Origin of the sequence: Agromyces sp. NPDC058110, from assembly GCF_042884735.1 — a bacterium.
In the GTDB taxonomy this organism is placed as follows: Bacteria; Actinomycetota; Actinomycetes; order Actinomycetales; family Microbacteriaceae; genus Agromyces.
The window spans coordinates 512,444-565,862 of sequence record NZ_JBHVTI010000004.1 but is presented as its reverse complement, the minus strand read 5'-3'; the positions used below and the strand labels follow the sequence as shown (position 1 = coordinate 565,862).

Below are 53,419 nucleotides of genomic sequence, written 5' to 3'. Positions count from 1 at the left end.
CCGGGCGACACGCATGCGGAGATCGCGATCGCCGCCCTCGAGGCCGGCAAGCACGTGCTCTGCGAGAAGCCGCTCGCCAACACCGTCGCCGAGGCCGAAGCCATGGCCGAGGCCGCGAACGCCGCTGCCCAGCGCGGCGTGTTCAGCATGGTCGGCCTCACGTACCGCCGGGTTCCGGCGGTGACGTTCGCCCGGGACCTCGTCGCGGCGGGCCGCATCGGGGTGGTGCGGCAGGTCCGTGCCGCCTACCGCCAGGACTGGCTCCGCGACGAGACGGGCCCCATGACCTGGCGGCTCGAGAAGCAGCGCGCCGGATCCGGCTCGCTCGGCGACATCGGCGCCCATGCCATCGACCTCGCCGAGTTCATCACCGGGCTGCCGCTCGAGCGCGTCTCCGGGATCCTCGAGACGATCGTCACCGAACGGCCGATGCTCGGCGAACGGGTCGGGCTCTCGGGCACCGCCTCCGACGAGCTCGGCACCGTGACGGTCGACGACGTCGCGCTCGTCACCGGACGCTTCGCGACGCAGGAGGGATTCGCGCCGATCGGCACGTTCGAGGCGACGCGGTTCGCGACCGGCCGGAAGAACGCCCTCACGATCGAGGTGTCGGGCTCGCGAGGAGCCATCGCGTTCGACCTCGAACGGCTCAACGAGCTCGAGGTCTACAGCGTCGCCGACCCCGATCTCGAGCAGGGGTTCCGCCGGATCCTCGTCACCGAGCCGGGGCATCCGTACCTGGCACCGTGGTGGCCGCCGGGGCACACGCTCGGCTACGAGCACGGGTTCTCGCACCAGGTCGTCGAGCTCGTGAACGCGATCGTCGCCGGCACCGCCCCCAGTCCGTCGTTCGCCGACGGCCTCCATCTCCAGCGCGTGCTCGACGCGGTCGAGCACAGCTCGTCCGAGGGCTCCGCCTGGAAGCCGGTGGATTGATGCCGGCATCCGTTCGACCGACCGACCGAAGCAAGGAGCACTCGCGATGACGCGACCGATCACGCTGTTCACCGGCCAATGGGCCGACCTGCCGTTCGAGGAGGTCGCCCGGCTCGCAGGGGAGTGGGGCTACGACGGCCTCGAGATCGCCTGCTGGGGCGACCACCTCGACGTCTCCAGATGGGACGACGACGCCTACGTGCAGTCCCGCAAGGACATCCTCGAGCGCAACGGCCTGAAGGTCTTCGCGATCTCGAACCACCTGACCGGGCAGGCGGTGTGCGACGACCCGATCGACGAGCGCCACCGCGACATCCTGAGCGACCGTGTCTGGGGCGACGGCGATCCCGAGGGCGTGCGGCAGCGCGCCGCGGAAGACCTGAAGGACACGGCGAGGTTCGCGGCGAAGCTCGGCGTGCAGACCGTGAACGGGTTCACGGGCTCGTCCATCTGGAAGGCCGTCGCCATGTTCCCGCCCGCCTCCGACGAGTGGATCGAGGCCGGCTACCGCGACTTCGCCGACCGCTGGAACCCCATCCTCGACGTGTTCGAGGAGGTCGGCGTGCGGTTCGCGCTCGAGGTGCACCCGTCGGAGATCGCCTACGACTACTGGACCGCGAAGCGCACCCTCGAGGCCATCGGCCACCGGCCGAGCTTCGGGTTCAACTTCGACCCGTCGCACTTCGTGTGGCAGCAGCTCGACAGCGTGGCGTTCGTGCTCGACTTCGCCGAGCACGTGTTCCACGTGCACGTGAAGGAGTCCGTGACGAACCTCGACGGGCGGAACGGCGTGCTCGGCTCGCACCTGCCGTGGGCCAACCCCCGCCGCGGCTGGACCTTCGTGTCCACCGGGCACGGCGCCGTGCCGTGGGAGCCCGTCTTCCGCGCGCTGAACGCGATCGGCTACGACGGGCCGACCAGCGTGGAGTGGGAGGACGCGGGCATGGACCGGCTGTACGGGGCGCCCGAGGCGCTCGCGTTCGTGCGCCGCCTCAACGCGATCACGCCGCCGTCGGCCGCGTTCGACGCGGCCTTCAGCAGCAACTGACAGTCTGGGCGAGAGGCGTCGCCGGGGCGACGGACTGCCGAGCAGTCCGCCGCCCCGCCGTGCGCTTCGCCGAGACGTTCCGAAAGGGTGGGTATGGACGGGGCGAGGACGGATGCGCCGGGCTCGACGCTCGGGGCGACGATCGACGACATCCGCAGGCAGAACCTCGCGCAGGTCCTCCGACTGGTGCACCGGGACGGGCCGATGTCGAGGGCCGAGATCACGAAGGCGACGGCGCTCAACCGGTCGACGGTCGGCGGGTTGGTGTCCGAGCTGTCGCATCGGGGCCTCGTCGTCGAGAACCCGGCCGTGGCGGTCCGCAAGGTCGGGCGTCCGAGCCCCTCGGTGGCCGCCTCCGACCAGGCGACCGCGATCGCGGTCAATCCCGAGGTCGACGCCGTCGACGTCGCGCTCGTCGGCCTCAGCGGGCGCGTGCTGCATCGGGTCAGGTACCGCAACGAGCGCACGCCGACGGTCGGCGAGTTCGTCAACGTCGTGAGCGCGATCATCGAGGGCATGCGGCCCGCGTTCGGCGACACCGCGGTGCTGGGCGTGGGCGTGGCCCTCCCCGGACTCGTCCGGGAGCTCGACGGGTCGGCGATCCTCGCCCCCCACCTCGGCTGGCGCGACGCACCGATCGGACGGCTGGTCGAAGAGGCGACCGGCATGCGCGTGGTCGTCGGCAACGACGCGAACTGCGGCGTCGTGGCCGAGACGACCTTCGGCGCCGGTCGAGGCGACGGCGTCGTCATCTACCTGAACGGCGGGGCGAGCGGCATCGGCGGCGGCATCGTCATCAACGGCCGGCTCGTCGGCGGTGAGGGCGGCAACGCGGGCGAGTTCGGGCACACGGCGGTCTCGACGCGCGGTCGTCGCTGCCACTGCGGTGCGACCGGCTGCCTCGAGACCGAGGTGCGACGCGACCGGTTCGTCGAGGCGACCGGCCTCGGCGATGTCGAGCCCGCGGCCGTGCTCGAGGCGATGATCGCCGCATGGCTCGACCCCGGGTCGGCGGGCGCCGCCGAGATCGACCGGCAGGTGAACCGGCTCGCGGTCGCCCTGCGGTCGATCGTCAACATCTTCAATCCGCGCACGATCATCCTCGGCGGCCATCTCGCCCACCTGCTCGCCGCGGTCGGTGAGGCCGAGATCCACCGACGCATCGCACCGACGCTGCCCGGGGGAGGGAGCGAGCCCGAGATCGTGGGCGCGATGCTGCACGACGAACTGCTGCTCATCGGCGCGGCGGAACTGGTGTTCGCCCGCACGCTCGCCGACCCCACGTCGATGCCGACCAGGGTCGAACCGGCGGTGCTCTCGCGCTGACCGGCCTCCGCGAGCTCATCGCCGAGCAGGTGGCGGCGGCTCGACCGACGCGCGCCCTCGTGACGGGTGCCAGTGCGGTCGGTACCCTCGGCCTCGGAGGTGATGCGGCCATGGCGACGTCGCCCGCATGCGAGACGCGATCATGATCGGCTTCCGGCGAGACCTGCTGCGCCCGACGGGAACCGAGCGCGCCGATCGTGTCGCGTACGTCGAGCTGTTCTTCGACCTCGTGTTCGTGTTCGGGCTCACGCAGGTCGGCGCCTCCCTGTACGCCGATCAGACGCCGCTCGGCGCGCTCGAGGGCGCGCTCGCCGTGACGGCGCTCTGGTGGGCGTGGATCTCGACGACCTGGCTGACCCACTGGCTCGATCCGGTCAAGCTGCCGGTGCGCGGGGCGGTCCTCGCGCTCGCGTTCGTCGCCTTCGTGCTGAGCGTGTCGATCGTCGAGGCGTTCGGCGACCGGGCATGGGCCTTCGCCGTCGCCTACGTGGTGCTCCAGCTCGGCCGGGCGACGTTCGTCGTCCTCGCCGCAGCACGGCACGACGCCGCGCTCGCGCGCGACTTCTCGTGCGTGCTGGTCTGGACCGCGGCCGGGTCGGTGTTCTGGGTCGTCGGCGCGCTGCTGCCGTTGCCGGTGCAGCTGCCAGTGTGGGCCGCCGCGCTCGGGATCGAACTGCTCGGCAGCGTGCTCGGCTATCCGGTGCCGAGGCTCGGTCGGGTCGAGGTCGGGGCCTGGGATGTGTCGGGTCCGCACATCGCGGAGCGCGCCGCGCTGTTCGTGCTCATCGCGTTCGGCGAGGGGCTGCTGGTCACGGGCTTCCAGGTCGTGGGTTCCGAGGCGTCTCCCGAGGTCGGGGCCGCACTCGTGACGGCCTTCATCACGGCCGCCGCATGCTGGTGGATCTACTTCGACCACGGCGAGCGGGCCGGGCCGGAGGCGGTGGCCGCGCACGAGTCGCCCGGCCGGCTGGCACGGGTCGCGTACTCGTGGGTGCACCTGCTCATCGTCGCCGGCATCGTCATGCTCGGCGTGGGCGACAAGGAGGTGCTCGCGCATCCGCACGAGGGCAGTGCAGCGACGACGGTCGTGATCATCGGCGGTCCCGTGCTCTTCCTCGGCGGCACGCTGCTGTTCCGGCGGGTGATCGAGGGCCGATGGATGCGCGGCCAGGCGGGAGGGCTCGTGCTGCTCGCCGCGCTCGCCGTGCTGAGCCCCGCGCTCGATCCGATCTGGATGGGCGCGCTCGTCTCGCTCGTGCTCGTCGCGACTGCGGCGGCCGAGACCGTCGAGCGCGTCCGCACCGGGCGGCGCAGCGGCGGCTGAGGTCAGGCCGACTCGCGCCAGACGACCGAGGTCTCGACCATGATGCCGTCGACGGCGGGCTCCTCGCCGCGGATCTGCGCGAGCACGCTCTCGGCTGCGGCTCGGCCGAGTCCAGCGGCGGGCTGGCGCACCGTCGAGAGCGCGGGATGGGTGCGCGTCGCCCAGGCGCTGTCGTCGAAACCGACGACGCCGACGTCTTCGGGCACGCGCCGACCCGCCTCCCGGAGCGTCTCGAGGGCCCCGGCCGCGACCGCGTCGGAGGCGGCGAAGACGCCGTCGATCTCGGGATGCCGCGCCAGGAGCGCGCGCATGCCCTCGACGCCGGCCGAGTACGAGTAGAGCGGCACGGACTCGACGAGGGCCGCGTCGAACCGGTCGCCGAGCGCGTCGGTGAACCCCTGCAGGCGGTCGACGCCCGAGTCGCGGTCGAGCGCCGCGGCGATCATGCCGATGCGTCGGCGCCCGGTGCCGACGAGCCGCTCGGTGATGGCGCGTGCGGAGCCGATGTTGTCGATGCCGACCCAGGCCGCGGTGAGGCCGGGCGGGTGGCCGACGAACGCGGCGGGCAGTGCGAGCTGCTCGATGACGCGCGTGATCGGGTCGTTGGTGCGTGCCGAGACCATGACGACGCCGTCGACGAACCCGCCGCGGAGGAACCGGGCGACGCGCTCGGTGTCGCGTTCGGAGTCGACGACGATGCTCGCCATCTGGTAGTCGGCGTCGGAGAGGGCGGCGTTCGCGCCGAGCAGGATCTCGCCGATGTTCGGGTCTTCGACGAAGAGCGGGCCGGGCTCGTGCACGATGAACGCGACGGCCTGGGTGCGCTGCATGACGAGGTTGCGGGCCGCCGTGTTCGGCACGTAGCCGACCTTCACGATCGCGGCCTCGATGGCCTTGCGCGCCTCGTCGGAGACGTAGCGCTCGCCGTTGACGACGCGGCTCACGGTGCCGCGGGAGACGCCCGCCTCGACGGCGACGTCGTGCACCGTCGCGCGCTTGCGACGGGCGGGGATCTCGGGCATGTGGCCCACTGTACCGGCGGTGCGCGGCGAGATCGTGTTTGACATCCGACACGGGCCGTGGTTAGTCTGTGCACGTTCACAGACTCTCGACGCGGAGTTGTCGCTGCAGGATCTGTGCACGTTCACAGATCAGCATCGACGCAGTCGGGGAGAGCATGCAGTCGCACACCGAGAACACCGAGCACCGCGCGGAACGCCGCACCTGGCGTCACGACGGCATCGCGTTCGGATGCGACTACAACCCCGAGCAGTGGGACCCCGAGGTCTGGCTCGAAGACGTGCGGCTCATGCGCGAGGCCGGGGTCGACCTCGTCGCCATCAACATCTTCGGCTGGTCGCAGATCAACCCGCGCAAGGGCACCTACGACTTCACCGCCCTCGACACGGTCATGGCGCTGCTGGCGGATGCCGGCATCCGCGTGAACCTCGGCACCGCCACCGCCTCGCCGCCCCCGTGGCTGTCGACCCTGCACCCCGAGATCCTCCCGGTCGCCGACGACGGCACGACCCGGTATCCGGGCGGTCGCCAGGCCTGGTGCCCCTCGTCGCCGGTCTTCCGCCGCTATGCGCTCGCCCTCGTCGAGCAGGTGGCCGAGCGCTACGGCTCGCACCCGAACGTCGAGCTCTGGCACGTCTCGAACGAGCTCGGCTGCCACAACGCGCTCTGCCACTGCGCCGAGAGCACGGCGTCGTTCCGGCGTTGGCTCGAGCGGCGCTACGGCACCATCGCCGAGCTGAACCGGGCATGGGGCACGACCTTCTGGAGCCAGCGCTACGACACCTGGGACGAGATCCTGACGCCCATGCGCAACCTCTCGACGCGCAACCCCGGCCAGGTGCTCGACTTCCACCGGTTCAGCTCCGACGAGCTGCTCGGGTACTACCGGGCCGAGGCGGAGGTCATCCGAGCCCGCAGCGCGGCGCCGATCACGACGAACTTCATGGTCACGGCGCACATCCGCAACCTCGACTACTTCGCGTGGGCCGCCGAGATGGACGTCGTCGCGAACGACCACTACCTCGACAACCGCCTCGGCGACCCGACCGCCGAACTCGCGTTCGCCGCCGACCTGACCCGCGGCATCGCCGGCGGGCAGCCGTGGATGCTCATGGAGACCTCGACGAGCGCGGTCAACTGGCAGCCGCACAACATCGCGAAGGCCAGGGGCGAGATGACCCGCAACGCCGTGCAGCACGTCGCGCGTGGGGCCGACGGCATCTGCTTCTTCCAGTGGCGCGCCTCGGCGCAGGGGTCGGAGAAGTTCCACTCCGCGCTGCTGCCGCACGCGGGCACCGACAGCGACGTCTGGCGCGAGGTCGTCGAGCTCGGCGCCCTCCTCGACCGCCTCGACGAGGTCACGGGCACTGGGGTCGTCGCCGACACCGCCGTGCTCTTCAGCTGGGACGCCTGGTGGGCCACCGACGCCGACAACCGGCCGAGCCACGCCGTCGAGTACCTCGAGCAGGTGCACGCGGCCCACGCCGCGCTGCGCGCCACCGGGGCGACGATCGACGTCGTGCACCCGGGTGCGGACCTCTCGGGGTACAAGCTGGTCGTCGTTCCCGCCCTCTACAGCGTCACCGACGCCGACGCGGCGAACCTCGAGGCGTACGTCGCCGGCGGCGGAACCACGCTCGTGACCTTCTACAGCGGCATCGTCGACGAGCAGGACCGCGTGCGGCTGGGCGGCTACCCCGGCGCGTTCGCCGAGATGCTCGGCATCCGCGTGCAGGAGTTCGCGCCGCTGCGCCCCGAGGACGCAGTGCGACTGACCTCCGGGGCGACCGCCCGACTCTGGACCGAGCACCTCGCGCTCACCACGGCCCATGCGATCGACACGTTCGTCGAGGGCCCGGTCGCGGGCGTGCCCGCCGTCACGCGCAACGACCACGGCGACGGTGCCGCCTGGTACCTCGCGACCATGCCGGATGCCGCAGACTATCGCTCGCTCGTCGCCCGCATCGCCGACGAGGCGGGCGTCGCCAGGCCCACGGGCGCCGGCGCCGAGCTGGAGCTCGTGCGCCGCGTCGGCGAGGGCCGCAGCTACCTGTTCGCCGTCAACCACGGGGCCGAGCCGGTCGTCGTCGACGGGGTCGGCGTCGACCTCGTCACCTCGACGGCCGTCGACGGCGTCATCACCGTGCCGGGCTTCGGCATCCGCATCATCAGAGAGGAGGCGGCATGACCGCCGCACCCGCCGACGTCGCCGTGAGCGCGACCGAGCAGCGGCCGACGCCGCGACGACGCATCCCCGTGCCGCACAAGGCCGCGATCGCCGTCTTCATCGCCCCGTTCGGCGTGCTGTTCGTGCTCTTCTACCTGATCCCGATCGTGCAGGCGATCTGGCAGTCGATGCTCGTGGTCGAGCGCGAGGGCACGTACGGGCAGGCCACCGAGGTCTTCGGCGGGCTCGCGCAGTACGCGCTGGTGTTCCAGAACGGGCCGTTCTGGGCATCCGTGCTCCGCGTGCTCACGTTCGGCATCGTGCAGGTACCGGTCATGCTGGGGCTCGCGCTGCTGTTCGCGCTGCTGCTCGACTCGCCCCTCGTGAGGGGCAAGAAGTTCTTCCGCCTCGCGTTCTTCGTGCCGTACGCCGTGCCCGGCGTCATCGCGGCGATCATGTGGGGGTTCATGTTCAGCCCCAACCTGTCGCCGTTCACGGCCCTCACGAAGAACGTCGACTTCCTCGGCGCCGACCTCGTGCTGTGGTCGATCGCGAACGTCGTGACCTGGGTGTTCGTCGGCTACAACATGCTGATCATCTACTCGTCGCTGCTGTCGATCCCCACCGAGATCTACGAGGCCGCGAGGCTCGACGGCGCGAGCCAGATGCGCATCGCCTGGTCGATCAAGATCCCGCTCGTGCGACCCGCGATCCTGCTGACGGCCGTGTTCTCCATCATCGGCACGCTCCAGCTGCTCGCCGAGCCGCAGGTCTTCGCGTCGTTCTCGTCGGCCGTGATCAGCACGTACACGCCGAACATGACGATCTACGCGACGGCCTCGGTGCCGAACTCGAGCCTCGCGGCCGCGTTCTCGGTCGTGCTCGCGCTCGCGACGTTCGCCCTCAGCTTCACCTTCCTGAAGATCACCCAGCGCAAGGGGGACGCCGAATGACCGCCACGACCGCCATGCCCGGCGTCACGGGCCCGAAGGGAACCGCCGCGGCCGGTGCCCCGCGCGCACGCGGCCCCCGTGAGAGCCTCATGTCGCGCACCGCGGCGATGCTCGTCATGGGCGTGTTCACGCTGTACTTCCTGGTGCCGATCTGGTGGCTGTTCGTCGCCTCGACGAAGAACCCTGGGCAGCTGCTCACGACCCCCGGCCTGTGGTTCGCCGACTTCGACCTCGCCGAGAACATCACCGCGCTCTTCGACTACCGCGGCGGCGTCTACTGGCGCTGGCTCGGCAACAGCGTGCTCTACGCCGGCCTCGGCGGCCTCATCGGCACGCTGTTCGCGGCCATGTGCGGCTACGCGCTCGCCAAGTACCGGTTCCCGGGCCGTGAGGTCATCTTCAACGTCGTGCTCGGCGGGGTGCTCGTGCCGGCGACGGCACTCGCGCTGCCGCTGTTCCTCATGTTCAGCCAGATGGGCCTCACGAACACGTTCTGGGCGGTCTTCCTGCCCTCGATCGTGAGCCCGTTCGGCGTCTACCTCACGCGCATCTTCGCGGCGGCATCCGTTCCCGACGAGCTCATCGAGGCGAGCCGCATCGACGGCGCCGGCGAGGTGCGCACGTTCTTCACCGTCTCGATCAGGCTCATGTCGCCCGCGCTCGTGACCGTGTTCCTCTTCCAGTTCGTGGCCATCTGGAACAACTTCTTCCTGCCGCTCATCATGCTGCGCAGCGAGGAGCTCTTCCCGGTCACGTTCGGCCTCTACACGTGGAACTCGCAGCTCAACCAGATCCCCGAGCTGCGCAGCTACGTGCTGATCGGGGCGCTGCTCTCGATCATCCCCCTCATCGTCGCCTTCCTCGCCCTCCAGCGCTTCTGGCGCAACGGGCTCGGAGCCGGTGCGCTCAAGTAGCTGCACCCGACGGCGCCCCCTGGACGCACCACCCATCACCCAGATCGCCCGCACCCCGCGGGCGGCATTCCCCACCAAGAGAAGGATCAGCATGCAGCACAAGAAGAAGGCCATCGCAGCGCTCGCGCTCGTGGGCTCGCTCGCACTGGCCGGATGCTCGACGGCGAGCGGGGACGGCGGCACCAGCGCCGCCGGCGATTGCACGCCGAGCGACGGCAAGGTCGACCTCACGTTCACGTCGTGGATCCCCGGCATCGAGGATGCCGTGCAGATGTGGAACGACGAGAACCCCGACATCCAGGTCACGGTGCAGACCGGCCCGAACGGCAACTCGGGCACGTACCAGAACTTCTTCAACCAGCTGAAGGCCGGCAACGCGCCCGACCTCGGCCAGATCGAGTACGACGCCCTGCCGAACTTCCGCGTGCAGGACGGCCTGGAGAACCTCGCGGCCTGCGCCGACGTCGTCGCCGCCGAAGACGACTTCGTGCCGTGGACCTGGGGCCAGGTCACGCTCGGCACCGCCGACGAGATCTACGGCGTGCCGCAGGACTCGGGCCCCATGGCGCTCTTCTACCGCTCCGACCTGTTCGAGGCCAACGGCATCGCCGTGCCCACGACGTGGGACGAGTACAAGGAGGCCGCCAAGAAGGTCCGCGCCGCCGGCGGGTACATCACCAACTTCTCGCAGACCGACATCAACCAGTTCGCCGGATTCGTGTGGCAGGCCGACGGCCAGTGGTTCCAGAACGACGGCGAGGAGTGGACGGTCGACCTGACCGGCGACGCCTCGAAGACCGTCGCCGACTACTGGCAGGACCTCATCGACGAGGACCTCGTCTCGACCTACCCCGCCTGGACCGACGAGTGGAACAACGCCTACAACTCGGGCGAGGTCTGGTCGTGGAACTCCGCCGTCTGGGGTGCGAACTCGATCGCATCGGGCGCTCCCGACACGGCGGGCAACTGGTCGGTGGCCCTCGCGCCGCAGTGGAGCTCCGGCGACGCGAAGGCCGGCAACTGGGGCGGCTCCTCGACCGCGGTCTTCAAGGGCACCGAGCACCTCTACGAGGCGACGAAGTTCGCGCTCTGGCTGAACACCTCCGACGAGGCGCTCACCGCGCTGAACACCACGGCGAACATCTATCCGGCCACGACCGCGGGCCTCGACCTGCCCTCGCTGCAGGAGGGCGTGGAGTTCTACGGCGGCCAGAAGATCTACGACGTGTTCAAGGAGGCCGCGACGCAGGTCAACCCCGACTTCGTGTGGGGTCCGACCATGACGCAGACCTACGCCGACGTCGCCGACGGCTTCAAGGCTGCGGCGAGCGGTCAGGGCACGCTCTTCGAGGCGCTCGAGAACGGTCAGACGACGACGATCGACGCGCTGAAGGCCCAGTCGATCCCCGTGAAGGGATAATCGCGGCATGATCCATCACCTCCGTGCCGCGGGTGTCAGCGTGCTCGTCGATGCCCGTGGCGCGGGGGTGCCCGCGATCGTGCACTGGGGCGCAGACCTCGGCGACCTGTCCGCCTCCGAGCTCGAGGCGGTCGCGGATGCCTCGGTGCCGGCCGTGCCGCCGAGCTCGATCGACGTGCCGCTGCGGCTCTCGCTCGCGCCGTCGATCGCCGAGGGCTGGAGCGGCCGGCCCGCGCTCGCGGTCTCGGGCGAACGCCCCGTCGACCTCGCCCTCGTGCTCCGGTCGTGCGAACGCGTCGACGACCCGGCGGGCGAGCGGCTCATCATCCGGGTGACGGATGCCGCGGCATCCGTCGATCTCGGCATCGAGCTCGAGCTCACCCCCCAGGGCGTCCTGCGCGTGCGCCACGTGCTGACGAACGACGGCGAGTCGACGCTGAGCCTCGGCGCCGCGGCATCCGTCGTGCCGGTGCCGGACCGCGCCCGCGAGGTGCTCGACTTCTCGGGGCTCTGGGCGAACGAACGGCGCCCGCAGCGGTTCGTGCCCGGCCATGGCGTGTGGGCGCGCGAGTCGCGGCACGGCAGGCCGGGGCACGACGACGCGTTCCTGCTCGCCGCAGGCACCCCGGGGTTCGGATTCCGGACCGGGGAGGTCTGGGCGGCGCACGTCGCCTGGAGCGGCGATCGCGCGCTCTGGTTCGAGCGGAGCCCGCTCGGACCGACCTCGATCGGCGGCGGCGAGCTGCTCGGGGCGGGCGAGATCGTGCTCGCCGAGGGCGAGACGTACGTCGCCTCGTGGCTCGTGCTCGTCTGGTCGGATGCCGGACTCGACGGCGTCTCGGCCAGGCTGCACCCGTGGGTGCGGTCGGGGTCGACGATCGACCGGACCCGTCCGGTCGTGCTGAACACGTGGGAGGCCGTGTACTTCGACCAGTCGATGGAACGCCTCGAGCCGCTCATCGACGCGGCGGCCGCGGTCGGCGTCGAACGCTTCGTGCTCGACGACGGGTGGTTCCGAGGCCGCAGCGACGACCGCCGGGCACTCGGCGACTGGTTCGTCGACCCGGCGACGTGGCCGGACGGCCTCGGCCCCCTCATCGACCGAGTCGTGGAGGCCGGCATGGACTTCGGCCTCTGGGTCGAGCCCGAGATGGTCAACCGCGACTCCGACGTGGCCCGCGAGCACCCCGACTGGGTGCTGCAGCCGGCCGGCGCGCCGTCCTGGCGCTGGCAGTACTCGCTCGACCTCGCGAACCCGTCGGCCTTCGCCTACGTGCTCGGCCGGCTCGACGCGCTGCTCTCCGAGTACCCGATCGCGTACCTCAAGTGGGATCACAACCGCGACCTGCTCGCGACCGACGCGCACCGGCAGACCGCGGCGTTCCTCCGACTGCTCGACGCGGTGCGGGCGAAGCACCCGGGCGTCGAGATCGAGTCGTGCGCCTCGGGCGGCGCCCGCATCGACCTCGGCGTGCTCGAGCGGGTCGAGCGGGTGTGGACGAGCGACACGAACGACCCGCTCGTGCGCCAGCGCATCCAGCGGTACACCTCGCTCGTCGTGCCGCCCGAGTACCTCGGCGGACATCTCGGGGCAGCACATGCCCATACGACCGGTCGCACCTCCTCGCTGTCGTTCCGCATGATCACGGCACTCTTCGGCTCGGCGGGCATCGAGTGGAACCTCGCCGAGGCCGCACCGCACGACCTCGAGGCGATCGCCGAATGGATCGCCCTGTTCCAGCGCGAGCGGCGGTTCCTGCACTCGGGCGTCGTGGTGCGCAGCGACGATGCCGACCCGGGCGTGCTCGGGCACGGCGTCGTCGCACCCGACGGCTCGCGGGCGCTGTACGCACGGGTCGCGCTGGATTCGGCGCAGGCCGCGCTGCCCGCGCCCGCGCGCATCCCCGGACTCGACCCCGACCGACGCTATCGGGTCCGGCCCGTCGAGGTCGGCGGCCCGCCGCCGGTGATCGCCGATGCGCCGCCGCCGTGGTGGGCGGTCGGCGAGGTCGTGCTGACGGGCCGGGTGCTCGGCGAGCTCGGGCTCGCGATGCCGCTGCTCGCACCCGAGAGCGCGCTGCTGCTCGAGGTCGCGGCGGTCTGAGCCGCCCGGCTCGGTAGCCTCGCCCTATGGGATCCTCCGGCGACGCGACGACGTGGCGTCCGGGCACCGTGCGCGAGGCCGCCGGAGGCATCGTCGCGCTCACGACCGCGACGTTCCTCGCGGTGACGACCGAGATGCTGCCGGTCGGCGTGCTGCCCGCGATGGGCGCGGAGCTCGGCGTCACGGAGTCGATCGCCGGGCTGCTCGTGACCGTCTACGCGTTCATGGTCGCGGTGCTCGCCCTGCCGTTGACGCTCTGGACCGGCCGGTTGCCGCGCAAGGGCCTGCTGCTCGGCACGCTCGCGGCGTACACCGCGGGCAACCTCGTGGTCGCGCTCGCCCCGACCTTCGCCGTGGTCGCCGCGGGCCGTGCGATCGGCGGCATCGCGCACGCGCTCTTCTTCTCGCTGAGCATCGCCTACGGCTCGAGGCTGGTGCACGCCGACTTCACGGGTCGCGCGCTCGCGCTCGTGACGGCGGGTGCGTCGGCCGGCTTCGTGCTCGGCGTACCGCTGTCGACCTCGCTCGGCACGGCCGTCGGCTGGCGGGTCGCGTTCGGCGTGCTCGCCGCCGCGTGCGCGGGCACCCTCCTGCTCGTGGCGCTCCTGCTGCCCGCCGTCTCGGTCGACTCCGCGGCCGAGGCCGACCATCCCGACCGGCGCCTGCGACGCGGGCGTCTCGCGGCGGTCTCGGTCGCGAACGCGCTCGTCTACCTCGGGCAGTACACGGTCTACACGTACGTCGCGGTGATCCTGCTCGCGACGGGGCTCGCCGCGAGCGGTGTCGGCCCCGTCCTGCTCGTGCTCGGCGGTCTCGGTCTCGTGGGCACCTGGTTCGCCGGCGTGACGCTCGACCGCCGGCCGCGTGCGAGCCTGCTGCTCGTGCTCGGCGCCATGGTCGTGGGGCTCGTCGCCCTCGGGCTGACGTTCCCCGGCTTCGTCGGCGTGCTCGGGGCGTGCGCGCTCTGGGGCGCTGCCTTCGGGGCGGTCGCCTCGAGCTTCCAGACCGCGGCGATCCGCACGCGCGGCGCGAACCCCGATGTGATCGGGGCGCTCGTGAACGCCACGGCGAACATCGGCATCGGCGGGGGAGCGGCGCTCGGCGGCGCGGTGCTCGCGGGCGCGGGGCTCGAATGGGTGTCCTTCTGCGGCGCGGTCCTGGTGCTCGTCGGAGCCCTGGTCGTGCTGCTCGCCCGTCGTGCGTTCCCGTCGACGCCGGGCTGACGCGGCGAGCTACCGAGCCGGGCTCGTGCGCCGCGCGATCCCGCGCGCGAGCGGGGGTCGTACCTGCGAATCGGCCTCAGGCACTCCCGGATCCGGCGAATCGGGGGTAGCGTGACGACACGCGTTATATCGCGTCTTGCGATGAAGGCGTCCAGAGGCAGGGGGTGGTGCTCGTGACCGGCATCGAAGTCGTGCTGAGCGTGCTCGGCGGCATCGTGCTGCTCTCGATCGCGGTCGTGGTGACGTTCGTGCTCGTCGTGCGGGCCGTCGTTCGCCGGGTGCGGCGCGAGCGCGTCGCGAGCGGAGCGGCACTCCGAGCCAGGGCGCGCGTGAGTCGCGGCCCGCAGCGGGAGGTGCTCGCACTGCGCGTCCGCCTCGACGAGGCGCTGCGCAGCGGTGCAGCGGCCATCGAGCTCGTGGCGAGCCCGCGCAGCGAGCTGCCGCGCCTGTTCGGGCGCATCCGCGACGAGGGCGCCGTGCTCGACCTGCAGCTGCGGCTGCTCGAGTCCGAGCGCGACCCCGCCGTGCTCGCCCGGGAACGTGCGGCCGCGCGCGAACGCGTCGACCAGGTCGAGCAGCTCGTGCGCCACGTGCGGTCCGCCGTGGCATCCGGCCTCTCCGGAACGACCGACGACTCCTTGGCCGCCCTCAGGTCGGAGGTCGATCGCGAGGTCGCGGCCGTGCGCGCGGGCATCGACGAACTCCAGGCGCTCAACCGGCGCGACGGCGCCCGCACCGCGACCGCCGGCCGACCGCAGACCACGACTTCAACCGTTCGAGACGAGGGGAACCGACCATGAGCAGCAGCAACTCCGCACGGGTGCGCACGATCTTCCACAGCAAGACCACGAAGGCGCTCGACCGCATCGAGGATCCGCGCGAGACCCTCGACGACAGTTACGACCAGCAGGTGAAACTGCTCCAGCAGGTTCGCGTCGCGGTCGCCGACGTCGCGACCGCGAAGAAGCGCATCGAGCTGCAGGGCGAGGAGATGGGCGCGCGCTACCAGCGGCTCGGCTCCCAGGCAGCCGAGGCGCTCGCGCAGGGGCGCGAAGACCTCGCGAGGGCCGCACTCGAGCGCCGGGCGATGCTCGAGAGCCAGGTCGCCGCGCTGCAGCAGCAGTTCACCGCGCTCGACCGGCAGACCGCGCAGCTGCAGGAGCGCGAACGCCGCCTGACCGACCAGGTCGCCGCGTTCCGCATCGAGAAGGAGACGATCAAGGCGACCTACACGGCCTCCGAGGCGCAGGTGAAGGCCAACGAGGCGGTCTCCGGCATCAGCAACTCCATCGAGGACGTCGGGTCGAGCCTCGACCGAGCCCGCGACCGCGTCGCCCAGATGCAGGCGCGAGCGGCCGCGACCGACGAGCTGCTCGCGAGCGGTGCCCTGACCGACCTGACCGCCGCGCCCGACGCCGACATCGAGCGCCAGCTCGCCGTCATCTCGGCGCAGGCCGAGATCGAGCGCCAGCTGCAGGCGCTGAAGGGCGGCGGAACGGCCGCAGGCGAGGGCGGTGCCGCAGGGACGGATGCCGCGGGCGGCTGGTTGGGCATCGGCCAGGGGCGGTAGCAGGGCCGACGGGGTTCGCGGCTGGCGCCGCGGCGCCGGGCACCGATAGGCTCGGCCCGCCGCGCTCGTGCGGACCCCGACCCCCTACGTCACGGAGCCCCGATGCCGGAAGCACCGACCGCGCCCGAACGCGCTCGCACGCCGCTCAAGCAGATCCTCGTCCGCGATGTCGCTCCCGTGCTCGCCGTGCTGCTGATCACCCTCGGCCTGTGGGTTGGATTCACGATCATCGCGCCCGAGAACGCCGTGGCGGCCGACCCCGCCGAGCCCGTGGTCGTGTACGCGGCTGAACGCGATTCCGCGCCGAGCACGGCGCTCGCGGGTGTCCGGCGCGCGGCGCTCGAGGCCGCGCTCCCGCTGCGCACGGCGGTGCGCGACCTCGACGGGTTCGCCGACGCGGCGCTGCTCGCCGAGATCGGTGCGGCGGTCGGCGCGCTCGACGACGCGCTCGACGGCGGCCGGCCGACCGAGATCCTCGCCGCTACGGCAGATCTGCGCGCCACGGAGCCGACGTTCGTCGAGCGCGTCGCCGCCGATGCCGAGGCGCGCATCGCGGCGGCGCCCTATGCCGACCAGCCGCTGCTGCAGGTCGCCACCGAGGCGGTCGCTGCCCTCCGGCAGTCGGCGCACGCCGATCGAGGCGTGCTCGTCGCCGCCTTCGCGCCCGTGCGAGCGGCGGTCGAGGCGGCGGAGGCCGACCATGCGGCATGGCTCGACGACGACTGGTTCACCGACGAGGATTCGGCCTCCGACGGGGAACCTTCCTCCGACCCGGGTCTCGACCCTGCGGTCGAGCCGTCTTCCGACCCCGTCCTCGACCCTGAGGCCGAGCCGCTGCCGAGCCCGTCACCGACTCCGGCCACCTGACGCGCGGCCGTGAGCGCCGATCAGGCCCTCGCGCCCCCGCCGAGGCGCAGCACCTCGGCGAAGCGCTCGAGCTCCCCGAGCCGGTCATCGCCGATGGGCGTGAGCACCACGCTCGTCGAGCCCGCGTCGTGCCGCGCGGCGATGCGATCGCGCACCTGCTCGGCCGTGCCGGCGAGGGCGAGCTCGGCGACCCACTCGTCGGGCAACCGCTGCGCGAACTCCTCCGGCGACGCGCAGGTCGCGCGGAGGCGGGCGAGGTCGTCGGCGAACGGGAGGCCGACGAGGTGCGGCGCCCAGTCGGGTTCGCCGACCCACGCGAGCCCCGGGCGCACGCGGGCGAGCGCCGCGGCGGGGTCGGCGTCGACCGCCGCGACGTCGTAGCTCACGACCAGTGGGGCCGCGGCATCGGTCGACCCGCTTCGCACGTGCTCGATGGCGGCGGCGATGTAGGGGGGAGCGGCCGGCTCGGCGAGCACGACGCCGTCGGCGGTGGCGCCGGCGACCGCGAGCGACTTCGGGCCGCGCACGCCGAGGATCACGGGCGGCGCCTCGGCGGCCGGCTCGCCGAGCTCGACGCCCGCGACGTCGACGTAGCGCCCCGCCGCCGGGCCGGGCTCGCCTCGCAGCAGCGCGCGCACGGCGGTCGTGTACTCGCCGAGCAGGGTCAGCGGGCTCTTCGGCCACGCGCCGACCTGCCGCATCCAGGCGGGCATGCCGTGCCCGATGCCCGCCACGAACCGCCCGGGGAACATGAGCGCGAGCGTGTTCAGCTCCATCGCCGTGAAGGCCGCGTTTCGCGCGCCCGCGGGCAGGATGCCGACGCCGACCGTGATGCGCTCGGTCGCTGCGAGCACGGCGCCGGTCTGGGCGAGGCCGCCACGGAAGCCGAGGTCCTCGACCAGCCACACCTCGTCGAAGCCGAGCGCCTCGACGCGCCGCGCGAACGGCAGCACCTGGTCGACGGGAAGGTCACGGGGCAGGAGCACGCCGACTCGATCGGCACTGGGAGCGGTCACCGGTCCATCCTGCCGCGGATCGCGACGGTTGTCGGATGCCGCGCCGAGATGTCTTCGGGTATACGAAGAGCCCGTTCGGGCCCTGCTCGGCCTCGGCTGATACGCTCTGTGTATACCGAATCCGTCAGGAGGTGCGCATGAAGGCCGGTGACCGCGCCTACGCCGCCCTCCTCGACGACATCCAGCGCGGTGAGCTCGCCCCCGGCACGGTGCTGGCCGAGGCCGAGCAGGCCGCACGCCTCGGGGTCAGTCGCACGCCGCTCCGCGAGGCGCTCGGCCGCCTGGCCGCCGACGGCCTCGTCGTGCAGCAGTCGCCGCGCATCCAGGCGGTCGCGACCCTCGGGGCGCGCGACGTGCGCCAGCTGTTCGAGGTGCGTCGCGCGCTCGAGGAGACCTCGGCGCGTCTGGCCGCCGCGAACGGCGACCGGGCCGTGTTCGCCGCGTTCGCCGAGGAGTTCGCGCTCGCCGACCCCGCGCGGCCCGACCCCGCGCAGTCCGACCCCGCGCAGCCCGACCCCGCGCAGTCCGACCCTGCGCAGTCCGACCCCGAGCGTGCCGGCGCGCAGCCCGACACCGCGGCCGAGAGCACGCTCGACGCCTACTACGCGCTCATCGCGCGATTCGACGCGGCCCTCGACGTCGCCGCGGCCAACGAGCACCTCGCGCAGGCGCTCCGCGTCGTGCGAGCGCACCTCGGTCGCGTGCGCAGGCTGGCCCGCGAGAATCCCGCGCGCCTCGCGGCATCCGCCTCGGAGCACCGGCTCATCGCCTCGGCGATCGCCGAGGGCAACACCGATCTCGCCGCCCACGCGACGCACGTGCACCTGCACAATGCGCTCGCGAACATCCTGGCGTCCCTCCCGGATGCCGAGACCGATCGGCCCCGCCGGGCCGCGAAAGGACACCGCTGATGCTGTACGCCCAGACCCCCGCCGCCGAGAAGCGTCGACTCTTCCGCGAGCGCCTCGCCTCGGGCGAGCTGCTCCGGTTCCCCGGGGCGTTCAACCCGCTCTCGGCCCGGCTCATCGAGCGGAAGGGCTTCGAGGGCGTCTACATCTCGGGGGCCGTGCTGGCCGCCGATCTCGGCCTGCCCGACATCGGGCTCACCACGCTCACCGAGGTCGCCGGCCGCGGCCAGCAGATCGCGCGCATGACCGAGCTGCCCGCCATCATCGACGCCGACACCGGGTTCGGCGAGCCCATGAACGTGGCGCGCACGATCCAGACGCTCGAAGACGCCGGCATCGCGGGCACGCACATCGAGGACCAGATCAACCCGAAGCGCTGCGGCCACCTCGACGGCAAGCAGGTCGTCGACGAGAACACCGCGATCAAGCGCATCCGGGCGGCCGCCGATGCCCGTCGCGACCCGAACTTCCTCATCATGGCGCGCACCGACATCCGTGCGGTCGAGGGTCTCGACGCGGCGATCGACCGGGCCAAGGCGCTCGTCGACGCCGGCGCCGACGCCGTCTTCCCCGAGGCCATGCGCGACCTGGGCGAGTTCGAGGCCATGCGGAACGCGCTCGACGTGCCGATCCTCGCCAACATGACCGAGTTCGGCAAGAGCGACCTGTTCTCGGTCGACCAGCTCCGCGACGCGGGCGTCAACATCGTGATCTGGCCGGTCTCGCTGCTGCGCATCGCGATGGGCGCCGCGGGCCGAGGGCTCGACACGATCATCGACGAGGGCCACCTCACCTCGAAGCTGGGCGAGATGCAGCATCGCGCCGACCTCTACGACCTCGTCGACTACGAGGCCTACAACCACTTCGACCAGGACGTCTTCAACTTCCAGATCGCGCGCTGAGCCCGCCTCAGAACCGGGAGAGGCCGCCGAGCAGGGGCGAGCGACGGATGTCGCGGCGCCTCAGAACCTGCTGAGCCCGCTGCCGAGCACGACCACGCCGATCATCAGCAGGATGGCCGAGCCGACGATGCCGTTGTTGCGCGCCAGCCAGTCCTGCGCGTCGCGCAACCTGGGCTCCATCCGTCCCGGTGCCGCGAGTGTGAGGATGATCGGCACGGCGACGGTCGATGCCGAGATCACGACGTAGACGCCGATCGCGATCGCGGCGTCGGTGACGTCGAGGTCCTCGGCGCGGATGGCGAGCCCGGCCGCGATCGCGAGCAGCAGGGCCTTGGGCCGAACGTTGAGCAGGAGCGCGAAGCCCACGGCGGACCAGCGTCCGAGGCGATCGAGTCCGCGCAGCCACGCCGGGAGGTCGGTTCGTTCCGTGCGGCGGGAACGCACCCACGACACGATCGCGACGACGATCAACGCGAGGCCGATCGCGACCTCCCAAGCGCCGATCGCGGTGTTCGGGCGGAGGCCGAGCCCCGGTGTCGGGATCAACTGGGCGAAGATCGTGACCGCCGACACGACGATGAGGAGCCCCGCGACCCAACCGATGAGGAACGGCAGTGCCGTGCGTGCGCGATTGGCCGACAGCAGCAGGATGATCGTCGCCATGATCGGCACCGTGCTGAGCGCCATGGCGATCGCGATCGGGAGCAGGTGGCCGATGGCGGCGAGCATCTTCGACGCAGTCTCAGCCGGTGGCGGGCGCCGCGGACTCGTCGGGCCGCTCCGCGTCTGCGGTGGCGGGGTCTGCGCTCGGCGGGTCGCTCGCGGCACCGGTCGCGGCGGCGGCCTTGGCCTCGGCCTTGGCGAGCTTGGACGCGGTGTTGTCGCCGAGCAGCGGCCTGATCCACGGCATGCGCGGGTTGGTGTCGACGAGGAGCATGCGCACGAGCAGTGTGAGCGGGATGGCGAGGATGGCGCCGGTCGGCCCGAGCACGATCGCCCAGAAGAGGACGGAGAAGAAGGTGATGCTCTGGCTGAGGGCGACCGCGTTGCCGACCACCCGGGGCTGCACGATCGATTGCACGCCGGCGTTCACGATGCCGTACAGCACGATGACGGCAATGACCGTGGGCCATCCGCCAGTGAGTCCGCCGAAGATGATCGGCGGGATGATGGCGATGAAGTACCCGACGTTGGGGATGAAGCTGCAGATGAACGACAGCAGTCCCCAGATGAAGGCGCCCGGCACTCCGAGCAGCACGAGGACGAACCAGTTGATGAGTCCCTGCGCAACGCCGAGCGCGGTGGTGACCACCATGTAGCGCCGCACGTTCCTCGCGTAGTCGCGGATGGAGTGCACGAGCAGGGCCCGGTGGGGCTCGATCTGCCGGAGCACCTCGGGCAGCAGGGCGGCATCCATCGCCATGAGGAGCACCATCGTGAAGATGATCACGAAGGTCGTGGTGGCGCCGGCGAGACCGCCGATCAGCCCCCAGACGACGCTGACGATCGAACCCGCATCGAAGCTGCCGATGACGGCGGAGATCTGGTCGGAGCCGATGCCGATCTTCGCGAGCGCCTCGCCCAGGCCCTCGACGGCGGCCTGGATCTGGGGCGCGAACTGCGGCAGGAGGCTGGCGAACTGACTGAAGGCGACGGCGACCGCGTAGCCGAAGACCACGATGAGCGCGAGCACCGTCACGATGGCGACCCCGGTCGCGATGCCGGTCGGCACGCGGCGACGTTCGAGCGCCGTGCGCACGGGGTTCGCGCAGATCGTCAGCACCAGCGCGAGGAAGACCGGGGCCGCGATCGATGAGATCGCGGCGAGCCCGAACACGGCGAGGACACCCCCGCCGAGGCCCGCGAGGAGGAGCGCGTTGCGGTTGACCGTCGACGGCACCGCGTCGGCCGTGGGCGCCGCCTCGGGCGCCGGCTTCGGGTTCTTCCGATTCCACCACATCGAGGTCAGAGTAGCGCTCGGGGGCCGCCACGGGGGTGTTTCGCGAGCGATCGTCGAGAACTCGACCGGTCGCGCACGCGAGAGCGGGCGAGGGGTCGTCGACCGCCTCGCCCGCTCGGTGAGCCGTGCACGGGGCGCTGCGCTCCGGGTGCTGCGCTTCGGATGCCGCGCTCCCGGTGTCGCGCTGCGCGGAGGACTATGCCGCGAGGGGGAACCCGCCGGTCCAGGAGATCTTCTCCTGCACGGCGAGCGTGAGCTGCAGGAAGCCGAGCGACTCGAGCTCGCGAGCGCGCTTGAGCGCACCGGCGTCGACGGCGTTCACGCCGCCGGCCGAGACGACCGCGGCGAGCTGCGCCTTGGCGTCGGCGTCGTCGCCCGCGATGAGCACGGTGGTGGGAGCGCCGCCGACGGTCTTCGAGGCGAGCGTGCTCGCGAAGTTGGTGTTGAAGGCCTTGAGCACGCGCGACTGGGGGAGTGCCGCGGCGAGGTCGGAGGCGGCGGAGCCGTCGGCCGGCACCACGAGGCTGTCGAAGGTGCTGAAGTCGAGGGGGTTGGTGATGTCGACGACGGTCTTGCCGGCGAGCTGCTCGCCGCGCTCGGCGACGATCTGGGCGAGGGCCGGGTGGGGGACCGCCAGCACGACGATGTCGCCCGTGACGGTGTCGGCGTCGCGCGCCACGTACTCGACGGTGGTGCCGCCGTCGGCGATGAGGCCGCCGATGGCCGTGCCCATGTTGCCGTTGCCGATGATGCTGACCGTGGTCATGTGTCTGTGCTCCTTGGTGCCGGATGGCATTACTTGTTGAAACAACCTTGTAGGTACAACCAAACCGTAGCACGTCTTGGTTGTCATGACAACTAATGCGGTAGAATCGCCTCATGACCACGATCGAGCCGCGCACCGTCCAGCCCTTCACGGGCCCCGAGGCGACGGCCTGGGCGCGCCTCGTGGCCGTCAGCGAGCTGCTGCCGACCGTGCTCGACGCGCAGCTCCTGCGCGACGTCGAACTCACCCACTTCGAGTACCTCGTGCTCTCGGTGCTCGCGGCATCGCCCGAGCGCACGAGCCGCATGACCCGCCTCGCCTCCCAGACCAACGCCACGCTGCCCCGCCTCTCGCACGTCGCACGCCGACTCGAGGAGAAGGGCCTGCTCGAGCGCTTCCCATGCCCCGAAGACAAGCGGGCCACCAACGCGCGACTCACCGCCGCCGGATCGGCCGTGCTCGAAGACGCCGCACCCGGCCACATCGCCACCGTGCGCGCCAACGTGCTCGACGCGCTCGGCCCCGACGAGCTCGAGCAGCTGGCGGCCATCGGGTCGCGCATCCTCGGCCGCCTCGACCCCGAGGGGCGTCTCTCGGCCTCGCAGTGCGACTCGGCCGTGCTCGGCGAACCCCGCTGACCGCTGACCGACTGACCGCCGACGACCGGGCCGCAGCACGCGGCATCCCGAACCGCGTCGGCGGTGCATGACGGGAACCGAGCATGACAGGATCGGCGCATGGCGACCGTGCTCTTCGTGCCCGTGACGTTCAACCTCGCCGAGACGACCCGCATGATCGAGGTCGCGCGCGCCCTCTCGCCGGCGCACACGGCCGTCTTCATGGGCTACGAGCACGACTACGTGCACCTGATCACCGACGCCGGGTTCGACTACCGCGCCTGCGAACCCGCGTGGAGCGCGGCGCAACGGCAGCAGGCCATCGACTTCGACCAGGGCCGCGCCATGCGGAGCCCGTTCACGCGCGACCTCGTCGCCGCACGCGTCGAGGTCGAACGGCGCATGATCAGGCAGACGGATGCCGCGGCCGTCGTCATCGGCTCCAACATCACGTCGCTCATCTCGGCGCGCGCCGAGGGCGTGCCGCTCTTCTACCCGGTGCCGTTCGCCCTCACCGGACCCCAGGTCGCCCAGACGACGCGCATGCACCTCGTCGGCGGCGACGGGCGCCTCGCGCGCACGGCCGACCGCATCGCGACCTCCGCGTTCCGCTGGCTGTACACGCGCGCACCCGTCGCGCCGCGCGCCTTCTCGAGCATCGCGAAGGGCAACGGCGTGCGACCGCTGCGCACGGTCGCGTCGATGCTCGAGGCCGATGTCAACCTCGTGACCGTCATGCCGTGGGAGCTCGACGGCTACGAGCTGCCGACCGACTACACGCGCGTCGGTCCGATCTTCGCGAAGCTCGACGGCGAACTGCCGGCCGTCGTGCACGAACTCGCCGCCCGACCCGAGCCGCTCGTGTACCTCGGGCTCGGCTCCTCGGCCGACCGGCAGCTCGCGCTCGCCGCGGCCGCGCAGCTCGCCACGCTGCCCGTCAACGTGGTGGCGCCCATCGGGCACTACCTCGAGCCGGGCGACGCCGTGCCGCCCAACGTGCACGTCACCGACCTGCTGCCCGCGCACCGGCTCGGCGGGCTCGTCGACGCGGCCGTGCTGCACGGCGGGCAGGGCACCGTGCAGACCGCGTGCGCCACGGGCATCCCGTTCGTCGGGTTCGGCCTCCAGCCCGAGCAGACGTGGAACGTCGAGGTCTGCGTCGCGCGCGGCAACGCGCTGCGGGTGCCGCCGAAGCACGTCGCCCGGCCCGAGTTCGTCGACGCCGTGCGTCGGGTGCTCGACGACCCCGCCATGCGCGCCGCCGCGGCCGAGGTGCAGCGCGCATTCGCGACCGAGGACGGCGCCCGCGAGTCGGCGCGCATCATCGAGGAGCGCATCGCCGCATCGGCGCGCGCCTGACGGGCGCGGGAGCGCGGCGGCGACGGCGCGTCGGCGGACCGCCGTGGGTACATTTGTTGGCGTGAACGACCTTCCTCCGGCGACGCGACGACCCGAGCAGCGCCGGCGCGTCACGATCAAGGACATCGCCGAACGGGCCGGCGTGTCGATCGGGGCCGTGTCGTTCGCGCTGAACGGACGCGACGGCGTATCCGAGGCGACGCGCGAACGCGTGCGCCAGGTCGCCGACGAGCTCGGCTGGGCGCCGTCGACCGCCGCTCGTTCGCTCGCGGTGTCGTCGACCGAGACGATCGGGCTCGTGCTCGCCCGCGACCCCGCCACCATCGGCGTCGAGACCTTCTACATGCGGTTCATCGCGGGCATGGAGAGCGAACTCGCCAAGCGCGGCTACGCCCTGCTGCTCCAGCTCGTGCCGACGCCCGAGGCCGAGCTCGCGACCATCGCCAAGTGGCGGGCCACGCGACGCGTCGACGGACTGCTGCTCGTCGACCTCCAGCCCGACGACCCCCGCGTCGCCCTGCTCGCGCCCGACGACGCGCTGCCCACCGTGGTGGTCGGCGACGCCGAGGTCGCGGCCGGCCTCACGAGCGTGTCGACCGACGACGACCGGGCCATGCGCGAGGCCGTGCGGGCACTCGCGAACCTCGGGCACCGGCGCATCGCCCGGGTCTCCGGGCTCGGGCGCTTCGCGCACACGGCCGTGCGCGAGGTCGCGTTCTTCGACGAGACCGAGCGGCTCGGCATCGACTCGGCCGTCGCCCGCACCGACTACCTTCCCGAATCGGCGCGGCTCGCAACGAGGTCGCTGCTCGACGCGGCAGACCGGCCGACCGCGATCATCTACGACAACGACGTGATGGCCGTCACCGGACTGAGCGTCGCCATGGAGCTCGGCCTGCGCGTGCCGGCCGACCTCTCGATCGTCGCGTGGGACGACTCGGTGCTCTGCGAGCACACGTTCCCGCAGCTGAGCGCGCTGCGGCGCGACGTCGTCGGGTTCGGGGCGCACGTGGTGCGACGCCTGCTCGATCTGATCGACGGCGGCGAGCGGGGCGCGTACCTCGACGAGACGCCGCACCTAGTGGTGCGCGGCTCGACCGGACCCGCGCCGGCCTGAGTCGACGCGGGAGGGGTGTCAGGCGGGCGGGCGCTCGCCGCTGCCGCGTGCGATGAGCCGGGTGGGCAGCTCGAGCTGCGTCGTGAACCCGATGGGGTTCGCCATGCGCTCGACGGCGAGACGCGCAGCGCGGCGGCCCATCTCCATGGGGTCGTGTCCGACGACGCTGACGCCCAGGATGTCGGCGGTCTCGAAGTCGTCGAAGCCGATGAGCGCCGGGGGAGCGGCGAGGTCGCGGATCGCGCGGAGCGCCCCGATGCACACGCGGTTGTTGCCGGCGACGATCGCCGTCGGCGGCTCGGGCTGCGCGAGCAGATCGCGCACGACCTGCTCGGGTGTCGCGGCCGGGTCGTCGAGCAGGCGTTCGTACCGGGCGTCGGCGGCGATGCCGGCATCCGCCAGGGCGGCACGGTAGCCGGCGACGCGCTCGGTCTGCGTGTACGCCGAAGCCGGGTTGCACACGTACGCGATGCGGCGGTGACCGCGCGCGACGAGCGCCGCGGTGGCCTCCGCGGCGCCGGACCGGTTGGCGAGCACGACCGAGTCGGCCACGAGGTCGCGCGCCGGCCGGTCGATCGCGATGACGGGCGTGCCGAGTTGGCGCTCGCCCTCGAGGTAGGACTGGTCTTCGCCCACGGGGATCATGAGCAGGGCGCCCACGCGTTGCGACAGCAGGGTGTCGGCGACCCGCGCCTCGCCCTCGACGGAGTCGTCGGTCGTCGCGACGATGAGGGTGTAGCCGCGGTCGGCGAGCTCGCGTTCGATGCCCGCCGCGACCGTGTAGTAGAACGGGTTGAGCAGTTCGCCCATGATGAACCCCACGGTGGTCGAGCTCCCGCCGCGGCGGAGGCTCTGCGCGAGCAGGTTCGGTCGGAAGCGCAGTCGCTTGGCCGCCGACATGACCCGTTCGACGGTGTCGGGCGAGACGAGCTCGCGCTGGGAGTAGACGCGCGAGACGGTCTTGGCGCTGACGCCGGCGAGGCGCGCCACGTCTTGCAGGGTCGCCCTGGTCTGCACGGTCACTGGTCCTCCTCGCGGGATACGGGGAATGTCCGACGTGGGACATTCAAGCAGACATCGGAATGTCCGGTGCGATCATCTGGCTCGACAACTCGCTGATCAGAGCGAGAAACCCACCATCGAGCCTTGAACGGACAGAACGAGACAGCGCTGACATCGTGACTTGCTAAAGCGCTTTAGATCACCGTACACTCACTCTCGCCACCCCCGCTGTCGAGGGCACTCTCGACTGCGATCCGAGGGTGACCACACACAAGGGAGAGTTCACATGGCATCACGCAAGGCATTCGTCGGCCTCGCCGCCGTGGCCGCAGCGACGCTGCTGCTGACGTCGTGCGCCGCCGGCGGCGACAGCAGCGGCGGTTCCGACGAGGTCAAGGGCGACATCACGTTCCTCACCAACCGCACCGACCTCGAGACCGACGGCACGTGGGACGAGTACGTCGAGGAGTTCGAGAAGGCGAACCCCGACGTCACGGTCAAGGTCGAGGCGATCACCAACTACGAGGATGACGTCAAGACGCGCCTCAGCACCCCGAACGGCTACGGCGACGTGCTGCTCATTCCGAACGGCGTCGCCCCCGACCAGTACGCCGACTTCTTCGAGCCCCTCGGCGACGCGGCCGACCTCGCGGACACCTACCGCTTCCTCGCACCGAAGACCGTCGACGGCACGCAGTACGGCATCGCGCTCGGCGGCAACGCGAACGGCGTGCTCTACAACACCCAGGTGTTCGCCGACGCCGGCATCACCGACCTGCCGACCACCCCCGAGGACTTCCTGAAGGACCTCGAGGCCGTCAAGGCGAACGGCGTGACCCCGCTCTACACGAACTACAAGGACGGCTGGCCCCTCGGCGGTCAGTGGACCAACATCATCGGCGCCGTGACGGCCGACCCGACGGCGCAGACCGTCATGGCCCACGACGAGGCGCCGTGGACCGAGGGCACCGACATCTACGCGCTCGACTCGCTGCTCTTCGACGCGGTGCACGACGGCCTCACCGAGGCCGACCCCCTCACGACCAACTGGGAGCAGTCGAAGGGCGACTTCGCGGCCGGCAAGATCGGGGCGATGGTGCTCGGCTCGTGGGCCATCTCGCAGTTCCAGGCGGCGGCGACGGATGCCGGGGTCGACCCGGGCGTCGTCGGCTTCATGCCCTTCCCGACGAACGTCGACGGCCAGCAGTACGCGACCATCGCGGGCGACTACTTCCTCGGCGTCAACAAGAACTCGTCGAAGAAGGCCGCCGCCGAGGCGTGGATGAACTGGCTCATCGAGGATTCGGGCTTCACCGACACGCAGGGCATGATCTCGGCCGTCAGCGCGGCCGACCTGCCCGCGAACCTCAGCGGCCTCAGCGACTCGGGCGTCGAACTGCTCGAGATCGCCGCGGCACCGGCCGGCGAGGAGTCGCTGTTCAGCGACACCGCCGACACGAGCCAGGTCGACGTCTGGGGCAACATCTACCGCCAGAAGCTCATCGACATCGCCCGCGGCCAGGCCGACGGCGACAAGAAGTCGTTCTTCTCGCAGCTCAACGAGCAGTGGGGCGCGGCGGTCGACGAGTTGGCCCAGTAGCACCACCGGTCCGGCGCCTCGGGTCCATGCCGAGGCGCCGGGTCACCACCGACCCCCACGCACTACCCGGGCCACGCCCGAAGCATGACGAAGGAGCACCTCATGTCCGTGTCGACGACAGGGCCGGATCCCGTGGGGGTCCAGGGTCCGCTGCACGGTGCCGCGGTGCTGGCGCGGCCGACCGACGGCCCCGATCCGCAGCCGACGCGAGCGGTCCGCGCGCTCCGCCGCCCGCGCCGGGTCGGGCCTGCCGGGCGCGCACGCCTCGCGAAGCTCACCCCGTACCTGTTCGTCGCGGCCGCAGTCGGCCTGCTCCTGCTGCTGACGTACCTGCCGGCCGCGAACATGATCTGGTACAGCTTCACCGACTGGAACGGCCTCGGCCCGATCGAGAACGTCGTGGGCTTCGACAACTACGTCGAGGTGTTCACCAACCCGCGCATCTTCTCGGTGTTCGGCGTGAGCCTGTACTACTTCGTCGGCGCCTTCGCGCAGATGGCCATCGCCCTGTACTTCGCGACGCTCCTCAGCTTCCGCACGCGTTTCTCGAACTTCTTCCGCGGCGTCATCTTCTTCCCGTACCTGATCAACGGCGTGGCCATCGGCTTCGTCTTCCTCTACCTCTTCCAGCCGGGCGGCACGCTCGACACCGTGCTCGGATGGTTCGGGGTCGCCGAACCGCCGCAGTGGCTGGGCGACGCCTCGATCGCGAACTACTCGCTCGCCGGCACGTCGGTCTGGCGCTACACGGGCCTCAACTTCGTGCTCTTCCTCGGAGCGATCCAGTCGATCCCCGGCGAGCTCTACGAAGCCGCCGAGCTCGACGGCGCGAACCGGTGGAAGCAGTTCACGAACATCATCTTCCCGGGCATCCGCCGCATCATCGGGCTCTCGTTCATCCTCGCCGTCGCGGGAGCGCTCTCGGTCTTCGAGATCCCGTTCATCATGACCGGCGGCGCGAACGGCACCGCGACGTTCGTGATCCAGACCCTGCAGACCGCGTTCTCGTACCGGCAGGTCGGCCTCGCGTCGGCGATGGCGGTCGTGCTGCTCGTCATCGTGCTCGTCGTCACCTGGATCCAGCGCAAACTCTTCCCCGACGAGAAGGTCGACCTGACATGAACCGCGTACTCCCGGGCGTCGGCAAGTACGCCTCGCTCCTCATCGCCACGGTCTTCGTGCTGCTGCCGCTCTCGGTCGTGCTCTTCGCGAGCTTCAAGAGCCGCGCCGAGTACGGGTCGACCGGGCCGCTCACGCCGCCGGTGAACTGGTTGAACGTCGAGAACTTCGAGACCGCCTTCACCAACGGCGACATGATCGAGGGCTTCGTCAACACGACCGTGGTGCTGCTGATCTCGCTCGCCGGCACGATCGTGATCGGCACCATGGCCGCCTACGCGATCGACCGGTTCCAGTTCCGCGGGCGCAAGCTCATCATGGGGCTGTTCCTCGTCGCCACGCTGATCCCGAGCGTGACTAGCCAGGTCGCGACCTTCCAGATCATCTCGGGGCTCGGCCTGTTCAACACGAAGGCCGCCCTCGTGCTGCTGTTCCTCGGCACCGACATCATCGCGATCTACATCTTCCTGCAGTTCATGGCGGGCATTCCCGTCTCGCTCGACGAGGCCGCCATGATCGATGGTGCGAACCGATGGACCATCTACTGGCGCGTCATCCTGCCCCTGCTGAAGCCCGCGATCGCGACCGTCGTGATCATCAAGGGCATCGCGATCTACAACGAGTTCTACCTGCCGTTCCTCTACCTGCCGTCGGAGGGCATGATCTCGACATCCCTGTTCAACTTCAAGGGCCCGTTCGGTGCACAGTGGGAGGTGATCGCGGCGGGCACGATCCTCGTGATCGTCCCGACCTTCCTGGCGTTCGTCTTCCTGCAGCGCTGGATCTACAAGGGCCTCGTCGCAGGAGCCGTCAAGTGAATCCGGAGACCATGACCACCTCATCGACGAAGCACCTGCACCGGGTCGAGCGACCCCTGCACAGCGGATGGCGCGTGCGGGCTGCGTCAGGGCCCGTTCCCACTGCGCTCGCCGACGCCGTCGCACCGGGCGGCGACGGCCGCGGGCTCCCCGCCGCGGTGCCGGGCGTGGTACACCTCGACCTCATGCGCGAGGGGCTCATCCCCGACCCGTACCTCGACGACAACGAGTCGGCGCTCGCCTGGATCGGCCTCGTCGACTGGACCTACGACACGGCGTTCGAGCTGTCCGAGGCCGAGCTCGCCTCGGCATCCGTGCACGAGCTCGTCTTCGACGGCCTCGACACCGTCGCGACCGTCTCGCTGAACGGCGAAGCCATCGCCGAGGTCGCGAACCAGCACCGCACGCACCGCATCGACGTGACCGCGCTGCTGCGCGCCGGCTCGAACGAGCTCGTCGTCGCGTTCCGCAGCCCGGTCAAGTACGCGAACGCGCAGAGCCTCGCGCTCGGCGGCCGCCCGCGCCCGTACCCGTCGCCCTTCGACGCGATCCGCAAGTCCGCGTGCAGCTTCGGCTGGGACTGGGGCATCGCGACGACGACGAGCGGCATCTGGCGCCCCGTGCGCCTCGAGTCGTGGTCGACGGCCCGGTTCGACGAGGTGCTCGTGCGGGCGACGCCCGATGGCGACGGCGGCGTGGTCGAGGCAGTGGTGCGCGTCGCGCGGGCGGGCCGGGCGGGCGGCGTCGACGAGGAGCGGTCGGATGCCTCGCTCCAGGTCGACCTCGAGGTGGCCGGCGTTCGAGCCGCCGTCGACATCGCGGCCGGCGAGTCCGAGGCCGTCGTGCGGCTCGAGCTCGACGCCGTCGACCGCTGGTGGCCCGCCGGGTTCGGCGATGCGGTGCTCTACGACGTGCGCGTGCGCCTGGGCGTCGAGGGCTGGGTGCTCGACGAGACCACGCGCCGGGTCGGGTTCCGCGACCTGCGCTGGAACACCGAGCCCGACGCCGACGGCACGCCCTTCCAGCTCGTCGTGAACGACCGGCAGGTGTTCGTGAAGGGCGTCAACTGGATCCCCGACGACGCGTTCCCCGTTCGCGTCGATCGCGCCCGCTACCGCGCGCGCCTGCAGCAGGCGGCATCAGCGGGGCTCAACCTCATCCGCGTCTGGGGCGGCGGCATCTACGAGGCCGACGCGTTCTACGAGCTGGCCGACGAGCTGGGCCTCCTGACCTGGCAGGACTTCCTGTTCGCGTGCTCGGCGTACTCCGAGGAGGAGCCGCTGCGCTCCGAGGTCGCGGCCGAGGCGCGCGACAACATCGTGCGCCTCGCGCACCACGCCTCGCTCGCGCTGCTCACCGGCAACAACGAGAACCTGTGGGGCTACGAGGACTGGGGCTGGAAGCTCGCGCTCGACGGCAAGACCTGGGGCGCGTATTACTACCACGAGCTGTTTCCGCGGCTCGTGGCCGAGCTCGCGCCGCAGGTGCCGTACGCGCCCGGCAGCCCCTTCAGCCCCGACAGCGACGAGCACAGCGGCGAGCACCCGAACGCCGAGGCGCACGGCACCATGCACGTGTGGGACCTCTGGAACCAGAAGGACTGGCCGCACTACCGCGACCTCGAGCCGCGGTTCGTGGCCGAGTTCGGCTGGCAGGGCCCGCCCGCCTGGTCGACGCTCACGCGCGCGATCAGCGACGACCCGCTGACGCCCGAGTCGCCCGGCATGATCGTGCACCAGAAGGCCATCGACGGCAACGCCAAGCTCACCGCCGGTCTCGTGCGCCACTACCGCGTGCCGAACGACATGGAGACCTGGCACTGGGCCATGCAGCTCAACCAGGCCAACGCGATCTCGTGCGCGCTCGACCACTACCGCTCGCACTGGCCGAAGACCGCGGGTGCCGTCGTCTGGCAGTTGAACGACTGCTGGCCGGTCACCTCGTGGGCCGCGATCGACGGCGACGGGCACGCCAAGCCGCTGCTGCACGCGATCCGCAACGCGTTCGCGCCTCGCGTCGTGACGGTGCAGCCGCGTGCGGACGCGTCGGGCGCCGAGACGCTCGCCGCGATCGTCGGCAACGACAGCGACGACGCGTGGATCGGCGAGCTCGTCTTCGAGCGTCGCGCCTTCGACGGCTCGGTGCTCGCGAGCTCCGCGGTGCGGGTCGAGGTCGCCGCGCGTTCGGCGCTGACCGTCGAGGTTCCCGCCGAGGTCGCCGAGGCGACGGATGCCGCGGGCGAGCTGCTCGTGGCCTCGGTCGAGGGCGTGCGCGGCCTCTGGTGGTTCGCCGAGCCGCGCGACAGCGCGCTCGCGCCGGCCGACCTGTCCGTGGATGTCACCCCGGCGTCCGCCGACGGCGCGACCGACGGCGTCTTCGCGGTCACCGTCACCGCGCGCGGCGCCGTCGTGCGCGACGCGACGCTGCTCGTCGACAAGGTCGACCCCGCGGCATCCGTCGACTCCGGGCTCGTGACCCTGCTGCCCGGCGAGTCGCACACGTTCGTCGTGCGCGGCGTCGAGGCGCTCGACGCCGACGCCGTGACGAGCTCTCGCGTGCTCCGCAGCGGCAACCAGCTGGTGGCCGAGTGAGCGCCGCCTCGGCCTCGAGCCTTGCAGCAGCCTCCGCCGCCGAGCTCCTGCGGGAGCCGGTCTGCGGCATGACCTGGGGCTGGACCGGCGTGCGCGGCACGTGGGCGACGCCCGCGGCCGAGGCATCCATGCGCCTCATGGCCGAGCACGCCGTGAACTGGACCGCGCTCGCCTACGCGGCCGAGCAGGCGACGCCGTTCTCGACCGAGATCCCGTTCGACTGTGAGCCCACCGTGACCGACGACGAGATCGTCGGCGCGATCCGGCAGGCGCACGCGCTGGGCCTCAAGGTGTGCCTGAAGCCAGTCGTGAACGTCGCCGACGGCACGTGGCGCGCGCACATCGGGTTCTTCGACTGGGACGTGCCGGGCGAGCCGAGCTGGACGCAGTGGTTCGCGTCGTACACGCGGTTCATCCTGCATGCGGCCCGCATCGCCGAGGCCGAGGGCTGCGAGATGTTCTGCATCGGCTGCGAGATGGTGCGCGCCGACGGGCAGGAGGCCCACTGGCTGTCGCTCATCGCCGAGGTGCGTGCCGTGTACTCGGGCCCGATCACGTACAACTGCGACAAGTACCAGGAGGACCACGTCACCTGGTGGGACGCCGTCGACGTGATCTCCTCGAGCGGGTACTTCCCGATCGACGCGTGGCAGATGCAGCTCGACCGCATCGAACGCGTCGTCGAGGCATCCGGCAAGCCGTTCTTCTTCATGGAGGCGGGCTGCCCGTCGCGCGAGGGATCGGCCGACCTGCCGAACGACTGGAACCTCGTCGGCGCGCCGTCGGGCGCCGAGCAGGTGCGCTACTTCGAGACCATGTTCACCGCCTGCCGCGAGCGGCCGTGGGTGCGCGGCCTCATGCTGTGGGACTGGCCGACCTCGCTCTACGCGAAGGCCGACGCCGCCGCGAACGACGACTACTGCCCGTACGGCAAGCCGGCGGCCGACGTGATGGTGCGCGAGTACCGGGCGTGGGCGGCCGAGGCGGCCGAGGCGACCGAGCCGGGCGAACCCGCGGGAGCGCACGCGTGACCGGCTCCGTGCTCGCGATCGACGCGGGCCAGACCGGCATCAAGACCAGGTTCGCGGATGCCTCGGGCGCCGTCTCCGAGACGGTGCTGCCCGGCATCCGCACGCACGAGCCCGTGCTCGTGCAGCTCGCCGAGACCGCCGCGCGCATCGCGGCCGCATCCGCAGGCGCATCGAGGTCGTCGTTCGACGGCGACGCCCGCGCCGACGGCGGCGCGGCGCGCATCGAGGTGCTCGCGGCCGGCGTGTCGGGCCTCACCGAGGCCGAGGCCGACGCCGACGCCCTGCTCACCGCGGTGCGGCCGTTCGGCGTACGCCGGGTGCTGCTCGTGCACGACTCGATCTCGTCGTTCATCGGCGCGCTCGGCGATGCGCGCGGCGCCGTGATCGCGGCGGGCACCGGGTCGGTCACGCTCGGCGTCGGCCGCGATGCGGTGCGCCGTGTCGACGGCTGGGGCAACATCATGGGCGACGCCGGCAGCGGCTACTGGATCGGGCGCGAGGCGCTCGACGCCGGCATGCGCGGGTACGACGGCCGAGGCCCCGCGACCGCGCTGACCGGACTCATCGCCGAGCGGTGGCCCGACATCGAGCAGGCCTACATCGACCTGCAGGTCGACCCGAACCGTGTGGGTGTCGTCGCCTCGTTCGCCGAACGCGTCGCCGCGCTCGCGACGACCGACGAGGTCGCCGCCGACATCTGCCGCCGCGCGGCCGACGAGCTCGCCGGCTCGGTGCTCGCCGCGCTCCGCAGCGTCGGCGAGGCCGGTGCCGGAGCATCGCCGCGACTCAGCGCGATCGGCGGGGTCTTCCGAGCCGACCGCATCCGCAGCCGCTTCGAGCGGCAGGTGCGCCTGGCCGTGCCGGGCGTCGACATCAACGAACCGCAGGGGAGCGGTCTCGACGGGGCGGCCGCACTGCCGCACCTCGACGACGCGCACCCGCTGCACGCACACGTCACCGTCGCATCGCTGGAGCAGCCGGCCGCGAGGTGAACCGAACCCCCGGATCGGGCGCCGGGTCCATGCCGGGGCGACACGCCCCGGGAAGCACCTGACAGGAGTCGAAGATGACACACAGATCCATTCGGCGCGCCCGAACGACGGCGAGTACCGCGTCGCGCGTGGCGGCCACCGTGCTCGGAGCGGCGCTGGCGGCCTCGAGCCTGCTCGGCGTCGCCGCGCCGGCGTCGGCCGCCACGGCCGCCACGGCCGCCACGGTGGCGGGCGCGACCGGCGCGAGCGCTCCGACCGGCACGACCGCGGGCGTCGGCGCCGCGGCATCCGTGGTCGATGCGAAGGCGAAGCCGAAGAACCCGTTCGTGCAGGCGAACGGCTCTCGGCTCGAGCTCGCGGGCAAGACCTACGAGTTCGCGGGCACCAACACCTACTACCTCGGGTACAAGTCGCCGGCCATGGTCGACGCCGTGCTCGACGACGCGAAGGCCGCGGGCTTCGACGTGATCCGCACGTGGGGGTCGCAGGACTACCAGAACCCCGACGGCACGGGTTCGGTGCACCAGAACTTCGAGGGCGTCTGGTACCAGGCGTGGGATGCCGCGGCGGGCCGTCCGGTCGTGAACGGCGGCGCCGACGGCCTCGAACGCCTCGACCTCGCGGTCGCCGAGGCGGGCGAGCGCGGGCTCAAGCTCGTGATCCCGTTCACGAACAACTGGAACGCCTTCGGCGGCATGGACCAGTACGTGCGGTGGGCGGGGCTCGACGAGCACGCGGACTTCTACACCGACGCCACCGTCCGCGGGTGGTTCAAGGACTGGGTCGGCACGCTGCTGAACCGCACCAACACGGTCACCGGTGTGGCGTACAAGGACGACCCCACGATCCTCGCGTGGGAGCTCGCGAACGAGCCCCGCTGCACGAGCGCGGGCGTGTACCCCGACGGCGACTGCGACACGACGACGATCACCGGCTGGGCGGCCGAGATGAGCGCGTACGTGAAGTCGATCGACCGCAACCACCTGCTGTCGGCCGGTGACGAGGGCTTCTTCTGCCGCGACGAGGCCCAGTGGACACTCACGCAGCAGTACGGCGAGTCGGGCTACGGCGCCGGCTTCGGCGAGGACTGCGGCGACGGCGTCGACACGGTCGCACTCGCATCGCTTCCGGCCATCGACCTGATGTCGATGCACCTCTACCCCGACCACTGGAAGGTGAGCACCGACTGGGGCACCGGCTGGATCCGGGAGCACGCGGCCGCGGCCAAGAGGATCGGCAAGCCCGTCTACCTCGGCGAGTTCGGCATCACCGACCAGGCCACGCGCATGCCGGTGTATTTCGAATGGCTCCAGACGATCCGCCAGACCGGCGTCGACGGCACGCTGTACTGGATGCTCGCCTCCACGCAGGACGACGGCACCCCCTACGCCGACTACGACGGCTTCACCGTGTACTGCCCCAGCCCGGTGTGCGAGCTCATGACCGACCAGGCGAAGCTCGTGCCGCTCTCGCTCGGCGGTGCGAAGACGCTGCTCGAGCTCATCGCCGACCACGACGCGGTCACGATGCAGCGCGACACGACCGTCGCGGTCGACGTGCTCGCAAACGACGTCTCGTTCACGCTGCCGGTGCGGGCGAAGACCCTCGATCTCGATCCGTCGACGACGGGGCGCCAGACCTCGGTCGCGCGCGTCGGCGGCACCGCGAGGATCCAGGCCGACCACACCGTGCTCGTCACCCCGGATGCCGGGTTCGCCGGCAAGGTCGAGTTCCCGTACTCGGTGGGCAACGCCGTCGACACGGCGAAGGCGACGCTCACGGTCACCGTGAAGCCCGCGCCCGGCGACCCCGTGGTGCTCGCCTCGTGGGAGACCGGGCTCGAGGGCTGGGCGCCCGCGAACTGGCAGACCGACCCCGGCACGGTCGCGGCAGGCCCGGCCGGTGCCACCGACGGGGCGTCCGCGCTGCAGGTGAGCTCGAAGGGCGCCTGGTTCGGGTCGCCCGCCGACTCGCCTCTGCTCGACCTGTCGACGAAGTCGTCGCTCGAGTTCGACATCACGACGGCGGCGGCCGGCACCTCGGTGTCGATCGCCGTGCGCTCGGGCGCCGACTGGTCGTGGTGCCAGTCGCCGTGGACCTGGGTGCCCGAGCACACCTCCACCACCGTCACCGTGCCGATGGAGACCTTCGGCTGCGACGCGACCTCGCTCACCGACGTGCACGACGTGCTCGTGTACCTCAATGCCGGTGAGTACTCGATCGACCGCCTCACGCTGCGGTAATCGACGGGCGGATGTCGGGCGTCGCCCGAGGCCCGGCATCCGCCTCCCCTCGCCGGGGCGCCTACGGGCTCGGCTGGGCGCCCTCGCGCGGCGGAGCGCTGATGGGCTCGCCCGGCCCGACGAGCACGCGCCAGACCCAGCCGGCGGCGACCTCGATGCTTGGACGGGGCTCCAGTTCGAGCCAGGCCTGGATCACCGCGAGGCACGACCCCGCGATGCCCGCGGCGACGATGTCGATGGGCAGGCCCTCGAACGCCGTCGTGCCCGATGAGATGACCCCGGCGCGCGCCTGCGCCTCGAACCGGGCGCGGATGCGCGCCGCGACGATGGGGGAGCCGCGCTCGCCGAGCAGGCGCCGGTACAGGTCGGCGTCGGTCTCGAAGTGCCGGAGCGCCGCGATCATCGACGGCGGCAGCTGCGCGGGAACGGAGGTCGGGGTCGGAGCCGCGGCGGCCGCCTCGATCTCGGCGGCCTCGATCGCGTCGGCGAGCAGCGAGTCGCGGTCGTCGTAGTGCTGGTAGTAGCTCGACCGGTTGACGCCCGCCGCATCGGTGATGTCGACGACCGTCGCGTCGTCGAAGCGACCCGCGCGCGCGAGTTCGAGCGCCGCCTGCTGCAGCGCCCGCCGGGTGCGCTCCACGCGCGCATCCACTCGGTCGTCGGTCGATTCCGTCACTCCCGCATTGTCGCACCGATCCGAGGGCCAAGCCGTGACTTCGCCGACAATTGTCGGATATCCGACAGATGTTGTTTAGGCTGGAGGCATCCAGTTCGGAGCAGAGAAGGAAGCATCGCCATGGCCCTCACCGCCAACTCCACCATCGCCGAGTGGCTCGCAGACCCCGCCGGCAAGGCCGCGCTCGAGGGCCTCGTCGGGCAGGGCGGCGGCTCGACCGACCAGCTCGCCCCCATCGCGAGCCTCCCGCTGCAGCAGCTCGTCGTCATGAGCCAGGGCCAGATGCCGCAGGCGGCCGTCGACGAGCTCGTCAAGGCCGTCAACGGCGGAGTCATCCCCGAGGAGTCGGGTGAGTCGAAGGTCTGGGCCGAGAAGATCACCGCCGGCCGCTTCGCCGGCAAGACCGTCATCGTCACGGGCGCCGCCTCGGGCATCGGCCGCGCCACCGCGAGCCGCGTGGCCCGTGAGGGAGGCCGCGTGGTCGCCGTCGACATCTCGGCCGAGAAGCTCGACGAGTTCGCCGCATCGATCCCCGGCGCCGAGATCGTCACCGTCGCGGGCGACATCACCAAGCAGGAGTCGATCGACGCGATCGTCGCCGCCGCGGGCGACAAGATCGACGGCCTCGCCAACGTCGCGGGTATCAACGACGACTTCTCGCCGATCCACGAGACCCCCGACGCCATCTGGGAGAAGGTCATGGCCGTCAACGTCACCGGCACCTTCAAGCTCACGCGCGCCGTCGTGCCGTTCATGCTCGAGGCCGGCAAGGGCTCGGTCGTCAACGTCGCGAGCGAGGCGGGCCTGCGCGGCAACGCGTCGGGCAACGCCTACACGACCTCGAAGCACGCCGTCGTCGGCCTCACGAAGTCGGCCGCGTTCATGTACGCGCTGCAGGGCATCCGCACCAACGCCGTCGCCCCGGGCGGCGTCGCCACCGGCATCCCGTTCCCCCCGCACGTGTCCGAGGTCGGCTCGGCCCGCCTCGCACCGTTCCAGGGCGCGATCCCCTCGGTCGCGACCGCCGAGGCGCTCGCCGCGTCGATCACCTTCCTGCTGAGCGACGACGCCGTGAACATCAACGGCGCGATCCTCGCCTCCGACGGCGGCTGGTCGGTGCAGTAACCCCCGGACGGCCGCGACGCCGCATGGCGTGAACGAAGGGCGGGACGGATGCCACGGCATCCGCCCCGCCCTTTCGCGTGCCGCGCCACACGCCGCCCCTCGTCGGTCGCGACGCGCCTCCCGTGGATGCGCCTCCCGTGATTCGCCGAGGTGCCAGATGTCGCCGGTTCGGCGCCCGGGTACCCGGCGCCTACTGGCATCTCGGCGCCCGATGCGCGGCGAGCCCAGCAGCACGTGAGGCAATGCGCAACGCGCCCGCCCGCGGCATCCGGAGCCGGCATTGCCACTTTGTTCGGCCTGCTTGACAGATGGTCAGACCAATGTCTACACTCCTTGAAACGGTGATGGTCTGACCATCATCCCGATAAAAGTTTCCGCAGTTCCGCCTGGCATCGCCCTCGTCGGGAGCACTACAAAGGAGTGGTTCGTGAATCTCTTCACGCTCATGCAGCAGCGCACGGCCGAGGCCGGCCCGATCCGCGTCGGCGTCATCGGCGCAGGCAAGTTCGCCTCGATGTTCCTCACGCAGGCCGTCGGCAGCTCGAACATCCACGTCGTCGGCGTCGCCGACATCAACGTGCCCAAGGCGAAGGACGCCCTCGCCCGCACCGGCTGGCCGGCCGAGCGCTACGCGGCCGCCTCGCTCGACGAGGCCCTGCGCACCGGCGGCACCGCCGTGATCGACGACTCGACCGCCCTCATCACGCACCACGGCGTCGAGGTCATCCTCGAGATCACGGGCAACCCGCTCGTCGGCACGTACCACGCGGTCACCGCGATCGACCACGGCAAGCACGTCATCATGGTCAACGTCGAGGCCGACTGCATGGTCGGGCCGATCCTGCAGCGCCGTGCCCAGGCCGCCGGCGTCATCTACGCCATGGCCTACGGCGACCAGCCGGCCCTCATCTGCGAGCTCGTCGACTGGTGCCGCACCGTCGGCTTCGACGTGGTCGCCGCGGGCAAGGGCACAAAGTACCTGCCCGAGTACAACTACTCGACGCCCGACACGGTGTGGAACTACTACGGCTTCACCGACGAGCAGCTCGCGAGCGGCGACTACAACCCCAAGATGTTCAACTCGTTCCTCGACGGCACGAAGTCGGCCATCGAGATGGCGGCGGTCGCAAACGGCACGGGCCTCATCCCGCAGGACGAGGGCCTGCTGTTCCCGGCCGCGAGCAAGGACGACCTGCCGACCGTGTTCCGCGAGAACAGCCTGCGCGGCGGCAGCCTCACGCGCCGCGGCACGGTCGAGATCGCGTCGAGCATGTACCGCGACGGACGCGAGGTGCCCGACAACCTGCGCTGGGGCGTCTACGTCACCTTCGAGGCGACCACCGACTACGCCGTGCAGTGCTTCAAGGAGTACGGCGTGCACACCGACGAGACCGGCCGCTACGGCTCGCTCTACCGGCCGTACCACATGATCGGCCTCGAGCTCGGGGTCTCGATCGCGGCCGCAGTGCTGCGCAACGAGGCGACGGGCGCGCCAACCGGCTTCCGCGGCGACGTCGTCACGACCGCCAAGAAGGACCTCCGCGCGGGCGACACGCTCGACGGCGAGGGCGGCTACACCGTCTTCGGCAAGCTCGCCCCGGCCCACATCTCGCTCGACCGCAACGCGCTGCCCCTGGGCCTCGCGCACGGTGCCAGGCTCATCCGCGACGTGCCCAAGGACCAGACGGTCTCGTGGGACGACGTGCAGCTCGACGAGTCGCAGTTCGCGGTGCAGATCCGCCGCGAGCTCGAAGCCGAGTTCCGAGCCGAACACGCCGTCGTCGCGGCCTGATCCGGTCTGACCGTCCGACCATGGAAACTACGATGGAGTCACCGGACTTCACCGCTCGTGGCCTCCGGCGACCGGAGGGGATGACGCATGGCAGCGAACGACGCGTGGGAGCCCGTGCAGCGCATTCGAACGTACGAGCAGGTGATGGCCCAGATCGAGGAACGCATCCTCGACGGCCGGCTGAAGGCGGGAGACCACCTGCCGAGCGAACGCGAGCTCGCGGTGTCGCTCGGGGTCTCCCGGCCCTCGCTCCGCGAATCGCTGCGGGTGCTCGAAGCGCTCGGGGTGGTGGAGATCCGTCGTGGCGGCGGGCCCGACGGGGGAGCGGTGCTCCTCTCGACGCCCGGCGACGGCATGGTCAACCTGCTGAAGCTGCAGATCGCGCTCGCGCACTTCAGCTGGAACGACGTCCTCGAAACCCGCCTCGCCCTCGAGGCCTGGAGCGTGGAGGAGGCCGCCTACCGATCCCAGGATGACGACCACCGCGAGCTCCGAGCCATCCTCGACCGGATGGACGCCCCCGACATCGACTCCGCGGAGTTCAACCGCCTCGACGCCGCGTTCCACCTGAGGATCGCGGAGGCCACCGGCAACGCGCTCACCGCCCACTTCATGGGCTCGCTGCGCACCGCGATCCATCGCCAGATGGTGCAGGTCTACGCCGAACTCGTCGACTGGCGCGAGACGGCCAGGACCGTCCGCGCCGAGCACCGCCAGATCCTCGACGACATCGTCGCCGGAGACGGCGCGGCAGCCGTCGAGCACGTGCGACGCCACATCACCGACTTCTACCAGATCACCGCTCACGGCGGGAACGCACGAACCTAGGTCACCCGGTTCGGCTCCCGCCGGAACGAGGCCGAATGGCTTCAGTATCAAGGGAGATATGAACCGACCATGACGACCATGACCATCGAACCAGCCGCGCAGCGGGCCAAGGACGGCTCGCCCGACAAGCTCAAGACCGCGATCGGCAGTGCCGTCGGCACGACGATCGAGAACTACGACTTCCTGGCGTACGGCACCGCTGCGGCGCTGTACTTCAACACCGTGTTCTTCCACGCCGACGACCCCGTCGTCGGCCTCCTCCTCGGCTTCGCCACGTTCGGCATCGGCTTCGCCATGCGCCCGCTCGGCGGCGTCATCGGCGGCTACCTCGGCGACCGCATCGGCCGCAAGCCCGTGCTCGTCGGCGCCCTGCTCGTCATGGGCATCTCGACGGTGCTGATCGGCATCCTGCCGACGTACGAGCAGGTGGGGCTGCTCGCCCCGATCCTGCTCACCCTGATCCGCGTGATCCAGGGCGTCGCGTTCGGTGCCGAGTGGGGCGGTGCGATCCTCATGACCTTCGAGCACGCGCCGTGGAAGAAGCGTGGCAAGTACACGGCGATCCCGCAGGCCGGCGTGCCGCTCGGCCTACTGCTCGCGAACCTCGTGTTCCTCTGGTCGACGAACCTCGACAGCGAGCTCGCGTGGCGCCTGCCGTTCCTGCTCTCGTCGGTGCTCATCATCGCCGGCCTGATCATCCGCGCGAAGGTGTCGGAGTCGCCCGAGTTCGAGGAGACCAAGACCGCGGGCCTCACCGTGAAGAACCCGCTCAAGGAGGTCTTCAAGAACGACTGGCGCACCATCCTGCGCGTCATCGCGCTGCGCCTCGCCGAATCGGGCGGCTTCTACGTGATCGTCACGTACATGCTGTCGTACCTCACCACGGGCGACGAGCCGATCACCGACCGCGCCACGGCGCTCACCGGACTCGTGACCGCGGCGGCCCTCGGCCTGTTCACGACGATCCTGTTCGGCGCGCTGACCGACCGCGTCGGCCGCAAGCCCGTGTACCTCGGGGGCACGATCGCACTCATGGCGTTCGCCTTCCCGATGTTCCTGCTCGTGAACACGGGCGTGCCGTACCTCATCGTGTTCGTCTACATCATCGCCATGTCGATCATCCACGACTCGCTCGCCGGCACGCAGGGCGCGTGGTTCTCGGAGCTGTTCAGCACGAACGTCCGCTCCTCGGGCGCCTCGATCGGCTACCAGTTCTCGGCGGCCGTCTCGGGCTTCATCCCGCTCATCGCGACCGCCGTCGCGGTGCCGCTCGGCTGGGGCGGCGTCGCGTGGGTGTACCTCGCGTGCGGCCTGCTCGGCTTCATCGGCACCGTGCTCACGCGGGAGACCTGGGGCAAGCGCGAGCGCGCCGAGGTCGACGCGATCATCGCACGGGGCTGAACGACCGGTGGGGCGGATGCCGCGGCATCCGCCCTGCCGTCGCCCTCGCACGCCAGCTCACCGAAGGAAGAACGCCATGAAGACCATCGTCCTCGACGACGACCCCACCGGCACGCAGTCCGCGACGGGCGTCGCCGTGCTGCTCGAGAGCAGCGCCGACCTGCTCGCCGAAGCGCTGGGCCGAGCCGACAGCGTGTACGTGCAGACCAACAGCCGCGCCCTGCCCGAGGAGGAGGCGGTCGCGCTCACGCGCCGCATCCGTGCCGACGGCCTGGCCGCAGCCGAGCGGCTCGGAGCCGACGTGCGGTTCGTGCTGCGAGGCGATTCGACCCTCCGCGGCCACGTCTTCGCCGAGACCGAGGTCTTCCTCGACGGCGACGCGATCATGCTCTTCGTGCCCGCGTTCCCCGACGGCGGCCGCACGACGCGCGACGGCGTGCACTACGTGCGCGTCGCGGGCGCCGACGTGCCCGCCCACGAGAGCGAGTACGCCGACGACCCCGTGTTCGGCTTCACGACGGGCGTCATGCTCGACTACCTCGCCGAGAAGTCGCCTCGACCGGCTCGCACGGTCGCGCTCGACGAGGTCCGCTCCGGCGGCCTCGCCGACGTGCTCGCGGGTGCGGCACCGGGCACGGTCGTCGCGCCCGACGCGGTCACGGCTGACGACATCTCGGCCATCGCGAGGGCCGTCGAGGCGGCCACCGTCGCCGGGGCCACGATCGTGGTGCGCAGTGCCGCTCCCCTCGCCGCCGAGCTCGCGGGCGTCGCCAGCCGCGGACTGCTCGAGACCCCGCTCCTCGCCGACCCCGGGCCCGTGCTGCTGGTGTGCGGGTCGCACACCGCGGGTGCGACGGCCCAGCTCGAACCGGTCGTCGCCGCGTGGGGCGAGCCCGCGGTGATCGACACCGCGACGGCGCTCGCCGACGCACCGGAGGCCGGACACGAGGCGGCCGCCAGGGCGCGCGGCCGGCTCGACGGCGGCCCGCTCGCGATCGTCACGACCGAGCGCGAGCGCTCCGCGACCCATAACACGCTCGACCACGGCGAACGCGTCATGCGCGCACTCACGACCGCGGTGCGCGACCTGCTGCCCGAGGTCTCGGTCGTCGTGTCGAAGGGCGGCATCACGTCGGCCGAGGTCGCCCGCACCGGCATCGGGGCCACCTCGGCGGTGGTGCTCGGCCAGGTCGTGCCGGGCGTCTCGGTGTGGAGCCTTGACGCCCACGACGGCCGCGAGATCCTCTACGTCGTCGTGCCGGGCAACGTCGGCGACCCCGGCACGCTCGTGACGGTGCTCGAGGCACTCTCGCTGCGGGCGCCCGTGCGCGCCTGAGCGCAGGCCTCCGACGGGCGGGCGGATGCCGCGGCATCCGCCCGCCCGTCACGGCAGCCGCCACCCACCGGCGCGGCCCGGGTCGCCGTTCGCTACTGTCGAGAGCGTGAACCCCAGACCGAGCGAGCGCGACGACGAGGTCGACCTGCTGATCGACGCGTGGTCGCGGCGGCTCCCCGACGCCGACCTGGCGCCGCTCGACGTCATGTCGCGCCTGCGCCGCGCCGCGAACCGGCTCTCGAAGCTGCGCGCCGCCGCGTTCAGCGACGCCGGCCTCGCATCGTGGGAATTCGACGTGCTCGCCGCGCTGCGCCGGCAGGACGAGCCGCACGAGCTGAGCCCAGCGCACCTCATCTCGGCCACCATGATCGGCAGCGCCGCCATGACGAACCGGCTCGACAACCTCGCCGCGCGCGGGCTCGTCGAGCGCCGCCCGAATCCGCGCGACGGGCGCAGCGTGCTCGTGCGCCTGACGCCCGAGGGAACGGTGCGCGTCGACGAGGCGATGCGCGGGCTCGTCGCCCGCGAGTCGGTCGAGCTCGAGGGGCTCTCGCGAGACGAGCAGGCGACGCTCGCGCGGCTGCTGCGGCGCCTCACCGACGACGCATCCTGACCGAGGGCGACTCGACTTCCCTCAGCCCCCTTCGACCGGGAGAATGGACGGGATCCAGGAGGAACGGGCGAATGACTGACCAGACGGATGCCGCGGCGGCCGGCGCCGCGACCGCAGGCGCGAGCCGCACGGCCGAGCACACGCACGCGCACGAGGCCGAGGGCTGCCCCGAGTGCTTCATCGAACTGCAGCCCGACGGCGAGTGGTGGAAGGCCAGGCCCGAGGGTTCGCGGCTCGTCGGCCTGGTGGTCGCCCGCCCCGACATGCCGTCGGTCACCGAGCAGCGCGACGACCTCGCCGCCTTCGGCGTCGCGATCTTCGACTTCCGCCACCCGGCGCCCGAGAGCGTCGAGAACTGGGAGCAGCGGCTCGAGCGGTTCTTCGGCACCCTGAAGTGGGGCGACGTGCTCGTGGTCGCCAACCAGCACGCCCTCGGCCGCACGGCCGACGAAGAGGTGCGCACGATCGCGGCACTCCGGCGTCGGGGCATCGTCGTCAAGGTGCTGAGCCACGGCGCTCGCCACCTCGCCGACGCCGACGCGACCGCGCAGTAGGTCGACGCGCCGACGCCTCGCGCGAGGCCGACGCGACCGTCGCGGCCGAGCGGCCTACGCTGCCGGCGCGTTCTCCTTCGGGTTGCGCCGGGCAAGGAAGATCGTGAACACGAGTGCGACGAGCGCGGCGACGCACAGCAGCAGCAGACCGAGCACGTAGTTGCCGGTCGCGCTGTACGTCGCACCCATGACGAGCGGAGGGAAGTACCCGCCGAGGCCGCCGGCGGCCCCCACGATGCCCGTCACCGTGCCGACGCGCTCGGGCGGCGACTTCTGCGCGACCCAGGTGAACACGGCGCCGGTGCCGAGGCCGAGGAACCCGGCCATGAGCACGAACGACGCACCCGCGGGGATCTCGGGCGGGGGCACGAACGTCTCGACGACGGCCATGACCGCCGTGCCGGCGAGCGAGATCATCAGCACCTTCGCCGGGCCGATCCGGTCGCTCAGCACGCCGCCGAGCGGCCGCGCGATCACGGCGGCGATCGCGAAGCCCGCGGTGCGCGCGCCGGCGTCGGCGAGGTCGTAGGTGTACACCTCGTGGAGATATGTCGGCAGGTAGGTCGAGAACGCGACGAAGCCGCCGAAGGTGATGGCGTAGAGGAACGCCATCTGCCAGGTCACCGCGAGCTTCGACGCCGCGGCGAGCTTGGGCAGCACCTTGTCGGTGCTCGGCTTCCACGTCGGGGCGTCGCGCATGAACAGCCACACGATCGCGGCCACGACGAGCAGCGCGATCGCGATGATCCAGTGCGTCGCGTCGTACCCGAACCACTGCACGAATCGGGGCGTGAAGAACGCCGAGAGCGCCGTGCCGCCCATCCCGGCCCCGAAGAGTCCGGTCGCGAAGCCGCGGCGGGTCGGGTCGTACCAGGCGTTCACGAACGGGATGCCGACCGCGAACGTGGTGCCGGCGATGCCGAGCAGGAACCCGAACACGATGAGCAGCGCGTAGGAGCCCGCATCTCCGGCCCACATCACGAGCAGCACCGGGATCGCCGAGAACGCGGTCAGCACCGTGAACATGAGCCGGCCGCCGAAGCGGTCGGTCAGGGCGCCGGTGACGATGCGGCCGAGCGAGCCCACGATCACCGGGGTCGCGACGAGCAACGATTGCTGCGTGGCATCCAGCCCGATCTGCTCCGCGTAGCTCACGCCGAGCGGGGCGATCAGGTTCCACGCCCAGAACGTGATGGTGAATGCGAGCAGGGCGAGGCCGAGGTTGCGGCCGCGTCCCTCCAGGGCGGCCCGCGTCGCCGCCGGCGGTGCGGCTGGGCTGGTCATCGTGTTCCCCTTCCGGTGCGGTCGGCGGCCCGGTCGCGTTCGCGGTCGGGCGTGCCGATGGGCGCCCAGCCTCGGCGGATGCCGGCGCTCGGGCTCGGTCTGGCGTCTCGGGATCGGTAGACGATGTACGGCCGGAACAGGTAGTGCACGGGCGCGGTGAACGCGTGCACGAGCCGGGTGAACGGCCAGATCATGAAGAGCAGCATGCCGATGAGCGTGTGCAGCTGGAACGCGAAGGAGGCCTCCGACATGGCCTGGATGTCGGGCTGCAGGATGAACAGCGACCTGAACCAGGGCGACACCGTGTCGCGGTAGGTGACCTCCTCGTGCGGGCCGAACACGCTGATCACCGTCGTCGCGAGGCCGGCCACGATGGCCGCGACGAGCACGACGTACATGGTCTTGTCGTTCTTGGTCGTCGCCATGAACACCGGTCCGGTCGTGCGTCGACGCCAGATCAGGATGCCGACGCCGACGAGCGTCGCGATGCCGGCGATCGTGCCGAGGCCGAGGGCCATGACGTGGTACATCTCCTCGCTGACGCCCACCGCCTCGGTCCAGGCCTTCGGGATCAGCAGGCCCACGACGTGGCCGATGATCACCACGAGGAGTCCGAAGTGGAACAGCGGCGACCCGATGCGCAGCAGCCGCGACTCGTAGAGCTGCGACGAGCGCGTGGTCCACCCGAACTGGTCGTAGCGGTACCGCCAGATCGTGCCGCCGACGAGGATCGCGACCATGACGTAGGGCAGGATGCCCCAGAGCACGACGTCCATCAGCGGCCTCCCGTCGGCTGCAGGGGGATGAGGCGCGGATCGTACGGGTCGAGCCCGACCGACTCGGAAGGCGGGCCGGCCGCGGCCATCGCCATGGCCTGCTGGCGGTCCTCCGGCGATCGCCCGGGCAGGGTCGCGCAGACGGCGGCGACCACGCCCGCGTACGGCGACGATCGCTCGTCGAGCGCGAGCCGGATCAGCTCGAGGCTCGCCCGGTACGACTGCAGCAGGTCGGCGCCCTCGTCGGGGCGGTGCCTGGCGAACTCGAGCACGAGCGGCAGGTGGTCGGGCAGCTCGCCGGTGTCGCCCAGCACGACGCCCGACTCGCGGTAGCGCTGCTTGAACTCGGTGAGCACGACGCCTCGACGCCTCGTGTCGCCGTCGGTCCAGTACGAGAGGTAGAGCGCATGCCGCTTCGACATGTCGAAGAGGTCGACGTAGGTGCGCTGCACCTCGGCGGCGGGGGTGCCGGCCCACCAGTCGAGCAGGGGTGCGAAGGCCGCCGCGGCGGCGGGGTCGGTCTCCCCGAGCGCGTCGCCTACGACGTCGGCGAACCCGAGCACCTCCTCGTCGGGATAGCTCAGGCAGATCGACGCCGCCTGGTAGACGATCGCCCGACGGGCGTCGGCGCGGCTCACGGCCGGCCCCCCGCGGCATCCGCATCGCCCGGCGGCTCGGGTTTCGACGGCGGCGGGAACAGTCCGCTCGGCGCCCCGTTGCCGTCCCAGTTGAGCAGGTTCACCCGGCCGCGCATCGACTGCGCGTCGGCCGCACGATCGGAGGTCTGCCGCTCGCGCAGCGCCTGGAAGGTCTCGACGGCCACGGGCGTCGGGCGGCCGCTCGCCTCGCCGAACGGCCCCGACTCGCCGTTCTCGTACGGCCCGCCGTCGAAGTCGAGCGAGCAGCCGAGCTCCTCGAGCTCGTGCGCCCGCTCGTAGTGCGCCGTCGGGATCACGTAGCGCTCGTCGTACTTCGCGATCGCGAGCAGGCGGTACATCTCGTACATCGTGCCGCCGTCCATGCCCACCGCCTCGGGGATGGACTCGTCGCGCGGACGGTCGAGCGTGATGTCGCGCAGGTACGCGCGCATCGCGGCGAGCTTCTTCAGCACGCCCGTGATGAGGTCGGTGTCGCCGGCCGTGAACAGCTCGGCGAGGTACTCGACGGGGATGCGCAGCGCCTCGATCGCGCCGAACAGCGTACCGGCCGACTCGGCGTCGTGCCCCTGCTCGCTCAGCAGGTCGACGATGGGCGAGAGCGGCGGGATGTACCAGACCATCGGCATGGTGCGGTATTCCGGATGCAGCGGCAGCGCCACCCGGTACGTCTTGGCGAGGGCGTAGACCGGCGAACGCCGTGCGGCGTCCATCCAGTCGTCGGCGATGCCCTGCTCGCGCGCGGCCGCGATGACCTCGGGGTCGTTCGGGTCGAGCATGAGGTCGAGCTGCGCCTCGTACAGGTCCTGCGGGTCGGGCGTGGCGGCCGCCGCCGTGACGCGGTCGGCGTCGTAGAGGAAGAGCCCGAGGTAGCGCAGCCGCCCGACGCAGGTCTCGGAGCAGACGGTGGGGATGCCGACCTCGAGCCGCGGGTAGCACATGGTGCACTTCTCGGCCTTGCCGGTCTTGTGGTTGAAGTAGATCTTCTTGTACGGGCACCCGGTGATGCACTGCCGCCAGCCGCGGCAGCGGTCCTGGTCGACGAGCACGATGCCGTCCTCCTCGCGCTTGTAGATCGCGCCCGATGGGCACGACGCCATGCACGACGGGTTCAGGCAGTGCTCGCAGATGCGCGGCAGGTAGAACATGAACGTCTGCTCGAACGAGAACTTGATCTTGTCCTCCGACTCGCGGCGGACCTTCTCGACGACCGGGTCGAGGTGCCCCATCTCGCTCGCGCCGCCGAGGTCGTCGTCCCAGTTGGCAGACCAGGTGATCTTCGTGTCCTCGCCCGTGATGAGCGACTTCGGGCGCGCGACCGGGAAGTCGTCGCCGAGCGGCGCATCGATGAGCGTCTGGTAGTCGTAGGTCCACGGCTCGTAGTAGTCCTCGAGCTTCGGCTGCACGGGCGAGGAGAAGATCGTGAGGAGACGCTTCAGGCGGCTGCCGGTGCGGAGCTTCAGCCGGCCGCGGCCGTTGAGCTCCCACCCGCCCTTCCACTGCTCCTGGTCTTCGTAGCGGCGCGGATACCCCTGACCGGGCCGCGTCTCGACGTTGTTGAACCACACGTACTCGGTGCCGGCCCGGTTGGTCCACGCCTGCTTGCACGTGACCGAGCAGGTGTGGCATCCGATGCACTTGTCGAGGTTCATGACCATGCCCATCTGTGCCATCACCCGCATCAGCGACTCACCCCCGACGCATCGATCGCGGTCGTGGTGCGTTCGTCGACTGCATCCATCAGTACGTCACCTCCTGCGACCGGCGGCGGATCGTCGCCGTCATGTCGCGCTGGTTGCCGGTCGGTCCGAGGTAGTTGAAGGTGTACGACAGCTGCGCGTACCCGCCGATGAGGTGCGTCGGCTTCACGAGCAGCCTCGTCACGGAGTTGTGGATGCCGCCGCGCCGCCCGGTGGCCTCCGACTTCGGCACGTCGATCGTGCGTTCCTGCGCGTGGTGCACGTAGACCACGCCGTCGGGCATGCGGTGCGAGACGATCGCCCTCGCCACGAGCACGCCGTTCGAGTTCACGCACTCGACCCAGTCGTTGTCGGATGCGCCGATGGCCGCGGCATCCGACGGACTCATCCACACCGTGGGTCCGCCGCGCGAGAGCGAGAGCATGAAGAGGTTGTCCTGGTACTCCGAGTGGATCGACCACTTCGAGTGCGGGGTCAGGTAGCGCACGACGACCTGCTGCTCACCGCCCGGCCCGAGCTTCGGCTCGCCGAAGAGGCGGTGCATGTCGAGCGGGGGCCGGTACACCGGCATGGCCTCGCCGAGATCGCGCATCCAGTCGTGGTCGAGGTAGAAGTGCATGCGGCCCGTGAGCGTGTGGAACGGCTTCAGGCGTTCGATGTTCACCGTGAACGGGGCGTACCGACGGCCGCCGGTCTCGGAACCCGACCACTCGGGGCTCGTGATCACCGGCTGCGGCGACGACTGCGTCATCGCGAACGTGATGCGCTTCTCCTCCGAGCCCTCGGCGAGGTCGGCGAGCGGCTTGCCCACGCGCCTCTCGAGGGTCTTGAAGCCCTGCACCGCGAGTTCGCCGTTGGTCGTGCCCGAGAACGAGAGGATCGCCTCGGCCATCTTGATGTCGGTGTCGATCGCGGGGCGGCCCGCGGCCGGGCCGGTCGGCATCACGCCGTGCTGCTTCGCGAGCCGCTCGACCTCGTGCTTCAGGTCGTACGTGACGTTCTTCGTCGTGAATCCGAGCTTGTCGGCCAGCGGGCCGACGGTCGCGAGCTGGTCGGCGATCGCGGTGTAGTCGCGTTCGACGACGACGAAGTTCGGCATCGTCTTGCCCGGGGTGGCCGGTGCGTCGCCCCTGGCCCAGTCGCGCACGACGCCGCCGGGCTGAGACGTCTCGCCCGGGGTGTCGTGCTGCATCGGCACCGAGACGAGGTCGTGCCGGGTGCCGAGGTGCGTCGCCGCCTGCCGCGAGAACTCCCGCGCGATCGCGTGGAACAGGTCGAAGTCGCTCTTCGCCTCCCACGGCGGGTCGATCGCGGGCGTGAACGCGTGCACGAACGGGTGCATGTCGGTCGAGCTCAGGTCGTGCTTCTCGTACCAGGTCGCGGCGGGGAACACGACGTCGCTGAGCAACGTCGTCGACGTCATCCGGAAGTCGGCCGAGACGAGCAGGTCGAGCTTGCCCTCGGGGATCTCGTCGTGCCACTTCACGTCGTTCGGGCGCACGGACGCCTCGTCGCTCGCCATCACGTTGCTGTGGGTGCCGAGCAGGTGCTTCAGGAAGTACTCGTTGCCCTTGGCCGACGACCCCATGAGGTTCGAACGCCACAGCGTGAGCAGCCTCGGCCAGTTCTCGGGGGCGTCGACGTCGGAGATGGCGGGCTTCAGGCTGCCGTCGCCGAGCCTCGCCGCCACGAAGGATGCCGCGTCCGGCGCCTCGCCCGCGGCAACGGCGGCCGCCGCGGCATCCGCCAGTTCGAGGGGGTTGCGGTCGAACTGCGGGTAGAACGGCATCCACCCGAGGCGCGCCGACTGCGCGATCGCATCGGCCGTGTGCATGCCCTCGAAGTTGCCCTCCGCGAGCGGCGACGCGAGCGCATCGGCCGAGTAGCCGTCGAAGCGCCACTGGTCGGTGTGCATGTACCAGTAGGCCGTGCCGATCATCGTGCGCGGCGGCCGCACCCAGTCGAGCGCGTTCGCGAGCGAGAGCCACCCGGTGATCGGGCGGCACTTCTCCTGGCCCACGTAGTGCGCCCATCCGCCGCCGTTGCGGCCCATCGAGCCCGTGAGGATCAGCAGCGACAGGATCGCGCGGTAGGTCGCGTCGCCGTGGAACCACTGGCAGATGCCCGCGCCCATGATGATCATCGAGCGTCCGCCCGAGTCGATCGCGTTCTGCGCGAACTCTCGGGCCACGCGGATGCACGCCTCGGCCGGCACGCCCGTGAGGTCCTCCTGCCAGGCGGGGGTGTACGGCGAGTCGACGTCGTCGTAGTCGGCGGGCCAGTCGCCGGGCAGCCCCGGGCGGCCGACGCCGTACTGCGCGAGCAGCAGGTCGAAGACGGTCGTCACCAGTCGACCGTTGACCCGGGTCGCGGGCACGCCGCGGCGCACGACGGCTCCCGAGCCGTCTGGCGCGTCGAACCTCGGCAGCAGCACCTCGACGTCGTCGGTCTCGAGCTTCGCGTCGCGCAGCGACAGCGCGGGCACGGTGTCGCCGAGGTCGAGGTTCCAGCGCCCCTCGCCGGATTCCGCGTAGCGGAAGCCCATCGACCCGTTCGGCACCACCGGCTCGCCGCTCGCCGCGTCGATCAGCACCGTCTTCCACGACTCCTCGGGGGCGGATGCCTCGCCGGGCAGGTCCGCCGACATGAGGAACTTGCCCGGCACGAGCCCGCCGTCGGCGTGCTCGACGAGCGTGACCAGGTGCGGCAGGTCGGTGTACTGCCGCGAGAAGTCGACGAAGAACGGCTCGCGGCGATCGACGTAGTGTTCCTTCAGCAGCACGTGCCCCATCGCCATCGCGAGCGCCGCGTCGGTGCCGGCCTGGCACGGCAGCCATTCGTCGGCGAACTTCGTGTTGTCGGCGTAGTCGGGGCTGACGGTGACCACCTTCGTACCGCGATAGCGCACCTCGGCCATCCAGTGGGCGTCGGGCGTGCGCGTCACGGGCACGTTCGATCCCCACATCATGAGGTACGTGGCATCCCACCAGTCGCCCGACTCCGGCACGTCGGTCTGGTCGCCGAACACCTGCGGGCTCGCCACCGGCAGGTCGGCGTACCAGTCGTAGAAGCTCGTCATCACCCCGCCGACGAGCTGCGTGAACCGCGTGCCGATGCAGTGCGACACCATCGACATCGCCGGGATCGGCGAGAACCCGGCGACCCGGTCGGGGCCGTACTCCTTGATCGTGTGCACGTAGCCGGCGGCGACCAGCTCGACGGCCTCGGCCCAGGTGGCCCGCACGAGCCCGCCCTTGCCGCGGGCCTGCTGGTAGCGGCGCCTGGTCTCGCGGTTCTTCGACACCTCGGCGAACGCGAGCACCGGATCGCCCGTGCGGGCCTTCGCCTCGCGGTAGGCGTCGAGCAGCACCCCGCGCACGTACGGGTACCGCACGCGCGTGGGGGAGTAGGTGTACCACGAGAACGCGGCCCCGCGGGGGCATCCGCGGGGCTCGTACTCGGGGCGGTCGGGGCCGACGCTCGGGTAGTCGGTCTGCTGCGCCTCCCAGGTGATGATGCCGTCCTTGACGTACACCTTCCACGAGCACGAACCCGTGCAGTTCACGCCGTGCGTGGATCGCACGACCTTGTCGTGGCTCCACCGGTCGCGGTAGAAGGCGTCGCCCTGACGGCCGCCCTCGAGGAACGCCGCCCGGTGATCGGGCGTCTCGTCCCACCTCGTGAAGAACCTCCCGACGCGCAGCAGCGCATCGGAAGCCGGACCGTCTACCCCCGCCGACGTGGCCATACGGCGACGATATCGAG

At 71.2% G+C, this 53,419-nt stretch carries 44 protein-coding genes; 32 read left to right on the top strand and 12 right to left on the bottom strand.

Going from position 1 to position 53,419, the window contains the following annotated elements; translation table 11 throughout:
- The 4 genes from ACFVS8_RS12795 to ACFVS8_RS12780 form a co-directional block, all read left to right on the top strand.
- Positions 1 to 936: Gfo/Idh/MocA family protein (locus ACFVS8_RS12795; protein WP_387062589.1), on the top strand; the 936-nt coding region annotated here is incomplete at its 5' end.
- 46 nt (positions 937 to 982) lie between these two features.
- A complete protein-coding gene (locus tag ACFVS8_RS12790; protein WP_387062586.1) occupies positions 983 to 1,984 on the top strand; it encodes a sugar phosphate isomerase/epimerase family protein in 1,002 nt (333 codons plus the stop codon).
- Between the two features lie 93 nt (positions 1,985 to 2,077).
- Entirely contained in the window at positions 2,078 to 3,310 is a 1,233-nt protein-coding gene (locus ACFVS8_RS12785; RefSeq protein ID WP_387062584.1) for an ROK family protein, read from the top strand.
- Positions 3,311 to 3,437: 127 nt separating this feature from the next.
- Positions 3,438 to 4,634 (top strand): low temperature requirement protein A, encoded by a 1,197-nt coding sequence (locus tag ACFVS8_RS12780; protein WP_387062582.1) that lies wholly within the window; start codon positions 3,438 to 3,440, stop codon positions 4,632 to 4,634.
- A 2-nt stretch (positions 4,635 to 4,636) separates the two neighbouring features.
- On the opposite strand, the gene ACFVS8_RS12775 is transcribed toward ACFVS8_RS12780, so the two are convergent.
- Entirely contained in the window at positions 4,637 to 5,656 is a 1,020-nt protein-coding gene (locus ACFVS8_RS12775; RefSeq protein ID WP_387062579.1) for a LacI family DNA-binding transcriptional regulator, read from the bottom strand.
- 155 nt (positions 5,657 to 5,811) lie between these two features.
- Between ACFVS8_RS12775 and ACFVS8_RS12770 the strand changes: the two genes are divergently transcribed.
- The 9 genes from ACFVS8_RS12770 (at position 5,812) to ACFVS8_RS12730 (ending at position 16,872) form a co-directional block, all read left to right on the top strand.
- Positions 5,812 to 7,842, top strand: coding sequence for a beta-galactosidase (locus ACFVS8_RS12770; protein WP_387062576.1), 2,031 nt, complete (start codon positions 5,812 to 5,814; stop codon positions 7,840 to 7,842).
- Positions 7,839 to 8,774: a carbohydrate ABC transporter permease gene (locus tag ACFVS8_RS12765; RefSeq protein ID WP_387062573.1), complete on the top strand. Its 936-nt coding sequence runs from the start codon at positions 7,839 to 7,841 to the stop codon at positions 8,772 to 8,774. Before ACFVS8_RS12770 ends, ACFVS8_RS12765 begins: the two co-directional genes overlap by 4 nt.
- Complete coding sequence (locus tag ACFVS8_RS12760; protein ID WP_387062570.1) at positions 8,771 to 9,688, top strand: carbohydrate ABC transporter permease; 918 nt, start codon at positions 8,771 to 8,773, stop codon at positions 9,686 to 9,688. Before ACFVS8_RS12765 ends, ACFVS8_RS12760 begins: the two co-directional genes overlap by 4 nt.
- 91 nt (positions 9,689 to 9,779) lie before the next feature.
- The gene (locus ACFVS8_RS12755) at positions 9,780 to 11,108 is read left to right on the top strand and encodes an ABC transporter substrate-binding protein (RefSeq protein ID WP_387062567.1); all 1,329 of its coding nucleotides are present in this window, start codon (positions 9,780 to 9,782) and stop codon (positions 11,106 to 11,108) included.
- A 7-nt stretch (positions 11,109 to 11,115) separates the two neighbouring features.
- A complete protein-coding gene (locus tag ACFVS8_RS12750; RefSeq protein WP_387062564.1) occupies positions 11,116 to 13,212 on the top strand; it encodes an alpha-galactosidase in 2,097 nt (698 codons plus the stop codon).
- A gap of 26 nt (positions 13,213 to 13,238) precedes the next feature.
- A complete protein-coding gene (locus ACFVS8_RS12745; protein WP_387062561.1) occupies positions 13,239 to 14,435 on the top strand; it encodes an MFS transporter in 1,197 nt (398 codons plus the stop codon).
- 173 nt (positions 14,436 to 14,608) lie between these two features.
- Positions 14,609 to 15,235, top strand: coding sequence for a hypothetical protein (locus ACFVS8_RS12740; protein ID WP_387062558.1), 627 nt, complete (start codon positions 14,609 to 14,611; stop codon positions 15,233 to 15,235).
- On the top strand, positions 15,232 to 16,005 hold the full coding sequence (locus tag ACFVS8_RS12735; protein WP_387062555.1) for a PspA/IM30 family protein: 774 nt from the start codon (positions 15,232 to 15,234) through the stop codon (positions 16,003 to 16,005). The genes ACFVS8_RS12740 and ACFVS8_RS12735 overlap by 4 nt, the downstream gene beginning before the upstream one ends.
- 102 nt (positions 16,006 to 16,107) lie before the next feature.
- On the top strand, positions 16,108 to 16,872 hold the full coding sequence (locus ACFVS8_RS12730) for a hypothetical protein (RefSeq protein WP_387062552.1): 765 nt from the start codon (positions 16,108 to 16,110) through the stop codon (positions 16,870 to 16,872).
- Positions 16,873 to 16,892: 20 nt separating this feature from the next.
- On the opposite strand, the gene ACFVS8_RS12725 is transcribed toward ACFVS8_RS12730, so the two are convergent.
- Complete coding sequence (locus ACFVS8_RS12725) at positions 16,893 to 17,888, bottom strand: LLM class flavin-dependent oxidoreductase (protein WP_387062550.1); 996 nt, start codon at positions 17,886 to 17,888, stop codon at positions 16,893 to 16,895.
- Between the two features lie 137 nt (positions 17,889 to 18,025).
- On the opposite strand from ACFVS8_RS12725, the gene ACFVS8_RS12720 reads away from it, so the two are divergent.
- Both ACFVS8_RS12720 and prpB read left to right on the top strand, forming a co-directional pair.
- Complete coding sequence (locus tag ACFVS8_RS12720; protein WP_387062547.1) at positions 18,026 to 18,799, top strand: GntR family transcriptional regulator; 774 nt, start codon at positions 18,026 to 18,028, stop codon at positions 18,797 to 18,799.
- Positions 18,799 to 19,698 (top strand): methylisocitrate lyase, encoded by a 900-nt coding sequence (gene prpB, locus ACFVS8_RS12715; protein ID WP_387062544.1) that lies wholly within the window; start codon positions 18,799 to 18,801, stop codon positions 19,696 to 19,698. The genes ACFVS8_RS12720 and prpB overlap by 1 nt, the downstream gene beginning before the upstream one ends.
- A gap of 60 nt (positions 19,699 to 19,758) precedes the next feature.
- Here the strand turns inward: prpB and ACFVS8_RS12710 are convergent, their stop codons facing one another.
- The 3 genes from ACFVS8_RS12710 to ACFVS8_RS12700 all read right to left on the bottom strand — a co-directional run bounded on the left by ACFVS8_RS12710 (position 19,759) and on the right by ACFVS8_RS12700 (position 22,424).
- On the bottom strand, positions 19,759 to 20,427 hold the full coding sequence (locus ACFVS8_RS12710; protein ID WP_387062541.1) for a GAP family protein: 669 nt from the start codon (positions 20,425 to 20,427) through the stop codon (positions 19,759 to 19,761).
- A 13-nt stretch (positions 20,428 to 20,440) separates the two neighbouring features.
- Complete coding sequence (locus ACFVS8_RS12705) at positions 20,441 to 21,658, bottom strand: AI-2E family transporter (RefSeq protein ID WP_387062538.1); 1,218 nt, start codon at positions 21,656 to 21,658, stop codon at positions 20,441 to 20,443.
- 196 nt (positions 21,659 to 21,854) lie between these two features.
- A complete protein-coding gene (locus ACFVS8_RS12700) occupies positions 21,855 to 22,424 on the bottom strand; it encodes an NADPH-dependent F420 reductase (protein WP_387062535.1) in 570 nt (189 codons plus the stop codon).
- A 113-nt stretch (positions 22,425 to 22,537) separates the two neighbouring features.
- On the opposite strand from ACFVS8_RS12700, the gene ACFVS8_RS12695 reads away from it, so the two are divergent.
- From ACFVS8_RS12695 to ACFVS8_RS12685, 3 genes are all read left to right on the top strand, one after another.
- Positions 22,538 to 23,062, top strand: a complete 525-nt coding sequence (locus ACFVS8_RS12695; RefSeq protein ID WP_387062533.1) for a MarR family winged helix-turn-helix transcriptional regulator — start codon at positions 22,538 to 22,540, stop codon at positions 23,060 to 23,062.
- 99 nt (positions 23,063 to 23,161) lie between these two features.
- The gene (locus ACFVS8_RS12690; protein WP_387062531.1) at positions 23,162 to 24,400 is read left to right on the top strand and encodes a glycosyltransferase; all 1,239 of its coding nucleotides are present in this window, start codon (positions 23,162 to 23,164) and stop codon (positions 24,398 to 24,400) included.
- A gap of 61 nt (positions 24,401 to 24,461) precedes the next feature.
- Positions 24,462 to 25,517 carry a LacI family DNA-binding transcriptional regulator gene (locus tag ACFVS8_RS12685; protein WP_387062529.1) on the top strand — a complete coding sequence of 352 codons (1,056 nt, stop codon included), beginning with the start codon at positions 24,462 to 24,464 and terminating at the stop codon, positions 25,515 to 25,517.
- 18 nt (positions 25,518 to 25,535) lie between these two features.
- Here the strand turns inward: ACFVS8_RS12685 and ACFVS8_RS12680 are convergent, their stop codons facing one another.
- Positions 25,536 to 26,540 carry a LacI family DNA-binding transcriptional regulator gene (locus ACFVS8_RS12680; RefSeq protein ID WP_387062527.1) on the bottom strand — a complete coding sequence of 335 codons (1,005 nt, stop codon included), beginning with the start codon at positions 26,538 to 26,540 and terminating at the stop codon, positions 25,536 to 25,538.
- Positions 26,541 to 26,805: 265 nt separating this feature from the next.
- Here ACFVS8_RS12680 and ACFVS8_RS12675 point away from each other — a divergent pair, with 265 nt between their 5' ends.
- The 7 genes from ACFVS8_RS12675 (at position 26,806) to ACFVS8_RS12645 (ending at position 36,913) form a co-directional block, all read left to right on the top strand.
- Positions 26,806 to 28,119 carry an ABC transporter substrate-binding protein gene (locus tag ACFVS8_RS12675; RefSeq protein ID WP_387062524.1) on the top strand — a complete coding sequence of 438 codons (1,314 nt, stop codon included), beginning with the start codon at positions 26,806 to 26,808 and terminating at the stop codon, positions 28,117 to 28,119.
- Positions 28,120 to 28,221: 102 nt separating this feature from the next.
- The gene (locus ACFVS8_RS12670) at positions 28,222 to 29,241 is read left to right on the top strand and encodes a carbohydrate ABC transporter permease (protein WP_387062521.1); all 1,020 of its coding nucleotides are present in this window, start codon (positions 28,222 to 28,224) and stop codon (positions 29,239 to 29,241) included.
- Entirely contained in the window at positions 29,238 to 30,056 is an 819-nt protein-coding gene (locus tag ACFVS8_RS12665; RefSeq protein WP_387062519.1) for a carbohydrate ABC transporter permease, read from the top strand. Before ACFVS8_RS12670 ends, ACFVS8_RS12665 begins: the two co-directional genes overlap by 4 nt.
- An 11-nt stretch (positions 30,057 to 30,067) precedes the next feature.
- Positions 30,068 to 32,647, top strand: coding sequence for a glycoside hydrolase family 2 protein (locus tag ACFVS8_RS12660; protein WP_387062516.1), 2,580 nt, complete (start codon positions 30,068 to 30,070; stop codon positions 32,645 to 32,647).
- A complete protein-coding gene (locus ACFVS8_RS12655; protein WP_387062513.1) occupies positions 32,644 to 33,678 on the top strand; it encodes a glycoside hydrolase family 113 in 1,035 nt (344 codons plus the stop codon). Before ACFVS8_RS12660 ends, ACFVS8_RS12655 begins: the two co-directional genes overlap by 4 nt.
- The gene (locus ACFVS8_RS12650) at positions 33,675 to 34,670 is read left to right on the top strand and encodes an N-acetylglucosamine kinase (protein ID WP_387062510.1); all 996 of its coding nucleotides are present in this window, start codon (positions 33,675 to 33,677) and stop codon (positions 34,668 to 34,670) included. The genes ACFVS8_RS12655 and ACFVS8_RS12650 overlap by 4 nt, the downstream gene beginning before the upstream one ends.
- Before the next feature lie 128 nt (positions 34,671 to 34,798).
- The gene (locus ACFVS8_RS12645; protein ID WP_387062507.1) at positions 34,799 to 36,913 is read left to right on the top strand and encodes a cellulase family glycosylhydrolase; all 2,115 of its coding nucleotides are present in this window, start codon (positions 34,799 to 34,801) and stop codon (positions 36,911 to 36,913) included.
- A gap of 61 nt (positions 36,914 to 36,974) precedes the next feature.
- Here ACFVS8_RS12645 and ACFVS8_RS12640 read toward each other — a convergent pair whose 3' ends face one another.
- Complete coding sequence (locus ACFVS8_RS12640; RefSeq protein WP_387062505.1) at positions 36,975 to 37,589, bottom strand: TetR/AcrR family transcriptional regulator; 615 nt, start codon at positions 37,587 to 37,589, stop codon at positions 36,975 to 36,977.
- A gap of 120 nt (positions 37,590 to 37,709) precedes the next feature.
- Here ACFVS8_RS12640 and ACFVS8_RS12635 point away from each other — a divergent pair, with 120 nt between their 5' ends.
- The 7 genes from ACFVS8_RS12635 to ACFVS8_RS12605 all read left to right on the top strand — a co-directional run bounded on the left by ACFVS8_RS12635 (position 37,710) and on the right by ACFVS8_RS12605 (position 45,238).
- Positions 37,710 to 38,714: an SDR family NAD(P)-dependent oxidoreductase gene (locus tag ACFVS8_RS12635; protein WP_387062502.1), complete on the top strand. Its 1,005-nt coding sequence runs from the start codon at positions 37,710 to 37,712 to the stop codon at positions 38,712 to 38,714.
- A gap of 427 nt (positions 38,715 to 39,141) precedes the next feature.
- Entirely contained in the window at positions 39,142 to 40,506 is a 1,365-nt protein-coding gene (locus ACFVS8_RS12630; RefSeq protein ID WP_387062499.1) for an NAD(P)H-dependent oxidoreductase, read from the top strand.
- 87 nt (positions 40,507 to 40,593) lie between these two features.
- Positions 40,594 to 41,334, top strand: a complete 741-nt coding sequence (locus ACFVS8_RS12625) for a FadR/GntR family transcriptional regulator (protein WP_387062496.1) — start codon at positions 40,594 to 40,596, stop codon at positions 41,332 to 41,334.
- 78 nt (positions 41,335 to 41,412) lie between these two features.
- Complete coding sequence (locus tag ACFVS8_RS12620; RefSeq protein WP_387062493.1) at positions 41,413 to 42,735, top strand: MFS transporter; 1,323 nt, start codon at positions 41,413 to 41,415, stop codon at positions 42,733 to 42,735.
- 76 nt (positions 42,736 to 42,811) lie between these two features.
- Positions 42,812 to 44,071: a four-carbon acid sugar kinase family protein gene (locus ACFVS8_RS12615; RefSeq protein ID WP_387062490.1), complete on the top strand. Its 1,260-nt coding sequence runs from the start codon at positions 42,812 to 42,814 to the stop codon at positions 44,069 to 44,071.
- 106 nt (positions 44,072 to 44,177) lie between these two features.
- Entirely contained in the window at positions 44,178 to 44,684 is a 507-nt protein-coding gene (locus ACFVS8_RS12610) for a MarR family winged helix-turn-helix transcriptional regulator (protein ID WP_387062487.1), read from the top strand.
- Between the two features lie 71 nt (positions 44,685 to 44,755).
- On the top strand, positions 44,756 to 45,238 hold the full coding sequence (locus ACFVS8_RS12605; protein ID WP_387062484.1) for a dehydrogenase: 483 nt from the start codon (positions 44,756 to 44,758) through the stop codon (positions 45,236 to 45,238).
- Positions 45,239 to 45,292: 54 nt separating this feature from the next.
- Here the strand turns inward: ACFVS8_RS12605 and ACFVS8_RS12600 are convergent, their stop codons facing one another.
- From ACFVS8_RS12600 to ACFVS8_RS12580, 5 genes are read right to left on the bottom strand one after another with little or no spacing between them, the layout of a single operon-like run.
- A complete protein-coding gene (locus ACFVS8_RS12600; RefSeq protein ID WP_387062481.1) occupies positions 45,293 to 46,522 on the bottom strand; it encodes a nitrate/nitrite transporter in 1,230 nt (409 codons plus the stop codon).
- A complete protein-coding gene (gene narI, locus ACFVS8_RS12595) occupies positions 46,519 to 47,298 on the bottom strand; it encodes a respiratory nitrate reductase subunit gamma (RefSeq protein WP_387062478.1) in 780 nt (259 codons plus the stop codon). Before narI ends, ACFVS8_RS12600 begins: the two co-directional genes overlap by 4 nt.
- Positions 47,298 to 47,936 (bottom strand): nitrate reductase molybdenum cofactor assembly chaperone, encoded by a 639-nt coding sequence (gene narJ / locus ACFVS8_RS12590; RefSeq protein ID WP_387062475.1) that lies wholly within the window; start codon positions 47,934 to 47,936, stop codon positions 47,298 to 47,300. The genes narI and narJ overlap by 1 nt, the downstream gene beginning before the upstream one ends.
- Complete coding sequence (gene narH / locus ACFVS8_RS12585; RefSeq protein ID WP_387062472.1) at positions 47,933 to 49,636, bottom strand: nitrate reductase subunit beta; 1,704 nt, start codon at positions 49,634 to 49,636, stop codon at positions 47,933 to 47,935. The genes narJ and narH overlap by 4 nt, the downstream gene beginning before the upstream one ends.
- A gap of 58 nt (positions 49,637 to 49,694) precedes the next feature.
- Positions 49,695 to 53,402, bottom strand: a complete 3,708-nt coding sequence (locus ACFVS8_RS12580; protein WP_387062469.1) for a nitrate reductase subunit alpha — start codon at positions 53,400 to 53,402, stop codon at positions 49,695 to 49,697.
- Between the last annotated feature and the right edge of the window lie 17 nt (positions 53,403 to 53,419).

What these genes read in the sequence shown, in the direction of transcription:
- ACFVS8_RS12770 (WP_387062576.1), top strand. Translation starts at nt 5,812, where the DNA reads ATGCAGTCGCACACCGAGAACACCGAGCACCGCGCGGAACGCCGCACC.
- ACFVS8_RS12720 (WP_387062547.1), top strand. Translation starts at nt 18,026, where the DNA reads ATGAAGGCCGGTGACCGCGCCTACGCCGCCCTCCTCGACGACATCCAG.
- ACFVS8_RS12700 (WP_387062535.1), bottom strand. Translation starts at nt 22,424, where the DNA reads ATGACCACGGTCAGCATCATCGGCAACGGCAACATGGGCACGGCCATC.
- ACFVS8_RS12730 (WP_387062552.1), top strand. Translation starts at nt 16,108, where the DNA reads ATGCCGGAAGCACCGACCGCGCCCGAACGCGCTCGCACGCCGCTCAAG.
- ACFVS8_RS12665 (WP_387062519.1), top strand. Translation starts at nt 29,238, where the DNA reads ATGAACCGCGTACTCCCGGGCGTCGGCAAGTACGCCTCGCTCCTCATC.
- ACFVS8_RS12710 (WP_387062541.1), bottom strand. Translation starts at nt 20,427, where the DNA reads ATGCTCGCCGCCATCGGCCACCTGCTCCCGATCGCGATCGCCATGGCG.
- ACFVS8_RS12690 (WP_387062531.1), top strand. Translation starts at nt 23,162, where the DNA reads ATGGCGACCGTGCTCTTCGTGCCCGTGACGTTCAACCTCGCCGAGACG.
- ACFVS8_RS12695 (WP_387062533.1), top strand. Translation starts at nt 22,538, where the DNA reads ATGACCACGATCGAGCCGCGCACCGTCCAGCCCTTCACGGGCCCCGAG.
- ACFVS8_RS12635 (WP_387062502.1), top strand. Translation starts at nt 37,710, where the DNA reads ATGGCCCTCACCGCCAACTCCACCATCGCCGAGTGGCTCGCAGACCCC.
- ACFVS8_RS12660 (WP_387062516.1), top strand. Translation starts at nt 30,068, where the DNA reads ATGACCACCTCATCGACGAAGCACCTGCACCGGGTCGAGCGACCCCTG.
- ACFVS8_RS12765 (WP_387062573.1), top strand. Translation starts at nt 7,839, where the DNA reads ATGACCGCCGCACCCGCCGACGTCGCCGTGAGCGCGACCGAGCAGCGG.
- ACFVS8_RS12785 (WP_387062584.1), top strand. Translation starts at nt 2,078, where the DNA reads ATGGACGGGGCGAGGACGGATGCGCCGGGCTCGACGCTCGGGGCGACG.
- prpB (WP_387062544.1), top strand. Translation starts at nt 18,799, where the DNA reads ATGCTGTACGCCCAGACCCCCGCCGCCGAGAAGCGTCGACTCTTCCGC.
- ACFVS8_RS12600 (WP_387062481.1), bottom strand. Translation starts at nt 46,522, where the DNA reads ATGACCAGCCCAGCCGCACCGCCGGCGGCGACGCGGGCCGCCCTGGAG.
- ACFVS8_RS12675 (WP_387062524.1), top strand. Translation starts at nt 26,806, where the DNA reads ATGGCATCACGCAAGGCATTCGTCGGCCTCGCCGCCGTGGCCGCAGCG.
- ACFVS8_RS12760 (WP_387062570.1), top strand. Translation starts at nt 8,771, where the DNA reads ATGACCGCCACGACCGCCATGCCCGGCGTCACGGGCCCGAAGGGAACC.
- narH (WP_387062472.1), bottom strand. Translation starts at nt 49,636, where the DNA reads ATGCGGGTGATGGCACAGATGGGCATGGTCATGAACCTCGACAAGTGC.
- ACFVS8_RS12790 (WP_387062586.1), top strand. Translation starts at nt 983, where the DNA reads ATGACGCGACCGATCACGCTGTTCACCGGCCAATGGGCCGACCTGCCG.
- ACFVS8_RS12755 (WP_387062567.1), top strand. Translation starts at nt 9,780, where the DNA reads ATGCAGCACAAGAAGAAGGCCATCGCAGCGCTCGCGCTCGTGGGCTCG.
- ACFVS8_RS12620 (WP_387062493.1), top strand. Translation starts at nt 41,413, where the DNA reads ATGACCATCGAACCAGCCGCGCAGCGGGCCAAGGACGGCTCGCCCGAC.
- ACFVS8_RS12605 (WP_387062484.1), top strand. Translation starts at nt 44,756, where the DNA reads ATGACTGACCAGACGGATGCCGCGGCGGCCGGCGCCGCGACCGCAGGC.
- narI (WP_387062478.1), bottom strand. Translation starts at nt 47,298, where the DNA reads ATGGACGTCGTGCTCTGGGGCATCCTGCCCTACGTCATGGTCGCGATC.
- ACFVS8_RS12670 (WP_387062521.1), top strand. Translation starts at nt 28,222, where the DNA reads ATGTCCGTGTCGACGACAGGGCCGGATCCCGTGGGGGTCCAGGGTCCG.
- ACFVS8_RS12705 (WP_387062538.1), bottom strand. Translation starts at nt 21,658, where the DNA reads ATGTGGTGGAATCGGAAGAACCCGAAGCCGGCGCCCGAGGCGGCGCCC.
- ACFVS8_RS12735 (WP_387062555.1), top strand. Translation starts at nt 15,232, where the DNA reads ATGAGCAGCAGCAACTCCGCACGGGTGCGCACGATCTTCCACAGCAAG.
- ACFVS8_RS12615 (WP_387062490.1), top strand. Translation starts at nt 42,812, where the DNA reads ATGAAGACCATCGTCCTCGACGACGACCCCACCGGCACGCAGTCCGCG.
- ACFVS8_RS12780 (WP_387062582.1), top strand. Translation starts at nt 3,438, where the DNA reads ATGCGAGACGCGATCATGATCGGCTTCCGGCGAGACCTGCTGCGCCCG.
- ACFVS8_RS12625 (WP_387062496.1), top strand. Translation starts at nt 40,594, where the DNA reads ATGGCAGCGAACGACGCGTGGGAGCCCGTGCAGCGCATTCGAACGTAC.
- ACFVS8_RS12745 (WP_387062561.1), top strand. Translation starts at nt 13,239, where the DNA reads ATGGGATCCTCCGGCGACGCGACGACGTGGCGTCCGGGCACCGTGCGC.
- ACFVS8_RS12750 (WP_387062564.1), top strand. Translation starts at nt 11,116, where the DNA reads ATGATCCATCACCTCCGTGCCGCGGGTGTCAGCGTGCTCGTCGATGCC.
- ACFVS8_RS12580 (WP_387062469.1), bottom strand. Translation starts at nt 53,402, where the DNA reads ATGGCCACGTCGGCGGGGGTAGACGGTCCGGCTTCCGATGCGCTGCTG.
- ACFVS8_RS12775 (WP_387062579.1), bottom strand. Translation starts at nt 5,656, where the DNA reads ATGCCCGAGATCCCCGCCCGTCGCAAGCGCGCGACGGTGCACGACGTC.